General features: G+C 56.1%; 53 protein-coding genes, 1 tRNA gene and 3 pseudogenes (1 of these 57 running past the window's edge). 31 read left to right on the top strand and 26 right to left on the bottom strand.

The features are described from left to right. The 3 genes in view from nifK to nifH are tightly spaced (at most 55 nt apart) and all read right to left on the bottom strand, a layout consistent with a single transcriptional unit that may run on beyond the window. Window positions 1–335: the 5' end (the start) of a nitrogenase molybdenum-iron protein subunit beta gene (nifK, locus tag F8562_RS01305; RefSeq protein ID WP_014838915.1), read on the bottom strand. The gene continues 1,228 nt to the left of window position 1, outside the view; 335 of the gene's 1,563 nt are visible here — the first part of the coding sequence; it begins with the start codon at window positions 333–335; its stop codon lies off the left edge, out of view. Window positions 336–390: 55 nt separating this feature from the next. Further along, complete coding sequence (gene nifD / locus F8562_RS01300; protein ID WP_014230022.1) at window positions 391–1,839, bottom strand: nitrogenase molybdenum-iron protein alpha chain; 1,449 nt, start codon at window positions 1,837–1,839, stop codon at window positions 391–393. 16 nt (window positions 1,840–1,855) lie between these two features. Next, complete coding sequence (gene nifH / locus F8562_RS01295; RefSeq protein WP_004852391.1) at window positions 1,856–2,737, bottom strand: nitrogenase iron protein; 882 nt, start codon at window positions 2,735–2,737, stop codon at window positions 1,856–1,858. A 404-nt stretch (window positions 2,738–3,141) separates the two neighbouring features. Between nifH and nifJ the strand changes: the two genes are divergently transcribed. After that, entirely contained in the window at window positions 3,142–6,657 is a 3,516-nt protein-coding gene (gene nifJ, locus F8562_RS01290; protein ID WP_014838914.1) for a pyruvate:ferredoxin (flavodoxin) oxidoreductase, read from the top strand. 18 nt (window positions 6,658–6,675) lie between these two features. Here nifJ and F8562_RS01285 read toward each other — a convergent pair whose 3' ends face one another. Continuing rightward, a complete protein-coding gene (locus tag F8562_RS01285; protein ID WP_014838913.1) occupies window positions 6,676–6,987 on the bottom strand; it encodes an ArsR/SmtB family transcription factor in 312 nt (103 codons plus the stop codon). Window positions 6,988–7,225: 238 nt separating this feature from the next. Here F8562_RS01285 and fusA point away from each other — a divergent pair, with 238 nt between their 5' ends. After that, window positions 7,226–9,328: an elongation factor G gene (gene fusA, locus F8562_RS01280; RefSeq protein WP_014838912.1), complete on the top strand. Its 2,103-nt coding sequence runs from the start codon at window positions 7,226–7,228 to the stop codon at window positions 9,326–9,328. Window positions 9,329–9,433: 105 nt separating this feature from the next. On the opposite strand, the gene sbcB is transcribed toward fusA, so the two are convergent. Beyond that, window positions 9,434–10,858 carry an exodeoxyribonuclease I gene (sbcB, locus tag F8562_RS01275; protein WP_014230018.1) on the bottom strand — a complete coding sequence of 475 codons (1,425 nt, stop codon included), beginning with the start codon at window positions 10,856–10,858 and terminating at the stop codon, window positions 9,434–9,436. Window positions 10,859–11,038: 180 nt separating this feature from the next. Here sbcB and dacD point away from each other — a divergent pair, with 180 nt between their 5' ends. The 7 genes from dacD to cobS all read left to right on the top strand — a co-directional run bounded on the left by dacD (window position 11,039) and on the right by cobS (window position 17,273). Further along, on the top strand, window positions 11,039–12,205 hold the full coding sequence (gene dacD / locus F8562_RS01270) for a serine-type D-Ala-D-Ala carboxypeptidase DacD (protein WP_014230017.1): 1,167 nt from the start codon (window positions 11,039–11,041) through the stop codon (window positions 12,203–12,205). Window positions 12,206–12,358: 153 nt separating this feature from the next. Continuing rightward, complete coding sequence (locus F8562_RS01265) at window positions 12,359–13,795, top strand: capsule assembly Wzi family protein (protein ID WP_014838909.1); 1,437 nt, start codon at window positions 12,359–12,361, stop codon at window positions 13,793–13,795. A gap of 126 nt (window positions 13,796–13,921) precedes the next feature. Next, window positions 13,922–14,395 carry a DNA gyrase inhibitor SbmC gene (sbmC, locus tag F8562_RS01260; RefSeq protein ID WP_014230015.1) on the top strand — a complete coding sequence of 158 codons (474 nt, stop codon included), beginning with the start codon at window positions 13,922–13,924 and terminating at the stop codon, window positions 14,393–14,395. Window positions 14,396–14,493: 98 nt separating this feature from the next. After that, window positions 14,494–15,552 (top strand): FUSC family protein, encoded by a 1,059-nt coding sequence (locus tag F8562_RS01255; RefSeq protein WP_094909413.1) that lies wholly within the window; start codon window positions 14,494–14,496, stop codon window positions 15,550–15,552. A 168-nt stretch (window positions 15,553–15,720) separates the two neighbouring features. Beyond that, window positions 15,721–16,056, top strand: a complete 336-nt coding sequence (locus F8562_RS01250) for a DUF496 family protein (RefSeq protein WP_004103624.1) — start codon at window positions 15,721–15,723, stop codon at window positions 16,054–16,056. A 193-nt stretch (window positions 16,057–16,249) separates the two neighbouring features. Continuing rightward, the gene (locus F8562_RS01245) at window positions 16,250–16,462 is read left to right on the top strand and encodes a bifunctional adenosylcobinamide kinase/adenosylcobinamide-phosphate guanylyltransferase (protein WP_004852374.1); all 213 of its coding nucleotides are present in this window, start codon (window positions 16,250–16,252) and stop codon (window positions 16,460–16,462) included. Between the two features lie 70 nt (window positions 16,463–16,532). Further along, complete coding sequence (cobS, locus tag F8562_RS01240) at window positions 16,533–17,273, top strand: adenosylcobinamide-GDP ribazoletransferase (RefSeq protein WP_014838908.1); 741 nt, start codon at window positions 16,533–16,535, stop codon at window positions 17,271–17,273. Window positions 17,274–17,637: 364 nt separating this feature from the next. Here the strand turns inward: cobS and F8562_RS01235 are convergent, their stop codons facing one another. Continuing rightward, a complete protein-coding gene (locus tag F8562_RS01235; protein ID WP_014838907.1) occupies window positions 17,638–18,747 on the bottom strand; it encodes an adenosylhomocysteinase in 1,110 nt (369 codons plus the stop codon). Window positions 18,748–18,932: 185 nt separating this feature from the next. Here F8562_RS01235 and F8562_RS01230 point away from each other — a divergent pair, with 185 nt between their 5' ends. The 6 genes from F8562_RS01230 to F8562_RS01205 all read left to right on the top strand — a co-directional run bounded on the left by F8562_RS01230 (window position 18,933) and on the right by F8562_RS01205 (window position 25,040). Next, entirely contained in the window at window positions 18,933–19,664 is a 732-nt protein-coding gene (locus F8562_RS01230) for an HPP family protein (RefSeq protein WP_014838906.1), read from the top strand. Between the two features lie 380 nt (window positions 19,665–20,044). Beyond that, a complete protein-coding gene (locus tag F8562_RS01225) occupies window positions 20,045–21,469 on the top strand; it encodes a sugar porter family MFS transporter (protein ID WP_094909414.1) in 1,425 nt (474 codons plus the stop codon). 21 nt (window positions 21,470–21,490) lie between these two features. After that, window positions 21,491–22,501, top strand: a complete 1,011-nt coding sequence (locus F8562_RS01220; protein WP_014230009.1) for a Gfo/Idh/MocA family protein — start codon at window positions 21,491–21,493, stop codon at window positions 22,499–22,501. A gap of 23 nt (window positions 22,502–22,524) precedes the next feature. Continuing rightward, the gene (locus F8562_RS01215; protein ID WP_014230008.1) at window positions 22,525–22,974 is read left to right on the top strand and encodes a PTS sugar transporter subunit IIA; all 450 of its coding nucleotides are present in this window, start codon (window positions 22,525–22,527) and stop codon (window positions 22,972–22,974) included. Next, window positions 22,971–23,912 carry a sugar phosphate isomerase/epimerase family protein gene (locus F8562_RS01210; RefSeq protein WP_014230007.1) on the top strand — a complete coding sequence of 314 codons (942 nt, stop codon included), beginning with the start codon at window positions 22,971–22,973 and terminating at the stop codon, window positions 23,910–23,912. Before F8562_RS01215 ends, F8562_RS01210 begins: the two co-directional genes overlap by 4 nt. A gap of 123 nt (window positions 23,913–24,035) precedes the next feature. Continuing rightward, window positions 24,036–25,040, top strand: a complete 1,005-nt coding sequence (locus tag F8562_RS01205) for a LacI family DNA-binding transcriptional regulator (RefSeq protein WP_014230006.1) — start codon at window positions 24,036–24,038, stop codon at window positions 25,038–25,040. On the opposite strand, the gene F8562_RS01200 is transcribed toward F8562_RS01205, so the two are convergent. After that, the gene (locus tag F8562_RS01200; RefSeq protein ID WP_014230005.1) at window positions 25,037–25,426 is read right to left on the bottom strand and encodes a tautomerase family protein; all 390 of its coding nucleotides are present in this window, start codon (window positions 25,424–25,426) and stop codon (window positions 25,037–25,039) included. The two genes, F8562_RS01205 and F8562_RS01200, sit on opposite strands and share 4 nt — an antisense overlap. Window positions 25,427–25,538: 112 nt before the next feature. Here F8562_RS01200 and F8562_RS01195 point away from each other — a divergent pair, with 112 nt between their 5' ends. Beyond that, a complete protein-coding gene (locus F8562_RS01195; RefSeq protein WP_004852363.1) occupies window positions 25,539–26,456 on the top strand; it encodes a LysR family transcriptional regulator in 918 nt (305 codons plus the stop codon). Here F8562_RS01195 and F8562_RS01190 read toward each other — a convergent pair. Beyond that, entirely contained in the window at window positions 26,449–27,180 is a 732-nt protein-coding gene (locus tag F8562_RS01190) for a lipoyl protein ligase domain-containing protein (RefSeq protein WP_014230004.1), read from the bottom strand. The two genes, F8562_RS01195 and F8562_RS01190, sit on opposite strands and share 8 nt — an antisense overlap. 18 nt (window positions 27,181–27,198) lie before the next feature. Then, window positions 27,199–28,524 carry a shikimate transporter gene (gene shiA / locus F8562_RS01185; protein WP_014230003.1) on the bottom strand — a complete coding sequence of 442 codons (1,326 nt, stop codon included), beginning with the start codon at window positions 28,522–28,524 and terminating at the stop codon, window positions 27,199–27,201. A gap of 303 nt (window positions 28,525–28,827) precedes the next feature. Here shiA and F8562_RS01180 point away from each other — a divergent pair, with 303 nt between their 5' ends. From F8562_RS01180 to F8562_RS01165, 4 genes are all read left to right on the top strand, one after another. After that, window positions 28,828–29,325, top strand: a complete 498-nt coding sequence (locus F8562_RS01180) for a molybdopterin-dependent oxidoreductase (protein ID WP_014230002.1) — start codon at window positions 28,828–28,830, stop codon at window positions 29,323–29,325. A gap of 10 nt (window positions 29,326–29,335) precedes the next feature. Continuing rightward, window positions 29,336–31,261 (top strand): putative bifunctional diguanylate cyclase/phosphodiesterase, encoded by a 1,926-nt coding sequence (locus F8562_RS01175; RefSeq protein ID WP_014838905.1) that lies wholly within the window; start codon window positions 29,336–29,338, stop codon window positions 31,259–31,261. A 205-nt stretch (window positions 31,262–31,466) separates the two neighbouring features. Continuing rightward, the gene (locus tag F8562_RS01170) at window positions 31,467–31,799 is read left to right on the top strand and encodes a DUF1971 domain-containing protein (RefSeq protein WP_014230000.1); all 333 of its coding nucleotides are present in this window, start codon (window positions 31,467–31,469) and stop codon (window positions 31,797–31,799) included. Window positions 31,800–31,807: 8 nt separating this feature from the next. Then, window positions 31,808–32,146, top strand: coding sequence for a DUF1869 domain-containing protein (locus tag F8562_RS01165; protein ID WP_014229999.1), 339 nt, complete (start codon window positions 31,808–31,810; stop codon window positions 32,144–32,146). A gap of 92 nt (window positions 32,147–32,238) precedes the next feature. Here F8562_RS01165 and F8562_RS01160 read toward each other — a convergent pair whose 3' ends face one another. Beyond that, a complete protein-coding gene (locus tag F8562_RS01160; RefSeq protein ID WP_014229998.1) occupies window positions 32,239–32,937 on the bottom strand; it encodes a GntR family transcriptional regulator in 699 nt (232 codons plus the stop codon). Between the two features lie 259 nt (window positions 32,938–33,196). Between F8562_RS01160 and F8562_RS01155 the strand changes: the two genes are divergently transcribed. After that, entirely contained in the window at window positions 33,197–34,729 is a 1,533-nt protein-coding gene (locus F8562_RS01155) for a PTS transporter subunit EIIC (RefSeq protein ID WP_014838903.1), read from the top strand. Window positions 34,730–34,740: 11 nt separating this feature from the next. After that, window positions 34,741–36,069, top strand: a complete 1,329-nt coding sequence (locus F8562_RS01150) for a 6-phospho-alpha-glucosidase (RefSeq protein ID WP_014838902.1) — start codon at window positions 34,741–34,743, stop codon at window positions 36,067–36,069. Here the strand turns inward: F8562_RS01150 and F8562_RS01145 are convergent. The 9 genes from F8562_RS01145 to F8562_RS01105 form a co-directional block, all read right to left on the bottom strand. Then, window positions 36,048–37,583, bottom strand: coding sequence for an EAL domain-containing protein (locus F8562_RS01145; protein WP_179294850.1), 1,536 nt, complete (start codon window positions 37,581–37,583; stop codon window positions 36,048–36,050). The genes F8562_RS01150 and F8562_RS01145 overlap by 22 nt on opposite strands. Continuing rightward, window positions 37,570–38,475 (bottom strand): fimbrial protein, encoded by a 906-nt coding sequence (locus F8562_RS01140; RefSeq protein WP_094909415.1) that lies wholly within the window; start codon window positions 38,473–38,475, stop codon window positions 37,570–37,572. Before F8562_RS01140 ends, F8562_RS01145 begins: the two co-directional genes overlap by 14 nt. 17 nt (window positions 38,476–38,492) lie before the next feature. Continuing rightward, a complete protein-coding gene (locus F8562_RS01135) occupies window positions 38,493–38,996 on the bottom strand; it encodes a fimbrial protein (RefSeq protein WP_014838900.1) in 504 nt (167 codons plus the stop codon). Window positions 38,997–39,008: 12 nt separating this feature from the next. After that, complete coding sequence (locus tag F8562_RS01130; protein ID WP_163467593.1) at window positions 39,009–39,536, bottom strand: fimbrial protein; 528 nt, start codon at window positions 39,534–39,536, stop codon at window positions 39,009–39,011. A 10-nt stretch (window positions 39,537–39,546) separates the two neighbouring features. Continuing rightward, complete coding sequence (locus tag F8562_RS01125) at window positions 39,547–42,174, bottom strand: fimbrial biogenesis usher protein (protein ID WP_042934124.1); 2,628 nt, start codon at window positions 42,172–42,174, stop codon at window positions 39,547–39,549. A 75-nt stretch (window positions 42,175–42,249) separates the two neighbouring features. Next, on the bottom strand, window positions 42,250–42,960 hold the full coding sequence (locus tag F8562_RS01120) for a fimbria/pilus periplasmic chaperone (RefSeq protein WP_014229991.1): 711 nt from the start codon (window positions 42,958–42,960) through the stop codon (window positions 42,250–42,252). 46 nt (window positions 42,961–43,006) lie between these two features. Continuing rightward, window positions 43,007–43,546, bottom strand: coding sequence for a fimbrial protein (locus F8562_RS01115; protein ID WP_014838896.1), 540 nt, complete (start codon window positions 43,544–43,546; stop codon window positions 43,007–43,009). Between the two features lie 72 nt (window positions 43,547–43,618). Continuing rightward, window positions 43,619–44,161 (bottom strand): type 1 fimbrial major subunit FimA, encoded by a 543-nt coding sequence (gene fimA, locus F8562_RS01110; protein ID WP_014229989.1) that lies wholly within the window; start codon window positions 44,159–44,161, stop codon window positions 43,619–43,621. Window positions 44,162–44,200: 39 nt separating this feature from the next. Then, window positions 44,201–44,701: a helix-turn-helix transcriptional regulator gene (locus tag F8562_RS01105; protein WP_014229988.1), complete on the bottom strand. Its 501-nt coding sequence runs from the start codon at window positions 44,699–44,701 to the stop codon at window positions 44,201–44,203. A gap of 804 nt (window positions 44,702–45,505) precedes the next feature. Between F8562_RS01105 and F8562_RS01100 the strand changes: the two genes are divergently transcribed. Together F8562_RS01100 and F8562_RS01095 are read left to right on the top strand one after the other, a co-directional pair. Then, a complete protein-coding gene (locus tag F8562_RS01100; RefSeq protein WP_014229987.1) occupies window positions 45,506–46,327 on the top strand; it encodes a winged helix-turn-helix domain-containing protein in 822 nt (273 codons plus the stop codon). Further along, window positions 46,311–46,796, top strand: coding sequence for a hypothetical protein (locus F8562_RS01095; protein ID WP_014229986.1), 486 nt, complete (start codon window positions 46,311–46,313; stop codon window positions 46,794–46,796). Before F8562_RS01100 ends, F8562_RS01095 begins: the two co-directional genes overlap by 17 nt. 149 nt (window positions 46,797–46,945) lie before the next feature. Here the strand turns inward: F8562_RS01095 and F8562_RS01090 are convergent. Next, window positions 46,946–47,021, bottom strand: a tRNA-Asn gene (locus tag F8562_RS01090). A 330-nt stretch (window positions 47,022–47,351) separates the two neighbouring features. Between F8562_RS01090 and nac the strand changes: the two genes are divergently transcribed. From nac to ldtA, 3 genes are all read left to right on the top strand, one after another. Continuing rightward, window positions 47,352–48,269: a nitrogen assimilation transcriptional regulator NAC gene (gene nac, locus F8562_RS01085; RefSeq protein WP_004852321.1), complete on the top strand. Its 918-nt coding sequence runs from the start codon at window positions 47,352–47,354 to the stop codon at window positions 48,267–48,269. 106 nt (window positions 48,270–48,375) lie between these two features. Further along, entirely contained in the window at window positions 48,376–49,326 is a 951-nt protein-coding gene (gene cbl / locus F8562_RS01080) for an HTH-type transcriptional regulator Cbl (RefSeq protein WP_014229985.1), read from the top strand. A 78-nt stretch (window positions 49,327–49,404) separates the two neighbouring features. Then, window positions 49,405–50,346, top strand: coding sequence for a L,D-transpeptidase (gene ldtA, locus F8562_RS01075; RefSeq protein ID WP_009653331.1), 942 nt, complete (start codon window positions 49,405–49,407; stop codon window positions 50,344–50,346). Window positions 50,347–50,467: 121 nt separating this feature from the next. Here ldtA and F8562_RS01070 read toward each other — a convergent pair whose 3' ends face one another. Further along, complete coding sequence (locus F8562_RS01070) at window positions 50,468–51,073, bottom strand: glutathione S-transferase family protein (protein ID WP_014838893.1); 606 nt, start codon at window positions 51,071–51,073, stop codon at window positions 50,468–50,470. A gap of 179 nt (window positions 51,074–51,252) precedes the next feature. Here F8562_RS01070 and F8562_RS01065 point away from each other — a divergent pair, with 179 nt between their 5' ends. Then, entirely contained in the window at window positions 51,253–52,179 is a 927-nt protein-coding gene (locus tag F8562_RS01065) for a LysR substrate-binding domain-containing protein (protein ID WP_014838892.1), read from the top strand. Window positions 52,180–52,216: 37 nt separating this feature from the next. On the opposite strand, the gene F8562_RS01060 is transcribed toward F8562_RS01065, so the two are convergent. Further along, a complete protein-coding gene (locus F8562_RS01060) occupies window positions 52,217–53,215 on the bottom strand; it encodes an aldo/keto reductase (RefSeq protein ID WP_014229982.1) in 999 nt (332 codons plus the stop codon). 100 nt (window positions 53,216–53,315) lie between these two features. On the opposite strand from F8562_RS01060, the gene F8562_RS01055 reads away from it, so the two are divergent. Further along, window positions 53,316–54,230, top strand: coding sequence for a LysR family transcriptional regulator (locus F8562_RS01055; RefSeq protein WP_014838891.1), 915 nt, complete (start codon window positions 53,316–53,318; stop codon window positions 54,228–54,230). A gap of 159 nt (window positions 54,231–54,389) precedes the next feature. Here F8562_RS01055 and F8562_RS29415 read toward each other — a convergent pair. After that, window positions 54,390–54,692: pseudogene (locus tag F8562_RS29415) on the bottom strand (molybdopterin-dependent oxidoreductase); the annotation flags it as partial. A 3-nt stretch (window positions 54,693–54,695) separates the two neighbouring features. Between F8562_RS29415 and F8562_RS01045 the strand changes: the two are divergent. Beyond that, window positions 54,696–54,875 (top strand): annotated as a pseudogene (locus tag F8562_RS01045) (type II toxin-antitoxin system PemK/MazF family toxin); the annotation flags it as partial. Here the strand turns inward: F8562_RS01045 and F8562_RS01040 are convergent. The 3 genes and pseudogenes from F8562_RS01040 to F8562_RS01030 form a co-directional block, all read right to left on the bottom strand. Then, window positions 54,872–55,066: a hypothetical protein gene (locus tag F8562_RS01040; RefSeq protein WP_071886337.1), complete on the bottom strand. Its 195-nt coding sequence runs from the start codon at window positions 55,064–55,066 to the stop codon at window positions 54,872–54,874. The pseudogene F8562_RS01045 and the gene F8562_RS01040 sit on opposite strands and share 4 nt — an antisense overlap. After that, complete coding sequence (locus F8562_RS01035) at window positions 55,035–55,442, bottom strand: phage terminase (RefSeq protein WP_014838889.1); 408 nt, start codon at window positions 55,440–55,442, stop codon at window positions 55,035–55,037. Before F8562_RS01035 ends, F8562_RS01040 begins: the two co-directional genes overlap by 32 nt. Window positions 55,443–55,506: 64 nt before the next feature. Further along, window positions 55,507–55,647 (bottom strand): annotated as a pseudogene (locus tag F8562_RS01030) (putative holin); the annotation flags it as partial. Window positions 55,648–55,926: 279 nt separating this feature from the next. Between F8562_RS01030 and F8562_RS01025 the strand changes: the two are divergent. After that, a protein-coding gene (locus F8562_RS01025) for an IS3 family transposase (protein WP_094909581.1) occupies window positions 55,927–57,074 on the top strand; the annotation gives its coding sequence in 2 pieces (ribosomal slippage) (window positions 55,927–56,164 and window positions 56,164–57,074; 1,149 coding nt in all). Window positions 57,075–57,092 lie beyond the last annotated feature (18 nt).

Below are 57,092 nucleotides of genomic sequence, written 5' to 3'. Positions count from 1 at the left end.
CAGGCGATCGGCTCTTTGAAATGGCGGTTAAAATAGGTGCGAAAGTAGGCCACGCACCCCTGTGAGCCGTGGACGTACGGCAGGGTATTGGCAAATCCCAGCGAGCAAAGCACCGCGCCAAGCGGCTGGCAGGCTTTCGCCGGGTCAACGGTCAGCGCCTCGCGCTGGAAGTTCAGCGCTTCATACTCGGCGGTGGTGGTCCAGGTAAAGACCTCCTGCACGCGCTGGGCATCGTGCGCTTCCTCCAGCTGCCGCTTATTGCGGAACAGCTCCTGGTATTCATCCTGTTCGAATAGCGGATAGCAGCTATTAATTTTATCAATCGTTTGGCTCATGGTGTTCTCCTCCCGCGCCACAAATCGGTGAACAGACGGGACAGTGAGTGGGCAATCACGCAGACTTCAGCCACGGCGCGGTGAGTTCGTTCCACGCCGGGTTGTTCAGGGTCATATCCATATCGCGGGCGAAAATGGCGAAACCATCGTAGCCGTGGTACGGGCCGGAATAGTCCCACGAGTGCATCTGGCGGAACGGCACGCCCATTTTCTGGAAGATATATTTTTCCTTGATGCCGGAGCCGATAAGGTCGGGCTTCAGCGCCTTAACGAACGCTTCCAGCTCATAGCTGCTGGCGTCATCGAACAGCAGCGTGCCCTCTTTCAGATCCGGCAGGGTGCGGTCGTAGTCATCGTTATGGGCAAACTCGTACCCGGCGGCGATGATCTCCATGCCGAGATCCTCGTAGGCGCCGATGACGTGGCGTGGCCGCAGGCCGCCCATATAGAGCAGCACCTTACGCCCCTCCAGGCGCGGGCGATATTTGGCGATAATCGCCGCCATCTGCCCCTCATACCGGGCGATCACCGCTTCGGCGTTCGCGCGAATGGTATCGTCAAACTGGTCGGCGATTTTGCGCAGCGATTCGGCGATTTTGGTCGGCCCGAAGAAGTTGTACTCCATCCACGGAATCTGATGTTTCTCCTCCATATGGCGGGCGATATAGTTCATCGAACGGTAGCAGTGAACCAGGTTCAGCTTGACGAATGGGGTGTTCTCCATCTCCACCAGTGTGCCGTCGCCGGACCACTGCGCGACCACCCGTAGCCCCATCTCTTCAAGCAGGATGCGCGAGGCCCAGGCGTCGCCGCCGATGTTGTAGTCGCCGATGATCGCCACATCGTAAGGGGTGGTTTCAAACGGCTGTCCTTCGCGATTGTTGAGGATCCAGTCGCGCACCACGTCGTTGGCGATATGGTGCCCCAGCGACTGCGACACGCCGCGAAAGCCTTCGCAGCGTACCGGGATCACCGGTTTATCCAGCGCTTTGCTGCTGGCGTTGGCCACCGCGCTGATATCATCGCCGATCAGCCCCACCGGGCATTCCGACTGTATGGTGATCCCTTTGGTGAGCGGGAACAGCAGCTCCATCTCTTCAATCAGCTTGCTGAGCTTTTTATCGCCGCCGAAGACGATGTCGCGCTCCTGAAAATCAGAGGTGAAGTTCAGCGTGCCGAAGCTATCGACGCCGCTGACCCCGGTGTAGTAGTTGCGTCGTCCGGCGCGGGAATACTGGCCGCAGCCGACCGGCCCGTGCGAGATGTGGGCCATATCCTTGATTGGCCCGAATACCACCCCTTTCGAGCCGGCGTAGGCGCAGCCGCGCACGGTCATCACGCCGGGTTGTGATTTGCGGTTAGAGATAATGCACTTGCCGACGCTCTCCATTTGCGGATCGCTGACCATCATGTGCTTTCTGCGCTCTTTTCGCGCGGTTTCCGGGAACACCTCCAGGACTTCCTGGATCAGCGCCAGATTACGTTCGCCCGTTGCGTTGGTCATCATTATTGTCCTGTGCTCAGGCCGCGCTTTCTTCGGCGGCGGTTTTACCAATGATGCTGGTGTCTTCTTCTTCCATGATGCCGAACTCCATCAGCAGCGACTCCAGCTCATCCATGGTGCAGGGTGTCGGCACCACTTTCATGGTGTTGTTGACGATCTTCTGCGCCAGGGTGCGGTATTCGTTGGCCTGCTGGCAGGCGGGGTCGTACTCGATAACCGTCATTCGGCGGATCTCCGCGCGCTGCACGATATTGTCGCGGGGGACAAAGTGGATCATCTGGGTCCCGAGCTTTTCCGCCAGGGCCATGATCAGTTCGTCTTCACGGTCGGTCTGGCGTGAGTTACAGATCAGGCCGCCGAGGCGCACCTTGCCGGATTTAGCGTATTTAACGATCCCTTTGGAGATATTGTTGGCGGCGTACATCGCCATCATTTCGCCGGAGCAGACGATGTAGATCTCCTGGGCTTTGTTTTCGCGGATAGGCATGGCGAAGCCGCCGCAGACCACGTCGCCGAGCACGTCATAGAAGACAAAATCGAGATCGTCCTCGTAGGCGCCTTCTTCTTCAAGAAAGTTGATCGCCGTGATCACGCCGCGCCCCGCGCAGCCGACGCCTGGCTCCGGGCCGCCGGATTCCGCGCAGCGCACGTCGCCGTAGCCAATTTGCAGCACGTCTTCGAGCTCGAGATCCTCGACCGAGCCGACTTCCGCGGCCATCTCCATAATGGTGTTCTGTGCTTTAGCGTGCAGGATCAGGCGGGTGGAGTCCGCCTTCGGATCGCAGCCGACGATCATCACTTTCTTACCCATCTCCGCCAGCGCGGCGACGAGGTTCTGCGTGGTGGTGGATTTGCCGATACCGCCTTTACCGTAAATAGCGCATTGACGCATGGTCATGGTGACTTCTCCTGTGGTTGAGTGTTTGCCAGCAGAGAAGTGCAGGGAACATACCAGCCGTGCCTTTTTATTTATTTATCTGATTTTTATGAATTTATTAATTCATTGCCGCGCAGGGCGTAAAACAAAACGGCACAATAAGGCGACCAAATGTGGGAAACAGAACAATTCCGCCTGCCGGGGCTATTGTGGCGGTTTGTCGTCTGTTCAACAGCTTGTCGTCCCCTGTGTCTTGTTCCACGCAATCTCTCGGCGCGCTGCGTTGCCTTTATCTTCATAACGCGTTGAATTCGCGCTAACTCTTATGTCATTCGCGAGCTGGCACAGGCTGTGCTTGAGGCAACAACTGGGTTTGCCGCTTATTTGAGGCGGCGAAGATGCCTCTCACCTTCGAGGATTGAACAATGTCCGGAAAAATGAAAACAATGGATGGCAACGCCGCGGCGGCCTGGATCTCTTATGCCTTTACCGAGGTCGCGGCGATTTACCCCATTACCCCTTCCACGCCGATGGCGGAAAACGTCGACGAGTGGGCGGCGCAGGGGAAAAAGAACCTTTTTGGCCAGCCGGTGCGCTTAATGGAGATGCAGTCGGAAGCCGGCGCGGCAGGCGCGGTACACGGCGCGCTGCAGGCCGGGGCGCTCACCACCACCTATACGGCCTCCCAGGGGCTGCTGCTGATGATCCCCAACATGTACAAAATCGCCGGTGAACTGCTGCCGGGCGTCTTTCACGTCAGCGCCCGGGCGCTGGCGACCAATTCGCTGAATATTTTTGGCGATCACCAGGACGTGATGGCGGTTCGCCAGACCGGCTGCGCGATGCTGGCGGAGAACAACGTGCAGCAGGTGATGGATTTGTCGGCGGTGGCGCATCTGGCGGCGATTAAGGGACGCATCCCGTTTGTTAACTTCTTCGATGGTTTCCGCACCTCGCACGAAATTCAAAAAATCGAGGTGCTGGAATATGACCAGCTGGCGACGCTGCTGGACCGGGCCGCGCTCGACAGCTTCCGCCGTAACGCGCTGCATCCGGATCATCCGGTCATCCGCGGAACGGCGCAAAACCCGGATATCTACTTCCAGGAAAGAGAGGCGGGTAACCGTTTTTATCAGGCGCTGCCCGACATTGTCGAAAGCTATATGGCGCAAATCAGCGCGCTCACCGGCCGGGAGTACCATCTGTTTAACTACACCGGCGCGGCGGATGCCGAACGGGTGATTATCGCCATGGGGTCGGTCTGCGACACCGTTCAGGAAGTGGTGGATACGCTGAACGCGGCGGGAGAGAAGGTCGGGCTGCTCAGCGTGCATCTGTTTCGCCCTTTTTCGCTGGCCCACTTTTTCGCTCAGTTGCCGAAAACCGTACAGCGCATTGCCGTGCTGGACCGCACCAAAGAGCCCGGCGCTCAGGCCGAACCGCTGTGCCTGGATGTGAAAAACGCCTTCTACCACCACGACGATGCGCCGCTGATTGTCGGCGGCCGCTACGCGCTTGGCGGTAAGGACGTTCTGCCTAACGATATCGCGGCGGTCTTTGACAACCTCAATAAACCGCTGCCGATGGACGGGTTTACCCTCGGGATTGTTGATGATGTCACCTTTACCTCTTTGCCCCCGCGCCAGCAGACGCTGGCGGTCTCGCATGATGGCATCACCGCCTGTAAATTTTGGGGCATGGGTTCGGACGGCACCGTCGGGGCCAATAAAAGCGCGATCAAAATCATCGGCGACAAAACGCCGCTCTACGCGCAGGCCTACTTTTCCTATGACTCGAAAAAATCCGGCGGCATTACCGTTTCGCATTTGCGCTTCGGCGACCGGCCGATCAATTCGCCCTACCTGATCCATCGGGCCGATTTTATCTCCTGTTCGCAGCAGTCCTACGTTGAGCGCTATGACCTGCTGGATGGGTTAAAGCCGGGCGGGACCTTTTTACTCAACTGCAGCTGGTCCGATGCGGAGCTGGAGCAGCATCTGCCGGTCGGCTTTAAACGCTATCTGGCGCGGGAAAATATCCATTTTTATACCCTGAACGCCGTGGATATCGCCCGCGAGCTCGGGCTGGGCGGGCGCTTTAATATGCTGATGCAGGCGGCGTTCTTTAAGCTGGCGGCGATTATCGACCCGCAGACCGCGGCGGATTACCTCAAGCAGGCGGTTGAAAAAAGCTACGGCAGCAAAGGGGCGGCGGTGATCGAGATGAACCAGCGGGCGATCGAGCTGGGCATGGCCTCGCTGCATCAGGTAACCATTCCGGCACACTGGGCGACGCTGGATGAGCCCGTGGCGCAGGCTTCAGCCATGATGCCGGATTTCATCCGCGATATTCTGCAGCCGATGAACCGCCAGTGCGGCGACCAGCTGCCGGTAAGCGCGTTTGTCGGCATGGAAGACGGCACTTTTCCCTCGGGCACCGCCGCCTGGGAGAAACGCGGGATCGCGCTGGAAGTGCCGGTCTGGCAGCCGGAGGGCTGCACGCAGTGTAACCAGTGCGCCTTTATCTGCCCCCACGCGGCGATCCGCCCGGCGCTGCTCAACGGCGAAGAGCAGGACGCTGCGCCGGCCGGGCTGTTGAGCAAACCCGCTCAGGGAGCGAAGGCGTACCACTACCATCTGGCTATTTCGCCGCTGGATTGCTCCGGCTGCGGCAACTGTGTGGATATCTGTCCTTCGCGCGGCAAGGCGTTAAAAATGCAGTCTCTTGATAGCCAGCGCCAGATGGCGCCGGTCTGGGACTATGCGCTGGCGCTGACGCCGAAGAGCAATCCGTTCCGGAAGACGACGGTCAAAGGCAGCCAGTTTGAAACCCCGCTGCTGGAGTTTTCCGGCGCCTGCGCGGGATGCGGCGAAACGCCTTATGCCCGCCTGATAACCCAGCTGTTTGGCGACCGGATGCTGATCGCTAACGCCACCGGCTGCTCTTCAATCTGGGGAGCCAGCGCGCCGTCGATTCCCTATACCACCAACCACCGCGGCCACGGCCCGGCATGGGCGAACTCGCTGTTTGAGGATAATGCGGAGTTTGGCCTCGGCATGATGCTCGGCGGCCAGGCGGTGCGTCAACAAATCGCCGATGATATGACCGCCGCGCTGGCGCTGCCGGTCAGCGACGAACTCCTCGACGCGATGCGCCAGTGGCTGGCGAAGCAGGATGAAGGCGAGGGTACCCGCGAGCGCGCGGACCGGCTCAGCGAACGGCTGGCGGCGGAAAAAGAGGGCGTGCCGCTGCTGGAGCAGCTGTGGCAGAACCGCGACTATTTTGTGCGCCGGTCGCAGTGGATTTTCGGCGGCGACGGCTGGGCCTACGATATCGGCTTCGGCGGTCTCGATCACGTGCTGGCGAGCGGGGAAGACGTGAATATTCTGGTGTTTGATACCGAGGTTTACTCCAATACCGGCGGGCAGTCGTCTAAATCGACCCCGGTGGCGGCCATCGCGAAGTTTGCCGCGCAGGGCAAACGCACGCGGAAAAAAGATCTCGGCATGATGGCGATGAGCTACGGCAATGTGTACGTGGCCCAGGTCGCCATGGGCGCCGATAAAGATCAGACCTTACGGGCGATCGCCGAGGCCGAAGCCTGGCCGGGACCGTCGCTGGTGATTGCCTACGCCGCCTGCATTAACCACGGGCTGAAAGCCGGTATGCGCTGCAGCCAGCGCGAGGCGAAACGGGCGGTTGAAGCGGGATACTGGCACCTGTGGCGCTATCATCCGCAGCGGGAAGCGGAGGGCAAGACGCCGTTTATGCTCGATTCCGAAGAGCCGGAGGAGAGCTTCCGCGACTTTTTGCTTGGCGAAGTGCGCTACGCCTCGCTGCACAAAACGACGCCGCATCTCGCGGATGCGCTTTTTAGCAGAACCGAGGAGGATGCGCGCGCCCGCTTTGCCCAGTATCGGCGGCTGGCCGGTGAGGAGTAGGGGCCGGCGAGCAGGCCTTTAGCTATCGTGCGGCATGACCTTAAGCAGCGTATCCAGCAGGCCGGGAAAGCGCGCGTCTAAATCTTCCCGGCGCAGCGAAATCAAATTCTCCCGCCCCTGAGGCCGCTGCCAGATCACACCGCTGTCGCGCAGGACGCGCCAGTGGTGGGTCATGGTCGACTTCGCCACATCTTCATGACGCAGGGCGTTACAGCTCTGCTCGCTGCCGTCGGCAAGGATACGGATAATCTCAAGCCGCAGCGGGTTGCCGAGAGCGAAAAGGACATTTTCGAGGCGAATTTGTTCACGTTCGGGGTGATTGGCGATCATAATATTCCTGTGTCGGCGGCGGCGCAGCTCCGTGAGCAGCAGCCCGTATCGGCGGCTGGCCGGTAATATACCGAAACTGCTTTTCTAAAGCCATGCGGGTCGTCGCAGCTTCACCAATAGTAACGATAGCAAAAATAGTTCGAATATACTCGTACAGTTGTACTATGATAGATGCCGTTATATGAACGGCGGCCAATTCCGGCCGCCTGTTAACAGTCACAATGACTAAGGACGCATCATGCCCCGACCCATCCCCCTCGAACGTTATCGCAACATCGGTATCTCCGCGCATATCGATGCCGGTAAAACCACCACCACCGAGCGCATCCTGTTTTATACCGGGATGAGCCACAAGCTGGGGGAAGTACACGATGGCGCGGCAACCACCGACTGGATGGCGCAGGAGCAGGAGCGCGGGATCACCATTACCTCCGCGGCGGTGAGTTGCTTCTGGCCCGGCATGGACCGCAGCTTCGAGCCGCACCGGATTAACATCATCGATACCCCCGGGCACGTGGATTTCACCATCGAAGTGGAACGCTCCATGCGCGTCCTGGACGGCGCGGTGATGGTTTACGACTCCGTCGGCGGCGTGCAGCCGCAGTCGGAAACCGTCTGGCGGCAGGCGAATAAATACCACGTTCCGCGGCTGGCCTTCGTCAACAAGATGGACCGCCCCGGCGCGGACTTTTTCCGCGTGGTGCAGATGATGATCGATCGCCTGAAGGCCAATCCGGTGCCGATTGCGATCCCGGTTGGCGCCGAAGAGCACTTCACCGGGGTGGTGGATCTCATCAAAATGCGCGCCATTTTATGGGACGACGCCACCCAGGGGATGACCTTCAGCTATGCGCCGGTGCCTGACGACCTCGTGGAAACAGCCCGGCTGTGGCGGGAGAAAATGGTCTCGGCGGCGGCGGAAGCCAGCGACGAACTGATGGACAAATATCTCGAAACCGGTGAGCTGGACGAGGCGGAGATCGTCGCCGGTCTGCGCCAGCGCACGGTGAAGGGGGAAATCCAGGCGGTGCTGTGCGGCAGCGCGTTTAAAAACAAAGGCGTGCAGCGGATGCTCGATGCGGTGGTTGAGCTGATGCCGTCGCCGCTGGATATCCCGGCGATTCAGGGCGTGGATGAGAAAGGGCAGCCCGCTGAACGTCATCCGGGCGACGACGAACCGTTCTCGGCGCTGGCCTTCAAGCTGATGACCGACCCCTACGTCGGACAGCTGACCTTTATCCGCGTCTATTCCGGGACGTTGAAAAAAGGCGATGCGGTGTGGAATCCGGTGAAAGGTAAGAAAGAGCGCATCGGACGCATCGTGCTGATGCAGGCCAACGATCGCCATGAGGTGGATGAACTGCACGCCGGGGACATTGCCGCCTGCGTCGGCCTGAAGGATGTCACCACCGGCGACACGCTGTGCGACCCGGATGCGGTGATTACCCTCGAGCGGATGGAGTTTCCGGAGCCGGTGATTTCGCTGGCGATTGAACCGAAAACCAAAGCCGATCAGGAGAAAATGGGTATCGCCCTGCAGCGGCTGGCGGCGGAAGATCCGTCGTTTCGTCTGCATACTGACGAGGAATCCGGCCAGACGATCGTTTCCGGGATGGGCGAACTGCATCTGGAGATTATCGTCGACCGCATGAAGCGTGAGTTTGGCGTCGAGGCGAATATCGGGCGTCCGCAGGTGACCTATCGCGAGACGATCCGCAAAACGGTCAAAGAGGTGGAAGGCAAATTTGTCCGCCAGTCCGGCGGTAAAGGGCAGTACGGTCACGTGGTGCTGACCCTGGAACCGCTGGCGCCGGGAAGCGGTTTCGTGTTTGAGGACGCGACCAAAGGCGGCGTGGTGCCGCGCGAGTACATCCCTTCAGTGGAAAAAGGGCTGCGCGAAGCGATGGGCACCGGCGTGCTGGCGGGCTATCCGGTGGTGGATATCAAGGCGACCCTGACGTTTGGTTCGTATCACGACGTCGACTCGTCGGAGATGGCTTTCCGGATGGCGGCGATATTTGGCTTCAAGGAAGGGGCGCGCAGGGCCGACCCGGTTATTCTTGAACCGGTGATGCAGGTGGAAGTGGAGACCCCGGAAGAGTACGCCGGGAATATCATGGGCGATCTCTCTTCCCGTCGCGGAATGGTGCAGGGGATGGAGGAGCGGTTCGGCAGCCAGATTATCCGCGCCGACGTGCCGCTGGCCGAGATGTTTGGCTATTCCACCTCGCTGCGTTCCATGTCCCAGGGCCGGGCGACCTACAGCATGGAGTTCCACCACTACGCGGAAGCCCCGCGCAACGTGGCTGAGGCGATTATCGCCAGCCGCGCCAAAGGCTAAGCAACGTTCCCGGGTGCGACGCGAGGCGTCTTGCCCGGGCTACGAGTCCTGCCATCGTTTGTAGCCCGGGTAAGGCGTTAGCCGCAACCCGGGAATTTCTGCCAATCAAACAATATCCTGCGCGTACTGCCACAGCGCCTTCAGCTGCGCCAGCTTCTCTTTATCGTCCGCATACTGCTGGTACAGCATCTGCAGCTCATCGGCGTAGGCCTGCAAAAACTCCGGCGTAAAGACCTGGCGACGGTGCTCTAACCAGCGCTGCTGCTCGGCTTCATCCAGCGTGCCGGGATAGTTGCGCGCGCGATAGTTGAACAGCAGGCGCTCAATACGCTTATCGGCGAAGGTAATATCCAGCGCCGGCAGGTTGCGCGGCTCGGTTTCGAGCACGATTTTCATCGCCGCGCGGTCGGCATCGCTGAAAAAGCCGTTATACAGCTGCGTATCGACGTTATCGGACGGCACAAACGGCTCCGCTTCGGCAAAAATCGCCACCGCTTTCTCGCGCACCTGCGGATTGGCCCGCAGCAGCTGGGCGTTCTCCAGACAGCGCTGGATATTGATGCCTAGCCGGTCGGCATCCTGCGGACGCAGGGTGTTTTGCTGCGCCAGCACCGGGCATTTATTCAGGTGGACCAGCTTAATCGGCACCGCGGGCAGGTCGCCCAGTTCGCTTTTCGGCGTATACAGCCGCTCGCGCAGGGTGTCGGCATCGAGCTCCAGCAGGGGGGCGATGTCTCCGGCCAGGTCGACCATAATCACCGCGTTACGGTTGTCCGGGTGCCACGCCAGCGGGGCGACCAGGCTGGTGTTGCCGCGCGCCGCGCCGAACATGCCGGAAACATGCACCAGCGGTTTGATTTGCGGCACGTCAATCAGCGTCGCCAGCTTGCGCTTGTTGCGGTGGGCGTAAAGATAGTCGAACAGGCGCGGCTGCTGGGTTTTCACCAGCTTCGCCATGGCGATAGTGGCGTAAACGTCGGCCATCGCGTCGTGGGCGTTGCTGTGTTCGATGCCGTTAGCGACGGTCAGATGCTCCAGCCGGAAGCTCGGTAAGCCCTCTTCGTTTTCCGGCCAGTTGATCCCTTCGGGGCGCAGCGCATAGCAGGCGCGCATCACGTCCAGCAGATCCCAGCGGGAGTTGTCGTGCTGCCAGCTCCAGGCGTAGGGATCGTAAAAATTACGATAGAGAATGTTGCGCGTCACTTCGTCATCGAAGCGCACGTTGTTGTAGCCGACGATGCAGGTTTTCGGCACCGTGAACAGATCGTGAACGCGGCGGGCGAAAGCGGCTTCGTTGTCGCCTTTGGCATTGGCCTCCTGCGGCGTTATCCCGGTGACCATGACCGCCTGCGGCTGCGGCAGATAGTCATCGGCGAGCCTGCAGTAGAAGACTTCGGGTTCGCCGACGATATTCAGGTCTTCATCGGTGCGAATGGCGGCAAACTGCGACGGTCGGTCGAGCGAGGGACTGGTGCCGAAGGTCTCGTAATCGTGAAATAAAAACCCGGGCTGGCTGGCGCTATCTTGCATAATCTGTTCATTATTCCTGGTGGCGAGCAGCCTTCATGGTAAACGATTTGCCGGGCCATCAGAAGGGTATCCCCTTTGTCCCGCGTCGGCGATGTCATATTTTCTTGCAATTAAACCCTGATTTGAAACGAGAAGTTCCGTAAAAAGGACGGCGAATCTGTCAATTTAGAGGATATGCCGTTGAAAGGCCGTTTTTTTATTGCTGTATCTTTGCTCGCTGCGAGCGTTTCCTGCGCATTTGCCGCCAATGATTTTCCCGTCAACGTGACGCCTCCTTCTATTCAGGCCGGTTCCTGGGTGCTGATGGATTACACCACCGGCCAGATCCTGACCGCCGGTAACGAGCATCAGCAGCGCAATCCCGCCAGCCTGACCAAACTGATGACCGGCTACGTGGTCGATCGCGCTATCGACAGCCACCGCATCACCTTTGACGACATCGTCACCGTCGGGAAAGACGCCTGGGCGCAGGGTAACCCGGTCTTTAATGGTTCTTCGCTGATGTTCCTTAAGCCCGGCGATCGGGTCAGCGTACGCGATTTAAGCCGCGGGCTGATCGTTGACTCCGGCAACGATGCCTGCGTGGCGCTGGCGGACTACGTCGCCGGCGGCCAGCCGCAGTTCGTCGCGCTGATGAACAGCTACGTGGAAAAACTGCATTTGCAGGATACCCATTTTGAAACCGTCCACGGTCTGGACGCGCCGGGTCAGCACAGTTCGGCCTACGATCTGGCGGTGCTCTCGCGGGCGATTATTCACGGCGAGCCGGACGTCTACCATATGTACAGCCAGAAGAGCCTGACCTGGAACGGCATTACCCAGCAGAACCGCAACGGGCTGCTGTGGGATAAGACCATGAACGTCGATGGTCTGAAGACCGGCCACACCTCAGGCGCCGGCTTCAACCTGATTGCCTCCGCGGTGGACGGCCAGCGCCGGCTGATTGCGGTGGTGATGGGGGCCGACAGCCCGAAAGGGCGTGAACAGCAGGCGGCGAAGCTGCTGCACTGGGGCCAGCAAAACTTCGATACCGTCCAGGTCCTGCAGGACGGCAAGCAGGTCGGCGTTGAGCGTATCTGGTATGGCGATAAAGAGCAGATTAAGCTGGGGACCGATCAGGACTTCTGGTTAGCGCTGCCGAAGTCGGAAGTCTCGCGCATTAAGGCCAAATACGTGCTGGATAACAAAGTGCTGGAAGCGCCGATCGCCGCCCATCAGCGGGTTGGCGAAATCTCCCTTTACGATGGTGATAAAGTGGTGGCCCACTGGCCGCTGGTGACGCTGGAAAGCGTTGGCAAGGGCGGCGTGCTGTCGCGCTTTAGCGATTATCTGCATCAAAAACTGTAACTTCTCCGCCGCTCCGCCCGGAGCGGCATCTCGTAGCTGTTTGATTATTATGCCGCTTCGGTTGGCGCTTCGTTTACTTTCACTCCATTACCTTACCCGGTCACCCTTCAGGAAAAAGCCTGGCGCTTGTGCGCCATAAATGGAGCTGGGAAAATGAAATACTTTGCGCGTAGTGCGCTTTCTCTGGGACTTTTCGCCGTTTTTAGCACTTCTGGTTTTGCCTCCGGCCTCGTTCTGGCCGATAACGAATTCCGCAATGATTTAGCCTGGTTATCCGACCGCGGAACCCTCTCTTTAAGTTTGTCCACCTGGCCTTTGAGCGAAGAGGAGATTAAGCGCGCGCTGGCCAATGCCCATCCGACAACGTCCGCAGAGCGGGTGGTTCTGAGCCGGGTAAATCAGCGTTTAAGGGCGCTCAAAGCCGACGTGCGCGTTACCGGTTACAGTTCCACTGATAAGCCGGGAACTCCGCAGGGGTTTGCCCAGTCTTACCCCGCTGACCAGTCGCTTTCTCTCGCCCTGAACAACAGCGGCGAATGGTGGGATCTGCACCTGCAGGGCAATGTTGAAGGCGACAAGCGCATCAGTAACGGTTCGAGCGTGAACGCCAACGGCGCGTACGGCGCGGTTAAGCTGTGGAACCAGTGGCTGGCGTTCGGGCAAATCCCCCAGTGGTGGGGGCCGGGCTATGAAGGTAGCCTGATCCGCTCCGATGCCGCGCGTCCCATGACCGGTTTTCTGCTGCAGCGCGCCGAACAGCGGGCGCCGGAAACCTCATGGCTAAGCTGGATTGGCCCCTGGCAGTACCAGCTTTCCGCCAGCCAGATGAACCAGTACGCCGCCGTACCGCATACCAAAATCTTCGGCGGCCGCCTGACTTTTTCACCGCTCACCTCGCTGGAGCTGGGAGCCTCGCGCGTTATGCAGTGGGGCGGCGAAGGGCGGCCTTCCTCATTCAGCAGCTTCTGGGACGGCCTCACCGGCAATGATAACACCGGCGACTCGGCCGACGATCCCGGCAACCAGCTGGCCGGTTTTGATTTCAAGCTGAAGCTGGCGCCCACCCTCGGCTGGCCGGTGAGCATTTACGGCCAGATGATCGGCGAGGACGAAGCCGGATATTTACCCTCGGCGCACCTCTATCTTGGCGGCGTGGAAGGGCATCACCAGTGGAACAGCAATGCGGTTAACTGGTATCTGGAAGCCCACGATACCCGCTCGAACATGGGCCGTACTAACTACATCTATAACCACTTTATCTATAAAGACGGCTACTACCAGCAGGGCTATCCGCTGGGCGATGCGATGGGCGGCGACGGGCGTTTATATGCCGGTAAGGTGGAGCTGGTAACCGAAGATAATCAGCGCTGGAGCGCGCGGCTGGTCTACGCTGAGGTCAATCCAAAAAACCAGCGAATCAATAAAGCCTTCCCGCGCGCCGATACGCTGAAGGGCGTACAGCTGGGCTGGAGCGGCGATGTTATGCCAACGATACGCCTGAATACCTCCCTGTGGTACACCGACGCTAACCACAGCGCCAGCGACGATGTTGGGGCCAGCATCGGCGTTGAGCTACCGTTCAGTTTATAATCGTATGGCGGCGATTTTTTCATCTTCTTGCCGCGCGGATTTGTGAATTGCCGCACATACTGTGGGTGATAGTACTGCTAATTTATGTGTATATACATACAGTATTTTATCAACAGTGGAGGCAGCATGGACTATAACGTTAAATCCGTAGGCAAGAAGAAAATTGCTGGTTTTCATCTGGTCGGTCCCTGGGAGCAGACGGTAAAACAGGGGTTTGAACAGCTGATGATGTGGGTCGATAACAGCCAGGTGCCGGCGCAGGAGTGGGTGGCCGTTTACTACGACAACCCGGACGAAGTCCCGGCGGAAAAGCTGCGCTGCGATACCGCCGTCACGGTGGCGGACGACTACCAGATTCCTGAGGGTAGCGAAGGCGTGATGATGACCGAAATCGCCGGCGGGGATTATGCGGTTGCCCGTGCCAGAGTCGAGAATTTTGACTTTGCGACGCCGTGGTACCAGTTCTTCGAGAGCCTGATGGAAAGCAAAACCCATCAGATGGCGATGAAGCCCTGTTTTGAAGTCTATCTTAACGATGGTAACCAGGACGGCTACTGGGATATTGATATGTATGTCGCGGTCGAGCCGGCCGTGAAGTAGAACATTGTCCCTTCGTTTGACAAGGTTTATTACATTCGCGTGATGCTTGCGGCGAAAAAGCAGTTACAATTGGCCTTTTCGTTGTGTCGGAGTAGGTTGTGCGCGCGGATAAAGCACTTAAGCCATTTGAAATTCGGCTGTATCGCCATTACCGCATCGTCCATGGCGTGCGAATAGCATTGGCCTTTGTGCTCACCTTTGTGCTGGTGCGCCTGCTTAACGTTCCTGAAGGCACCTGGCCCCTCATCACCCTGGTGGTGGTGATGGGGCCTATCTCCTTCTGGGGAAACGTCGTACCGCGCGCGTTTGAACGTATCGGCGGCACGATCCTCGGCTCGGCGCTCGGGCTGGTGGCGCTCAAGCTGGAGCTTATCTCTCTGCCCATTATGCTGCTGTGGTGCGCGGTGGCGATGTTCCTCTGCGGCTGGCTGGCGCTGGGCAAAAAGCCCTACCAGGCGCTGCTGATCGGCATCACCCTGGCGGTAGTGGTCGGCGCGCCGCCGGGTGATATGACCACCGCGCTGTGGCGAAGCGGCGACGTTATCTTCGGCTCCCTGCTGGCGATGCTGTTTACCGGTATCTGGCCGCAGCGGGCCTTTCTGCACTGGCGTATCCAGATGGCCAGCTACGTCACCGCCTTCAACCGTCTGTATCAGGCGGGCTTCTCGCCGAACCTCGTTGAGCGTCCGCGTCTGGAAAAGCATATGCAGAAGGTGCTTAACGATGTGGTGAAAATGCGCGGATTAATTACCCCCGCCAGCAAAGAGACGCATATCCAGAAGGCCATCTTTGAGGCGATCCAGACCGTCAGCCGTAACCTGGTGTGCATGCTGGAGCTGCAAATCAACGCCTACTGGGCGTCGCGTCCCGGCCACTTCGTGATGCTTAACGCCCATACGCTGCGCGAAACTCAGCAAATGACCCAGCAAACATTGCTGACTATCGCCCACGCATTGTATGAGGGCAATCCGCAGCCGATTCTTGCCAACAATGAAAAGCTCAACGAAATCGTTGCCGAACTGCGCCAGCTCATCAAAGAGCAGCAGGACGACAATTTCTCCGAAACGCCCATTCACGGTTATGTCTGGTTAACTATCGAGCTGGCGCGCCAGCTCGAACTGCTGTCGCATTTAATCTGCCGTGCGTTGCGTAAATAAAGACCAGACTCACGTGGTTTTTCCATCGCTTGCTTCGATTCAGCAGCGTTTAGGGTTATGATAACGGCAAAGGAAAAAACATTGTCATCAGCGGCTGCTAACAGTTATGTTAGCCCTATGTAGCAGTCGCTTTAGCGAATCCGAATCTCAAATATTAGGGGTATAAAAATGGAAACAACTAAGCCTTCTTTCCAGGACGTACTGGAGTTTGTTCGCCTGTACCGTCGTAAGAACAAACTGCAGCGTGAAATTCAGGACGTTGAGAAAAAGATCCGTGATAACCAGAAGCGCGTACTGCTGCTGGACAACCTGAGCGACTACATCAAGCCGGGCATGAGCGTTGAAGCTATTCAGGGCATCATCGCCAGCATGAAAAGCGATTACGAAGATCGCGTTGACGATTACATCATCAAAAACGCCGAGATCTCCAAAGAACGTCGCGATATCTCTAAAAAGCTGAAAGCGATGGGCGAAGCGAAAGTCGAAGATAAATCTGCCGAGTAAGCCCCGTTAATGCGCTCCGGCGGCGCTCGCTGCCGGAGTTCCTCTTCTTCCTCTTGCGTGACCTCACAGTTCCTTAGCAAAAACGCCCGCGCGACGCTGAACCTTTACCCAGGAATTTGGTATACTTCCGCCGTAAACATATTGATATCGGAAGGGTTTATCTCATGCTGTCCCTGCAACAGGTGCCGCCGCGATGATACTGATGACCGGCGACGCGCTTAGCGGCCAACGCCGTGACGCCGAATCTTTACTCAACTCTTTCGTTTCGGCGATCTTCATCGCTACCTCCCGGCTCTCCGACAACCAAATGGCCGCGCGCATTCAACACCACCGTGATACCCGGCTTGCCCACTGGCGGCTGGAAGAACGTGGGCAGGCTTTCTCCGCGCGGCAGCCGCGCGGATAAGTCAGGTCACGGTCGGTGGCGGGCGTGAATAACCGCTGCCGCGGGGTTTATCGACAGGAGTCATCACTCAATGATTAAGTCTTTTTTTGCCGCATTATCATTTATCAGCCGTCTGCCGGTCCCGGCGCGTTTATCCCAGGGGCTGGAAATTGAACAATATCAACGCAGTATCATCACATTCCCCCTGGTGGGGCTGCTGCTGGGGGCGATTGCTGGCGCCGTTGTGATGCTGCTGCAGCCGTGGTGCGGCGGCCCGCTCGCCGCGCTGCTCGGCGTGCTGGCGCTGGCGCTGTTGACCGGCGGGTTCCATCTTGATGGGCTGGCGGATACCTGCGATGGCATCTTTTCCGCCCGCCGCCGCGAGAGGATGCTGGAAATCATGCGCGACAGTCGGCTGGGCACTCACGGCGGGCTGGCGCTGATTTTTGTGCTGGTTGCCAAAGTGCTGGTGGTCAGCGAAGTGGCGCTGCGCGGCACGTCGGCGCTTGCCGCGCTGGCTGCCGCCTGCGCCGTCGGCCGCGGTATGGCGGTGCTGCTGATGTATCGTCAGCGCTACGCCCGGGAAGAGGGGCTGGGCAACTTATTTATCGGCAAAATCACGCTGCGGCAGATGCTGATTACCATGGGGATCGCGCTGGCGCTGGCGACGCTGCTGCTCGGGGTCAACGGTCTGCGGGCGGCGCTTATCACTCTGGTGCTGGTTTGGGCGCTGGGTCAGGCGCTGAAGCGTACCCTGGGCGGGCAAACCGGTGACACATTAGGCGCGGCGATTGAGCTGGGCGAAGTCATATTTCTGCTGGCCCTGCTGTAGGCATTGATTTATTCCCGGTGGCGCTGCGCTGACCGGGCTACAAGTCCACCGCTGTCTGCGGGCCGGTGCCCGGACAGGCGCAGCGCGCCGCCTGCGGGGAATGTGCCGGAGTGATGAATAGGCGTGGTTTCTCCCCGGCTCGCGCTGCGCTTAGCCGGGCTACAAGTCCACCGCTGTCTGCGGGCCGGTGCCCGGACAAGGCGCAGCGCGCCGCCTGCGGGGAATGTGCCGGAGTGATGGATTGGCGTGGTTTCTTCCCGATGGCGCTGCGCTTAGCCGGGCTACAAGTCCACCGCTGTCTGCGGGCCGGTAGCCCGGACAGGCGCAGCGCGCCGCCTCCGGGAAAATTATTCAGCGCACGTGCTTACAGCGCTTTTTGCCATACGCTCTGTGGCAGGAGGTAAACGTCCGCCGGTGCCGTCATGCCGTCGGTCACGATATGCTGAATGCCGCTGGCCATTACCGCCAGGGTCACATCAAAGGCGTTCAGGCTATCGCCAAAGCCCGCGGTCAGGTTGAGCATTGAACCGTTCGCCATCAGATAAACGGTTTTATCGCCCATCCGGTAAGCGTTGATATAGGGCATGACCTCTTCATGACGGAACTGGCGCAGGTACTCACAGTCAATCTCTTCCGCCACGTGACCCACGTTGAGAATAAACACCCCGTCTTTGGACTTATCCAGCGCCTGGCGGTTAACGACTTTTTTACCGCCGGTCGCCGTGGCCACCACGTCCGCGGAGGCAATCGCCTCCTGTAATTCAACGACGTGCCAGCCATCGTAGGCCGCCTGTAGTCTCCGCGCCGGGTCGATTTCCGCTACCATCACCTGGCCGCCGAAGGCCTTCGCCGCCGCCGCTACGCCCTGGCCAACCAGACCATAGCCGATGACCAGCACTTTTTTCTCATGCAGGGTCAGGTGGGTCGTCTGGAAAAAGGTGTGCCAGGCGGTCAGGCCGACCATATGACGGTTGTGCAGTCCCTCTTTTACCGGCAAATCATCCCAGTTAAAAATCGGGTAGCCGGGGCGAATATCGCCCAGGCGGCTAACGCCAGAGCCGGTCGCCTCAAGGCCCGCGACGATGTTGCCAAACTCCCCGCGCTGATGCAGTAGGGTGGTAATATCCGCGCCCATTTCGCACAGATGCGTCGGCTGCCAGGCAATCGCTTTTTCCCAGGATTGCTGCCAGTCGGCGTCGCTCATATCCCGCCAGGCGCAGGCTGCCGCGCCGCGCTCCACCAGCCAGGCGACCACGTCATCCTGCACCGTCGTTGGGTTACAGGTGGTAAGAAAAACCTTCGCCCCTTTCTCCAGAATTCCCTGTACCAGGGGGATCATTTTCATATCGAGGTGCATACAGCAGGCGAGACGCACCTGGCTGAGATCCGGCAGGGCGGCGACCTGACGCAGGGTGCGCGGCATATTCTGACTGGCCCATGCGATCTCTTTCTCTAATTTTATCTTGTTATTCAACGTGTTTGACCTTCAATCCATAGAATGCTGATACCCAGAGGTGAGGGGATTTTAACGTAGCGCGCGCCGTTTTTACATTCGCAAAATGAATGACGAAAAGCCACGACAAAGACATGGTTGTTAAAATAAGGTTAAAAAAAGAAAATGAAACATAAGTTCTTATTATGACGTAAGCGAGCTACACGATGTTAAGCGTTTTACCCGGATCGCTCTTTTCGCGGATCCGCATTTTCCTCGGTCGCCTCAAGCCGCACGCCCTGCCGGTTGCCAGAAAACATATTGTTCTGGCCTCTCTCGGCGCCGGGACGGGACTGGCGGTGACCAGCATGTTCAGCCACTGGCTGTTAGGCGAGGTCAATATCTGGTTTATCGCGCCAATGGGCGCATCGGCAGTGCTGCTGTTTGGCGTCCCGAGCAGTCCGCTGGCCCAGCCGTGGTCGATTGTCGGCGGCAACGTGCTCTCGGCGCTGATTGGCGTGACCGTGGGAATGGCGATCCCGAACCTGGCGCTGGCCTGCGGCGTGGCGGCGGGGCTGGCGATCGCCGGTATGTATTTCCTGCGCTGCCTGCATCCGCCGGGTGGGGCGGTGGCGTTAACGGCGATCCTCGGCGGGGCGGGGGTGCAGAGTGAAGGCTACCACTTTGTTCTGACGCCGGTATTGCTCAATTCCCTGATGCTGGCGCTGCTGGCCATCGTCTTCAACAACCTGGTGGGACGACGCTACCCGCACCCGCTGGCCGCGGAAGAGGTAAAGGCCAAAGCCGTACCGCTGGGCCTGTCGGTGACCCGCGATGATATTCATGCGGCCCTGCTGGACGGCCAGTTTCTCGATATCGATGAAGACGACGTGCAGGAGCTGCTGGAAAATATTGAACAAAAAGCCAGACAGCGTATCGCCAGCGCCCGGCAATCCTGATGAGCTTTTCGGCTCTCTGGGGAACGCGGATTAACCCACGGGTTCCCCTTTTTATTGCCTTCCTCCCCGGCCATTAGCCTGAACCAGGCATTTTTCTCCCCCCGAAAGCAACAAGCTCTGCGGATCGTGACTGCGATCGACAAAATTGGCCATTCAATGAGCAAAAAGTTGACGCCCTTAACGAAATGAATATTTCAAAATAACTTGTTATGGATTTTTTAATCCGGTGGAGTATAACAAGTTGTTAAATAATGCACCCGGGTGCAAAAAGGTGCAAATGTATTCCTGATGCCAGAATCTGCCGTATCTGGATCGGCAATGTGATCTTTTTATTCATAAAAACAAAACGATAGAACGCTCATCCCTGACAGGACAACAAAATGACCGATCATGTGATAACTGAAAGTCGTAAAACAGATAATGATAAGAAAATCAGATTAATAACCCTCGTCTCAACCATCGGTGGACTGTGCTTTGGCTACGACACCGGGGTTATTTCCGGCGCGCTGATTTTCATGAAAAACGATCTTGGCCTCACTCCTCTGCAGGAAGGGCTGGTGACATCGTTTTTATTATTCGGCGCGGCAATCGGCTCTGTCGGCGGCGGCTGGCTGTCCGACCGACAGGGACGGCGGAAAAATATTCTGTGGGTGGCGGTGATTTTTATCTTTGGCGCCCTCGGTACCGCCGTCGCCTGGGATATGTCGTCGATGATAATCGCCCGCTTTATTCTTGGCCTGGCGGTTGGCTGTGCGTCAGTGACGGTGCCGATTTATATTTCCGAACTGGCGCGACCCGCGCAGCGTGAACGGCTGGTGACGGTCAACGAACTGATGATCGTCACCGGGCAGTTTCTCGCTTACTCCGTCAACGCTTCCATTGTCAATTTCTATCCCGACATGTCGCACAACTGGCGGCTGATGTTGGCCATTCCGGCGCTGCCCGGCGCGCTGCTGTGGATTGGTATGCTGGTAATGCCGGAGTCTCCGCGCTTCTTCGTGCGTAAGGGGCAAATAGACAAAGCGGTTGCGGTGCTGAAAACGATTCGTCGGCCCGAAGAGGTGGAGCAGGAGATCCGCGATATCCAGCAGGTGAGCCAGATTGGCATCAACCATGGCCGATTTGTTGACGAGCTGAAGAGAAAATGGGTACTGCAGCTGATTTTGATCGGCCTGATGATTGTGCTGGCAACGCGCGTAACCGGCGTGAATACCATTATGTACTACGCGCCGACGGTGCTGAAAGCCACCGGACTTAGCGATGCGGCGGCGGTGACCGGCGCCGTGGCTAATGGCGTCGTCTCTATTCTGGCCACGCTACTGGGGATGCTGTTAATTGGCAGGCATTCCCGACGGAAAATGTTCTTTACCGGACAGATCGGCGTCACCCTTAGCCTGGTGTTGATTGGCCTCTCGTTCAAGCTCTTCTTCCATATGGAAACCGTCGATGGCGTCAGCGGCTTGCACGCCAACTTTACCGGTGCCAGCTACATCATTCTCGCCCTGATGCTGGTGTTCCTGACCTTTATGCAGGGTTGGATCGCACCGGTGTTCTGGCTGATGCTCGCGGAAATCTACCCGCTGCGGATGCGCGGTCTGGGAATGGGTTTTGCGGTATTCGGTTTATGGATATTTGACTTCATCATTCAGTCTATTTTCCCGATTTTACTCAACAGCTACGGCGGCGGAATGACCTTCGGCTTCTTCGCGGCTACCAACGTCATAATGCTGATTCTGCTGGTGAAGTTCCTGCCGGAAACCCGCGGGTTAACCCTCGAACAAATTGAACAAAAATTCAGATTCTGATTTAGCAACGTGGAGGAATATATGACAGTTAATATCGGTTTAATTGGTTTGGGTATGATTGGGCGCGACCATCTCCAGCGTTTCCAGACGGTTATCCAGAACGCCAGGGTCAGCGCCGTCTGCGATATCAATCGTAATGTGACCGACGCTATTGCCCGCGAATATGGCGCTCAGCCCTATTACGATGCAGTCGAGATGATTCAATCAGACGACGTGGATGCGATCTTTATTTGCTCTATTGGCCCGGTACATAAAGAACAAATTCTGGCGGCCATTAAAGCAGGTAAACCGGTGTTTTGCGAAAAGCCGCTAACCCCGACCGCGAATGAAGCCAAAGCGATTATTGATGCTGAAGTAGCCTACGGCAAACGTATGCTGCAGTTGGGCTTTATGCGCCGTTTCGACCCGGGGTACAACCAGCTAAAAGCCACTCTGGATAGCGGTGAACTGGGGGAAATATTGCTCATCCACTGCGCCCATCGCAACGCCTCCGTGCCGGAGAGCTACACCCTGGAGATGGCGATTAACGATTCGGCGACCCATGAAATCGATATTATCCGCTATCTGCTTAACGAAAATATCGTTTCGGTGCGCGTCGATAAACCGCAGAAGAAAACGCGCAGAGCCTGCGCGCATCTGCAGGATCCGTTGATTGTGATTTTTGAAACTGAATCCGGCGTACGTATTGATGATGAGCTGTTTGTTAACTGCGATTACGGCTACGACATTCGCTGTGAAGTGATTGGCGAAAATGCCATCAGCGCGTTGACCGAACAGGCACTTACCACCGTCCGTTCGGCGCAGGGTTATAGCCGCGCTATCCCCAAAACCTGCATGGAACGTTTCGCCACCGCCTACGATCGCGAGGTGCAGAATTTCGTTGACCGGGTAAACCTGGGGGCGGAGATGAGCGGGCCATCATCGTGGGACGGATTTGTCGTGGCGATGGTATGTGATGCCGGCCTGGCGTCGCTGAAGGATGGCGAAAAGCACGCCGTCTCTCTGCCGGAGTGTCCGGCGCTCTACCGCTGACCCATTAACGAAGGGAGAGGCGCATGTTAACTCTGAAACCAGAAGATATTTTTATTGGCTGTCGGGCGAATTCAAAGAAAAAGGCGCTGCGTATTGCCGCGGATTCCCTGCAGGCCAGCGGCTACGTCAGCGAGGGTTTTTTTGAATCAATGGTGGAGCGCGAAAAGGCGCTCTCTACCTGGCTCGGGGCGGGGGTCGCCATGCCCCACTGCAGCAAGGAGGGTATTGATCTGGTGCGGCAAACCGGTTTCCAGCTGCTTCAGTTTCCGGATGGCGTGGGCTGGGGGGAGGGTAAAGTGGCCTTCCTTGTGGTCGCCGTGGCGGCAAAAAACAATGAACACATTGATGTTATAGCGGATCTGGCAGACCTGCTTGATGACGAAGTGAAAACCACGCTGCTGGCCAGCGCCGACAGCAAAGACGCGTTTATGCAGATCCTCGAAGGACACTCATTTAAGAAGGATAGAATATGAAACTGGCACTCTGTACCGATGTTCTCGCCGGCCTGGCGTTCCCGGAAATGCTCGATCGCGTCAAGCAGTACGGCATTGAGGGCGTGGAGATGACCGCAGGCGGCTGGTCGCCTTGTCCGCATGTTAAAACTGAAGAACTGCTGGCTTCTCCGGCAGCGCTGGCGGCGTTTCGCGGCGAGCTGGAAAAGCGCGGCATGGAGATCGTCGCGCTGAACTGTTCGGGTAACCCGCTGGCCCCCGGCGCCCTTGGCGAGAAGCACACCGCCAGCAGCTACCGTACCGTCGAGCTGGCGGCGAAGCTGGGAGTGAAAAAGATAGTCATGATGAGCGGCCTGCCGGGCGGCGGGCCGGACGATAAAATCCCTAACTGGATCACCTCGACGGTTTCCTGGCCGGACTATATGCCAGGCGTGATCGATTACCAGTGGAACGAGGTTGCTATTCCCTGGTGGCAGGCTTTTACCCGCCATGCGGCTGAATACGGCATCGAACAGATTGCCCTCGAGGAATTCCCCAGCCAGCTGGTTTACAACCCGAGCACGCTGCTGCGCCTGCGTGAGGCGGTTGGCGACATCATCGGCATGAATCTCGATCCGTCGCATCTGATCGCCATGGGGGCAGACCCGATTGCCGCAGCCCGTAAGCTTGAAGGGGTGATTTATCACGTCCACGGCAAAGACGCGCGTATTGAACGCGGGCTGGCGGATGTCGACGGCTTACTGGAATACCAGCCGGTTACGCAGACCAAAACCCGCACCTGGAACTACGTGGCGGTAGGCTGTGGACAGGATTTGAAGTGGTGGAAAGAGTTCTTCTCGGTGCTGCGCATGACCGGATATAACGGTTATGTGTCGCTGGAGATGGAGGACCTGACGATGAGCGTTGAAGCAGGGCTACGGACGTCGATTGATGCCCTCAACGCCACATTAAGTCAGTGATAACGGGCCGCGTTTTCCCTCCGGGGGGCGGGAGAACGCGGCGCGTTTTTTGTTGAGCGGATTTTATCTTGCTGTATTTTACGTTCTATTGGATGTTTTTTATCAGGAACGTTAAAACCGAGTATGAGCGCCCCTAAACGACAAAAAGCGACCGCCAGCGACGTTGCGTTACTGGCTGGCGTCTCCAAATGGACGGTTTCCCGGGCATTTACCCCCGGGGCTTCTATCCAGCCCAAAACCCGGGAAGAGGTGATGAAAGCCGCTAATATTCTGGGATATCGACCAAATTTACTGGCGCGTAGCCTGACGCAAAAGAAAACGCATATTATCGGCGTGGCGGTAGACGAGCTGCGCAATCCCAATATGGTGCTACTGCTTAACGAAGTGACCCGCCAGCTGCAGAATCGCGGCTACATGGCGCTGGTGATTAACGTTACCGACGAAGAAAACACCCGCACGGCGATGGCGCTGGCTTACCAGCTCCAGGTTGATGGTATCTTGTTTATGGCCACGGTCCTGACGCCGGAACTCATCGCGATTGCCACTGAAATTCATCGCGTTCCGCTGGTGCAGATTGGCCGTAATACCGATCATCCGGAAATCCAGGTGGTCAATATTGACGGCTGGATTGCCGGAAAACAGCTTGCCGAACTGCTGCTGGCGCAGGGGCATCGCACTTTTGGCTATATGAAAGGGCCGGATACCGCCTCGCACCATTTAATGAGGATGGAAGGGTACGAAGCGGCGCTGGAGCAGGCAGGTTGCCGGCTTGATACTCTGCTGGTTGCCGGACAGTATTTACGTACCCGGGGATATGCGGCGATGAGCGAGTATCTGGACGCGACGTCCGCAGGCGAAAGAGTGGATGCCCTGTTCTGTGAAAACGATATTCTGGCGATAGGCGCGCTTCAGGCGCTGCGCGAGCGCGATTTAACGATGGGTATTGTCGGTTTCGATAATATCGATGAAGCGGCGGCGCCAGAATGGCAGCTTACTACTTACGATCAGCGGCGCGAGCGGCTGGTGGAAGAGGCGTTGAATCGGCTCATCGATGCAGCTGAAGGGCCGACGGCGACCTGGCGCACCGGGGAACCCATCGTGCGCCAGTCCCATCGCCGCCAGGGCTAAAGTTCGCCGGTGATGTACTGCGCCACGCCGCAGCCAAAACTCCAGTCCCCTTTGTGGTTGCTGATTACCGAGATCATCAGGTCATCGCCGCTCAGCCCGCAGTGCTCCCGGAGCTCAGCCTGCAGGGTGGCATAAAAAAGCTGCTTCTGCGCTTCGCTGCGCGGGCTGGTATATACCCTCACCACCACCACGTCCCGGCTTCGCGTCAGCCCCAGCCCGGTATCTTCAATAATCATATGATGAGCTTTGTTTTCGTGAACAATCTGGTAGCGATCGCGCTCTGGCACCTTGAACGCCTGCACCACGGCGCGATGTGCCGCATCCAGCAGGGTTTTGATCTCGTTTTCGCTGCGTCCTTCAATGATATCAAACGTCAGTAATGGCATAGCAGATGGTCCTTATTGTCGGGTTACCTTAGTGAGAGAGATGCTAACCCGTGCTGAAGCCGGCAAAAACCGCTATATTTGAACTCATTGTTTTTACCTGTGAACAATTACTATGCGCGAGATCCGCCCGGAAATTTACTGGACCCACCTGTACTGGCTTACGGTGCTGGAGGAGCAAAAAAGCTATACCCGCGCCGCGGAAAAGCTGGCGGTCAGCAAATCCGCCATCAGCCAGAAAATTAGCGAGCTGGAGCGGGTTACCGGTAAAACTCTGGTGCACCGAACCACCCGCAGCGTGACCTTAAGCGAAGATGGTCTGCGGCTGGTGGCGGAGCTGAACGAGCCGTTTGGGCAGATTCGCGAGATCTTTACCGGCACCTGCGACGAGGAAGGCGGCCCCCTGCGCGGTACGCTGCGCCTGACCGCGCCGGTCGCATTTTCACGTCAGCAGCTGGTCCCGGCCATCACCCCTTTTCTGCACCAGCATCCGCAGCTTCATCTCCAGCTGGAGGTGACCGACCGACTGGTGTCGCTCGCCAGCGAGGGGTTCGACCTTGCTATTCGCCACTGTCGCCGCGAGCTGCTGCCGGAGACCCACGTGGCCTGGCCGCTGTGCCGTACGGCTACCCTGGTGGTCGCCTCGGCGGACTATATTCGCCGCTTTGGCCGCCCCGATTCGCCTGACGCGTTGCGTCAGCATCAATGCCTGACCTACCCGCGCGGGCCGCAAAGCCCGCACTGGACCTTTGAGCGCGACGACGAGCGGGTGAGCGTGAAGGTGCAGGGGCCGTTTGCCACCAATAACAGCGAATCCCTGCGCGACGCGGTGCTGGCGGGGCTGGGCGTTGCCTTACTGCCGGATTTTAGCGCCAGGGAGGCGATTGGCCGCGGGCTGGTTCAGGAGCTGCTGCCGGGATGGCGGCCGGTGGATGCGTTTGCGGAAAGTCTGTACGTCATTCGCCCCTACACGCCGCGCGTATCGCGGGCGGTAGAGACGTTTAGCCGCTATCTGAAGGCGACCTTCAGCTGATATTTTCCAGCTGCTGCGTCAGCGCCTCGCGAAAGCGGGGCATCAAATCGGCGCCTTCTGAAACCAGCTCCGCCAGGGTCACGGTTTTATCGGCGCGGTATTCCCGCCCGCTGCCAAGCCGGGCTTCGAAATCATTGGCCGCCCGGTGAGCCGCCGCCAGGTCGGCATCCAGCAATACCACCGCGTGCGCGAGAACCACATGGCCCTGGCCTTCCGCCATTGGTCGCCAGTACTGGGCCGTGCCGGCTATTTTTCGCACATGCTCGCCCTCGCCGCAGGCCAGATTATAGCGACCATCGCAAAATGAACCGCTGACCGCCCGGCAGTGGCTGGCCACGCCAAAGGTCGCCAGCGTGCGCTGCAACAGGCCGCAGAGGAAAAGATAAATCGGCTCTGCGGCTTCGCCCAGCGAGTGATAGACCGGCCAGGCCAGGCTGAGATTAACAATTCCCGGCCCCTGCGGCACCAGCCCGCCGCCGGAGCGGCGCTGCCAGACCGGCCATCCCTGGCCGGCGAACTGCTCGCTCACCGCCGGGAGTTCGGCAAATTTCCGGTAGCTTCCGGGCACCACAAACCCCTGCGGGGCCTGCCAGAGCTGAGCCACCGCCTCACCGTCGCCCGCCCGGGCAAACAGCGGCTGCTCGGCAAGGGTGGGATCGGCAAAGTAACCAACCGGTAGCTGCTGGTGGCTAAAGCGCAGCGGCCAGCAGGGTTCCTGAATCATGATTTCTCCTTATCGACGCTATTCGCCATGGCGGCTGGGTTTCATCAGCATCGCCGTAAGGGCGGAGAGCAGGCAGCCTGCGGTCAAGTAGATAGCGACGCTATGCCAGGCGCCGCCGGATAAGGTGACCAGGGCGGCGGCGATAAACGGCGTGAAACCGCCGCCGACAACGCTGGCAACCTGATACCCCACGCCGGCCCCGCTGTAGCGATAGCTGGCGCCAAACATTTCGGTAAACATCGGCTGCTGAACGCAAACCACCATATCGTGCGCAATATTTGCCAGCATAAGCGCGAAAAACAGGATCCAGAAGTATGACTGGCTTTCGAGCGCCATAAAGAACGGGAAGCCGCTGAGGGTGCCGATCAGCGCCCCGGTGATATAGACGCGGCGACGGCCAAAGCGGTCCGCCATCCAGGCGAAGCAGGGGATCGTCAGGCAGCTGATGGCGCCGACAAGCAGGCCAATGTTAAGAAACAGCTCGCGCGGCAGGCCGAGATTCTGCGTGGAATAGTTAAGCGCGAAGGCGGTGACGATATACATCGTCAGCAGCTCGCACAGGCGCAGGCCGATAATCATTAAGAACGCGCCCGGATGGCGGAACAGCGCTTCCACGACCGGCAGCCGCTTTTTCTTCGGCTGCAGCTGCTGTTCGCGCTGCTGCTGTTCAAATTCGGCAGATTCCGCCATGCCGTTGCGGATCCAGAGCGCCGCCAGCACCAGCACGACGCTAAACAGGAACGGCAGACGCCAGCCCCAGCTGAGGAACTGTTCATCGGTGGTGCAGGAGCTTATCAGCGACACCAGCCCTGTAGAGAGCAGCAATCCGACGCCGTAGCCCACCTGCACGCCGCTGCTGTAGAACGCCTTCTTATTTTTCGGCGCACTCTCTACCGCCAGCAGCGCCGCGCCGCCCCATTCGCCGCCCACCGCAAAGCCCTGGACGGCGCGCAGCAGGACCAGCAGAACCGGCGCCCACCAGCCAATCTGGTTGAAGGAGGGCAGCAGACCGATACAGGCGGTGGCGATCCCCATCATCCATACCGTCAGCATCAGCATGCGTTTGCGCCCGAGGCGATCGCCGAAATGGCCGAAGATAATGCCGCCCAGCGGGCGGAAGAGGAAGCCGACGCCGAAGGTGGCAAAGGCGGCGAGGGTACCCATCGCCGGGCTGATTTGCGGGAAAAATTCCCGGTTAAATACCAGCGCGGCGGTGATGCCATAGAGAAGAAAGTCGTACCAGTCGACCACGGCCCCGGCGAAGCTGCCCCAGGCCGCTCTGCGGGCGCGGTTGAGTGAACATGCCTCCTTGCCGGGGCGCTGAGAAATTAACGTTGAGTCCATACCTGTCCTGTCTGTTGCTGAGTTTTTAATTATTGGAATGAGACGCTTTCCGAATTCGCGCCTGTCCTGAGACTACCGCGCAGAAGGGCATGTGAAAAGATTTTTACCTGCTCTGGGCGTTTAAAGGCATAAAGCGTTTGCTTCGCCAGGGGATGAACGCCCTTGTAGCCCGTTCAGAATGCGAGCTTAGGACTTCGCTTATTGTTTTTAATTTTAATTTTTGAACCCAACGGGGACACCTTTTAAGAAATGACTTAAATGGTTTACAATTAACAAGTCTCCAATTTCGGAAGGGTGAGTTAAATGCGTTTAATTTTTGCAGCTTTATTTTGTGTCATGGTTTCGCCTTCCGCTTTTGCAGAAAAACTGCCAGCGCCTGTCGGCAAACCCGTTTTAACTATTTCCGGCCTGATTACTAATACGAATGAGGGCGATACCGCCGTTTTTGATGTCGCCGCATTAGAAAAGCTGGGGATGGAAACGCTGGTGACGACCACGCCATGGTATTCGGGAAAGGTCCGCTTTGACGGCATTTCCCTCAGTAAACTCATGGATTTAGTCGGCGCCAAAGGCAAGTCGGCCCGGGTGCTGGCGCTCAACGATTACACCACCATTGTCCCCCTGGACGACTTTCATAAATTTCCGGTAATTTTGGCTTTAAAAATGAACGGCGAATATATGCGCATTCGTGATAAAGGGCCCTTATTTATTGTTTATCCTTACGACAGTAGCCCGGAATTGCAGAATCAGATTTATTATTCCCGTTCGGCATGGCAGGTTTCGAAGATTATAATTGAGTAAGGGTTTGATCTTGAATCGAATACTCACTGCCATTATTTTGTCGCTCTTCATTGTGACCGGTTACATAACTTATCTGGTGCATGAGCGGCAAAGTGAGCTGCAAAAATTAACCCGTTATACTGATTCGTGGTCCGTTTCCCAGATAGTCTCCGAGTACATGCGCCTCGAGGCGCGACTCAGCGCGATGGGGCTGGGGGTGAAGGGAAGCGACCACGATGAGGTGCGCCTGCGTCTGGAAATTATGATGAGCCAGATTGCGCTGCTGCAGCAGGGTGATTTGGGAAAGTTTATCGGCAAAGATCCTCACCGTAAGGCGATAGTTAACAGCCTGATTGATCTTCTGGGCCGGCTGGATAAGCAGCTGGACACCATGACGACAGCGCAGCTGAAGCTGATGCTGCAGGAGATGAGTACCCTGGACGGGCCGTTGACCTCGCTCGCGTCCACCTCGCTCGCCCAGGATTTTAATCTGGTTAATCTGACCCACGATAAAATACAAAATCTCTATTACATCTATTCGGCGATTTCCATTCTGCTGATTGTTCTCTGTATCACGCTCGGGCTGTTGATGCTGAAGCAGAATAACACCCTGCGTCGCGCCCACGTGCGGATGAAATTACTGGCGACCGACCTGCAGGCCTCAAAAGAAAAGCTTCAGGTGCAGAACCGCCGTCTGCAGTACGATGCCTATCATGATTCGCTGACCGGGATGCCCAACCGTCTCTCTTTCTGGCAACGTCTGCAGGAGGTCGTCAATCAGGTGCGGCCCTATAACGGCTCGGCGGTCGTGATGCTGTTTGACCTGGATAATTTCAAGGACGTCAACGATACCCAGGGTCACGATGCCGGGGATAAGCTGCTGCAGGATTTGGCCAGCCGTCTCTCCTTTTTTCGCAAAACGTCAGAAACGCTCTACCGGCTGGGAGGGGACGAGTTTGCCCTGGTTTCCCATGATTTAACCGAAGAGATGGCGCTGGAGCGGGCGAAGGTGATCCGGGAAAAGATCAGCCAGCCGTATCAGATTTACGACTCGCTGATCCAGATTGGCGCCTGTATCGGGATTGTCATCTCTGACGGGGAAAGCCGTACCGACTATTTATACAAATGTGCCGACCTGGCGCTGTATGAAGCGAAAAAAGAGGGTTCCGGCAACGTTCAGGTATTCCGTCCCGGACTGCTTCAGCGCCAGCAGGAGAATAAATCCTTTGAAGATGACCTGATGCAGGCGCTGAACAAAGGTGAGTTCAGGGTTTACTACCAGCCGATAGCCGACACCATGAACGGTGAAATCTACGGCTACGAAGCGCTGGTGCGCTGGTTTCATCCGCTGCGCGGCAGCGTCCCGCCGACCGAATTTATTCCGGTAGCGGAAAAGATTGGCCTGATTAATCAATTGGGCGAATGGGTGCTGAGAACCGCCTGCGAAGCGGCCGCCAGCTGGTCGTCGCCGCTCAAAGTGTCGGTTAACGTGTCGCCGGTTCAGTTAATGAACAATTCACTGACCGATACCGTGGTAACCATCTTAAGAACAACCGGGCTGGATCCGTATCGGCTGGATTTGGAAATTACCGAGTCTGACGTCTTTAACGAAAATACCCGTTCTCTCGAGATCCTGAGCCAGCTGCGCGAGCTCGGGGTGCAGATCTCCATTGATGATTTTGGCACCGGCTATTCTTCGCTATCGCGGCTAAGCTACTTCCCGTTCGATAAGATAAAAATCGATCGCTCTTTTGTGATTAACATTCCCGATCAGAAAGATGACCTCGATATCGTGCGGCTGATTATCAGCATGGGTAAAAGCCTGCATATGCGCATCGTGGCCGAGGGTGTCGAAACAGAAGAGCAGCTGCAGTCCTTACGCAAATTAGGCTGTGACCTGGTCCAGGGGTATTTAATCGGTAAACCAGGACCGCTCAGTTCACCTGAAAATAAGTAATTTGCCTTTTAATATGGGCGGTTTTAGTTTATCTAAAATCGCCCATATTTATTTTTGAATAGATCTAATCCCTAATGAGTACAATAAGGGGTAGGAAAGCGCATCGGTAAAAAATAATACCCGTAATGATTAAAAGGGGTATATCATATGCAACATATTTTCCCATTTTCGACCGTATATGTGGTGCGTTAAGAGAGGCAAAATCATGCAGCGAATCATTATTCCTACCCACTATGTGCATACCCGGAGCACGCCGCTGTGGACGAAGCGGACGGCGCCGGCCTCAATCTGGAAGCGGCATCTGGATGCCGGTACCCGGCAGGGCGTCTATCCGCGCCTGTCGGTGATGCGAGGGGCGATACGCTATTTCGGATATGCCGATGAAACCAGCGCGGAACCGGTGGAAACCCTGACCATTGCCGAAGGTGAATTTGGCGTTTTTCCGCCCGAAAAGTGGCACCGCATCGAGGCGTTAACCGAGGATACCGTTTTTAACGTCGATTTTTACGTTGACCCTGACATTCTGATTGAGGGATAGGTAATATGATGAACAGTGAAAATAAAGGCTATTCGTTAGCGGCGATCAACGGGAATAATAAAGATAAAAAAGAAAAAGTGTATCTTAAACCGATGGCCCTTTATGTCCCTGATATCGCCACCCAGGCCGTGGCTGAGCTTATTTCCACGCTGTCGGTGGAAAACGCCGGAGGAAAGGGATTTATATTGACGGTGACCAACAATAATAACGGCGTCTCGGTCGATAGCGAGTTTGCTTCTCTGGCTGAGCTGCAGGATCCGCAGACGGCGGCCGATGCGGTAAAAGATCTGATTAATATTGTCCGCGGCTACGAGTCCGACGAAGAGACTAACGTCTGCGGCTGGTAGTCGTTTGCCGACGCAGAATCGTCAGCTGTCGTCTATCGTCAGCTGACGCTGGACGGCTCTCGGTGGCCTGCGTCAGCCGTATCCCGCGGTATTTAGCGGCGCGTAATATGTTTAACATTGTATTTGTTGGTATTCTGGTAAATATCGGATAAATCAACAATGGTATTGTTATGGGCATAGCTGATCGACTGCACCCGTAGCAGCAGGCTGTTTTGTGGAACCTGTAAGAGCTCTGCTTGCTCCCGGGTGGCCAGAACCGGGGTATAGCTGCGGTGGCTCTCCAGGATGGTGATATTGCACTCTTTCTTGAAATAGTTAAATTTCGATCTTTCCAGATTTCCAACGCTTAGCCAGGGAAAAATCGCCACCGGTATATAGCTGTTCTCAATCAGAATAGGTACGTCGTCAATCATCCGAATGCGTCTGACGTAATAGACCTTCTCTCCCGGCTCAATTTTCAACTGTTGTGCGATAGCCAAAGGCGCATCAAGCATCGTGAACTCAATGACCTTATTGCGATAGTTGGTGACGCCGCCGATGTGCATCTGGTAGTTGAAGCCGTCAAGTTCCCCGCCGCGATAATTGCTCTTACGCGCCACGTATGAACCGCTGCCGTGGCGTTTGACGATCAGCTTCTCACTTTCCAGCAGCGTGAGCGCCTTGCGCAGGGTCATGACGGAGACCTGCAGCTCCCCGGCCAGCGCTTTTTCACTCGGTAGCGCATCTCCCACCTCGAATTCATCGCTATTGATGCGATTTTTTAGCCTGTCTGCGATTGTTTTATATATCACTTATAGATTTCTCGTGGTGTGTTCTGTCAGCGGATTATCATTTTATCTTGTTAATAATTAACATACTTTTATCATTGTGGGGCGTTGTTTTGTCTCTGTCATCTATTTATCTGCTTTTACTTATATATCTGTTGCCGCAAGAGAGATATGACTTTCATCACAGATGACGATTTCACCGCTCTGAATTATGTCTGCCGGCGCATAGGCTGAAACGCATGTATCGGGCGCTGACGGCCGATGTGCGGGACAGGGGGTGAGGATGATCGGGGTAAAAAAATTACAGGATTTTTCGAAGGCCATGATTGGGCCGGTTTTGTATCTGCCGGTTATTGGTCTGCTGATTGCGTTGTTTAGTATGACAACCAATAAAATCTGGGTCGCGGAAGATAGCTCGCTTTATCTGCTGGGGAAATACGTTTCCAGCATGCTCTGGGCCATCATGAACAATCTTGGCTTCTTCTTTTGCCTCGGGCTGGCCGGCGGGCTGGCAAAAACCCGAAAAGCGGAAGCGGCTTTTGTTGCCGCAATGACCTGGTTTATGTACCTGGCGGCGAATAATAGTTGGCTAACCCTGACGCAGCGCCTGGCCGCCGGCAGCAGCAACGCGCAGCTCTACGGCAGCGGACAAACCTTTATTTTTGGCTTCCAGGTCATTGATATGGGCGTGTTTCTTGGCATTATCCTTGGCTGCGCGGTCGCCTTTATTCACAACCGGTTTGTCGACATTGAGTTTCGCGGCGCCTTCTCTATCTACGGCAACAGCAAGCTGGTTCTGATCGTAATGATCCCGCTGGTCGGCGTGTTTGCCATCGCCACGGTGTACGTCTGGCCGATTGTTGAACACGGCATATCGGCGCTGACCGGGGTGATGAAAACCTTCGGCGCCGCCGGCGTTTTTCTGTACGGTTTTCTCAATCGTTTTCTTATCCCGACCGGGCTACACCACCTGATTTGGTCGCCCTTTGTCTTTACCTCCATTGGCGGACAGCTGTTGATTGATGGCCAGACGGTGGTGGGGGCAAAACCGATTTTCCTCGCTGAAATTGCCCATAGCGCCGGGCCGTTAAGCGACTCGGCGCGATTTCTCACCTACGGCATGGTGAAAATTTTCGGTACCGCCGGAATGGCCCTGGCCTTTTATACAACCGCCAGGCCGGAAAATAAGCAAAAGTTGAAAATCACGCTGATTCCTTTGATTGTGACTTCATTCCTGGTGGGGATCACCGAACCTTTTGAGTTCTTATTTATCTTTACCGCACCGTTGCTATGGCTGGTTTATTCATTACTGGACGGTTTTTTCCAGATGCTGGCGTGGCTGCTGGATGTGCGGGTCTGCGCCACCAACGGCATTATCGATTTTATTGTTTACAACATTCCGGCGGGAGCGCACCTCACGCGCTGGCCTGTGTTTGTCGCGCTGGGTTTAATGGAAACCGCGACGATGTTTTATATCGGTAAGTTTCTGATTCTGCGTTTCAAAATGCGTACACCGGGCCAGGAGCAGCAGGGGGAGGGGGCTAACCAACCGGCAAGCGTAAGCGCGCCTGACAGGGCTTCCGGCGAGCAGGTCATTCTGGGCCTTGGCGGCAAAGAAAATGTCTGTTCGGTCGAGAACTGTTTTACGCGGCTTCGGGTTGACGTGCGGGACCCCGCATTAATTCAGGAACACATTCTGAAGACCAGCGGCGGTACCAGCGTCATTATCAAAGGCAATCACGTTCAGGTTATTTATGGTTTAGGGGTTAATAAAATCCGTAATGCCGTGAATCGCTATTTAGATGTACATGAATAATGAGGTGGAAGATGAAAAATAAATTCGTTGTGACCATAGCCGGCGGCGGCAGTACGTATACCCCAGGGATTGTTATGATGCTGCTGGAAAATATGGACAGGTTTCCGTTAAGCGAAATTCGTCTCTATGATAATCATCACGATCGCCAGCGCGTGATTGGCGAAGCCTGTGCGATTCTGGTGGCTGAACATTATCCGCACGTTGCTTTTAGCTTCACCACCGACCCGCAGGAAGCCTTTACGGGCGTCGATTTCGTGATGGCGCATATTCGCGTCGGCCTCTATGAGATGCGCGAGAAAGACGAGAAAATTCCGCTTAAATATGGCGTGATTGGCCAGGAAACCTGCGGCCCGGGCGGTATCGCTTATGGTATGCGCTCTATCGCCGGCGTCCTTGAGCTGGTTGACTACATGGAAACGTATTCGCCGGGCGCGTGGATGCTCAACTATTCCAATCCGGCGGCGATCGTTGCCGAGGCCACGCGTCGGCTACGCCCGACGGCCAAAATTATTAATATCTGCGATATGCCGGTGGCTATTGAAGGGTTATTCGCCGATATTCTCGGGCTGAAATCGCGTAAAGAGATGAACGTCCGTTATTTTGGCCTCAACCATTTCGGCTGGTGGACCAGCATTACCGATAAGGCCGGCAACGATTTAATGCCGGCGTTAAAAAACCACGTTGCCGAGCTGGGCTATTGCAGTCCGAAAGAGGATTTTCAGCATAAAGCGCCGAGCTGGATTGAGACCTTCAAAAAGGTGAAGGACGTTTTTGCGCTGGATACCGATACGTTACCCAATACTTATCTGAAGTACTATTTTTATGCCGACTATGAGGTTGCCCATTCAGACCCTGACTTTACTCGCGCCAATGAAGTGATGGCGGGGAGAGAGAAGGAGGTGTTTGATATGGCCAGAGAGATCGTCGCCCGGCAAAGTGCCAAAGAGGCGCATTTCCATGCCGGGGCGCATGCGACCTTTATCGTCGACCTCGCCTGCGCCATCGCCTTTAACACCCAGGAGAGAATGCTGCTGATTGTGGAAAACAACGGCGCTATCGCGAATTTTGACGATACCGCGATGGTTGAAGTGCCTTGCCTGGTGGGCGTTAATGGCCCCGAGCCGCTGGCGATGGGTAAGATCCCGCTGTTTCAAAAGGGGATGATGGAGCAGCAGGTGGCGGTTGAAAAACTGGTGGTCGATGCCTGGGTTGAAGGAAGCTATCAGAAGCTCTGGCAGGCGATGACCCTGTCCAAAACGGTACCCAGCGCTTCGGTCGCAAAAGCTATCCTTGATGAACTGATCGTCGCCAACCGTGGCTACTGGCCGGAGCTGCGCTGAAGTGTCGCCAATGCCCGATGTTTTCCATCGGGCGTTACCGGTACCGCGATGGCGGAGCGATGCTCCGCCTCGCCCGAAAGCGGCTGAAGAAGCTCCGCCACGTTCTCCCTGCCAACCGGCGCCGAGAGGTAGTTGCCCTGAAAGCGGTCGACTCCCAGCGCCTGCAGTTTGTTGAATTTCTCCAGGCTATCTACGCCTTCGGCAATACAGCGGCTGCCGGTCAGCTGGCAGTAGAAGATAAGGCTTCTGATCAGCGCCAGCGCGTGCGGATCGCGCTGCATATCGTTGACGATGCTCATATCCAGCTTGTAAGCGCTGAATCTCATCGTGCGCACCGGAAACATTACGCTGCTTTGCGAGAAGCAGTCATCAAGCATGATAGGGAAGCCGCGCTTTTGCAGGCGGGCGATATTTTCGGCGATTTTGCCGTGACCGTTGAGGTCGGTATTTTCAGCAAACTCCAGCACCAGCCTCTGCGACCTGTGCGGCTGACGCAGCTGCTGGCGCGCGGTTTCCATCATGCGAAGCAGGTTCTCGTTGCCGGCGACGGCGGCGGGAATATTCACGGCGAAATAACACTCGCCGGAATGCTGATTAATATTCTGCACCGCTTCCTGAAGGACAAACGCGGTGAGCACCAGCCAGGCATATTCCGAGCGTATTTGCGGTAAAAAATCGCCGGCAGCCAGCACGCTGCCGTTTCGGTTCCAGCGGGAGAGGATCTCCATTCCCTTTACCTGATGGTGTTCATCGGTAATGGGCTGAAATACCGGAAAAATCTGGCGGCTGTGGATCGCATGGACAAGTTCACGCTCGAAAGCGGAAAGGGCGGCGATGCTCTCGCTTTTCTGGTCTCTTATCTGACTGCCGGGAAAGCGGGCGGCCATTTCAGGGTGGTGTTCCACCATTTTTTTTAATCCTGCGGTTCTTTGATTGTAGAGCGTCTTGTGGCTGATGCCGCGGCGTTGAGCCTGAGCGCTGGCGCGGTAGCCGCAGAGTAAACCGAGGATAGCGTCCAGCTCTGGCCGGGTGATCCCGGCGGGGCGCTTGCCGAGCGCTCGCGTCTCATCCTCTGCCAGCTGCTCAAGAGAGGGGTATTCTTCGAGCACGGCGTCGCGCAGCAGCGCCGCCAGGCAGGGGACCGGCAAATCGGAAGCGGCGGCCCGTACGGCGGTAAGCAAACGCCGGTCTGCGACCTGATGCACCAGGGTGGGCCACAGCCAGCTTGCCGGGCTGCGGCTCAGGAACAGCATGGGCAGCGGCGTGGTGGACCGCGCCAGCAGCGCGGCGGCCCGCTTCAGGGTTGCCAGTAGCCCGGCGGGGCCTTCCGGGAGAAAAACCACCACGCGGCGAACGCCGGCAGGCAGGGGCGGCGTCTCCGTGGGCAGCACAACGGGCCGGGCTCCTCCCTTCGCTATTATCCCCCTCAGCCCCTCGGCAGCCAGCGAACAGGGCGACAGGATAGCGACGAGCGGCCGCCCGCCGCCGGGGGGCGGGAGATTATTCGTAAACAAAAGTCACTCCGATAATCGACTGCACGTTACCCGCGGTCACCTGCCCGCTGGTGCGCGCGTAGTTGGCGGTTAATCCGAGGCTGACCGCCGAGGTGCCCACGTTGCCTAACGACACCGTACTGTTGGCGGGTACGACGCTGCCGTTACGCGTCAGCTGAACGCCCACCCCCTGGGCAGGGGACGCTGAGGCGGTATTGGTAAATATCGAGTTGCCCGCGTTCTCCGTGGTGCCGGAGAGGTAATAGCCGAGATTCTGGTTTTGCGCGCAGTAAACCGTCAGCGGAATGGCGGCGGATGCGGGATATTCCGGCAGCGTCACCGTCACATCGCGAGCAGAAACGTCGCAGCCGCCGGTTGGCACCACGACGTTGTTGTTGGCGTAAATGTTCCACACGAACTGGAAGTCGTCGTTATCCTTGTTGTTGGTCTGACGCAGGATCAGGACCGCGATCAACGACCCGGCGGAAATGGCGACGCCGCCTGCGCTACTGACGGGCGTCAGATAGAGGACGGTAGGCCAGGGGCTATCAACAATGGAGCTATAGGTCATACGCGCCGTTTCGCTGGTGGTTGGAAACGGGTAGCTGATGCCGTTATACCTGACGGTGCCGGAAAAGCTCGACAGCACCCCGCCGTAGGCCGAGCCGCGCTGCAGCGTTACGTAGTCGATCATGGAATCCGGAAAGTCGTTATGACAGAAAATCTGCGTCGAGAGATCCACCACCAGGTTCTGCCCGACGCTGACCGCCGGCGCGAGGTTCACGTAAACGTTCGCCGATCCGCCGCCGATGGGGATTGTCACCCCGGCGGCGGTTTTACAGGTGAACGACCAGGCGTTAAGCGACCAGCCCGCCAGCAGCAGCGTTAACAGCAGGGTGATTATCTTTTTCATTACTCTGTTCTCCTGGCTCAGGCGTAGGTATAGGTGACGTTAATCACCGCCTGAATAGTTCCTTGCGTCGCACCGCCGTTGACCGTCAGCGCTCTGACCTGTAGCGGGAAGCTGGCGGACTGGGTGGCGTCGTCGACCTGTACCTCTTTTCTCGCGCCGGTGTTCAGCGTGGTGCCGCCCTCATCCTGCAGCTCAAGCTGGATGTTGCCGGCGGTACCCTGGTTCTTGTAATAGCCGGTGGCGTCCGCCGTACCGCTGAAGCTGGCGGTGACCCGCGACGTGCCGACCGGGCAGTTGCTCAGGGTGAGCGCCACGCTGTGCCAGGGCGAAGCGGCGCCGGCGGAAACCAGGCTAAAGGTATAGAGATCGCCGAGATTGACGGTAGCGTTAACGGTGGAAACGGTACAGGGTTTGGCCACCACTTTGCCGTTAACGGTAATGGTGACGTCGGCGGCCTGTAGCGTCGGGGAGGACGCCGCCAGCATCGCGGCCAGCAGCCATCCGGAATAGGTCGGGTTCATCAGCGCCTCCGGTTACTGAAATTCAAGCGTGAATGTTGCGGTTGCATTAACGTGTCCGGCGGTCACCGGCACCCGGGTGGCCATCAGCCGGGCGTAAAAGTTCAGCGTTTTGGTCTGGCCGGGGGTCAGCGTGGTCCAGGGGATCGCTGACGATGCGGCATTGAGCGGCAGCGCCGTCTGCTGCGCGTCAAGGATCTGCACGCCCATCCCTGCCGCCGCTGAGGCGCCGCCGTCGAGCTGTAGCAGGTCGGTATTGATGCTGTCGGCAACGCCAACAAAGCCGACCTTCACCGCGGTAACCGAGCTGCCGCAGGGCGACAGCACGATACGAAACGGCACCAGCGGCGTGGTCGCCCCAACCGCATGGAACTGCTTCGCGGCGTTATCCATCAGGTCGACGGTAAAATCTTTCGACTCACCCGCCACGGCGCAGGCGTTATCCCGAACGTAGCCGCTGATGGTGATGGTGCTGTCCGCCGCGCTGGCATTGTTGACCGCCAGCGATACGAGGGCGCTCAGCAGATACAGGGTTTTTCTCATCATGGTCTCCTTAGCGGCACTCGGCGGACAGCGGGATCAGCATCTGGTTCTGTTTTTCCGGCGGCAGGCTGTAGTCAGCCTCGCAGCTGGCGTTCGGACCTTCGCCCCATTTCGCCCGCACTTTGCCCGCCAGGGGCATCCCGCTCAGGTAGACCTGGCCGTTATCGGCGACGATGCTGCTGGCCTGGCTGCCGTCAGAAGTCACCAGCGCGCCGAAGGGAACCGGCTTACCGTTGTAGATGAGCGACATCAGCAGCTTGAGCCCGACGTGGGCCTTAAATTCCGCGCGGACAATGGCGCCGTGGGTCGGCACCACGCTGGCCACCGCATCGTCCAGGTCGACGTTATCGGCCAGGCTGTTGGTGTCCAGCGCCACCCGGTTTTCCCGGTATTCGGTGGCGTAGGGCAGCACGGCGTAGCCGCGCCAGTCGGTCTGAACCCCGGTCTGGTTTTCCACTTTGACGTTGTCTGCGCCGGGGGCTTTGATCAGCACCACCGTGTCGTTCATCGGCTGGCTCAGGGTGACGCCGTCGGCGTGGGCCAGCACGCCGCCGCTCAGGCCGTAGTACAGCTGTTTGATGCCGTCGCTGCGGCTGTAGCCGACGTTGGCGTTGCCGTAGCCGCCGCGGTAGTTCAGCGCCGCGTAGCCGGTGCCTCCGCTGTTGCCCTCACCGCCACCGGCGTAGCCGGTCTGCATGCTGTAGCTCAGGTTGTTGTCCTCCAGCAGCGTGCCGTACAGCCCGGCGAGGCTGGTGGTTCTGCCGTTCAGATCGTTGGACATGCTGTAGCTGGCGCTGGCGTGCCGCCAGGCCGACTTGCTGTCGGAACGCAGCCAGTGGCTGAACGGAATATTGACGTTGACCGCCAGCATCTGGTCGCGCCCCTGCTGCCAGGCGTTTTTGGTCAGGCTGTAGCTGAGCGTCCAGTTGATATCGTCGATGGCGGCGTTGAGTCCTGCCTGGAGCTGCTGATCGGCCTTGCCGGTGCCCCAGTAGGTCTGGTGGCTGCCGCTCAGGTAGAGCGTGGCGGTGCGCCCCAGCTGCTGGGTGACGCTAAGCTGCACTTTGCCGCGCTTGTTGTAAGCGAGGTTGTAGTAGTCGGTGAATTTTGGCTTCACTTCAATCACCCCGTCCTGGGTCTCGACGTTGTAGCCGCTCATCCGGCTGTAGGTGGTATCGGCGAAGCTGAAGTAGCCGCGCGTCGAGTAGCGGTAGCCCACCAGCTGAATGTTGGTGCCGGTATCCGTCAGCGACTTGTTATAGAGGAAGCGCACCGACTGCCCCTGATGCTCGCTGTCATCGGGCAGGGTGGCGTTAGCCTGGGTGATATCCAGCGACAGTGCCCCCAGATCCCCCATGTTTTTTCCCACACCGAGGTTAAAGGCGCGGTAGCGGTCCGCCAGCTGGGTGCCGCCGTACAGCGTCCAGCCCGCCGGGAGGCCGTGCAGCAGGGTGCCCTGGAAGAACTTCGGTTTCTCCTGCTGATTGCTGCCGCTGCGGTACTCACCGGCGGTAGCGGCATAGCGGGTATGGCCCTCGCGCTGGAGCACCGGAACGGACGAGTAGGGGACGGTGAACACCTGGCTGCTGCCGTCGGCCTCTTTGATGGTCACCTGCAGGTCGCCGCCGTTGCCCGCGGCGTAGAGATCGTTGATGGTAAACGGGCCGGGCGGCACCGTGCTCTGGTAGATCTCATAGCCGTTCTGTTTGACCGATACCTGAGCCGTGCCGCGGGCAATCCCGTGAATGACCGGGGCGAAACCCTTCTGGCTGTCCGGCAGCATATTGTCGTCGGAAGCTAGCTGCGCGCCGCGGAAGTTAATGCCGTCAAAGACGTCGCCGTTGGTGTAGCTGTCGCCCAGCGTGAGGCGCGAACGCAGTAGCGTAATATCACGCTCAAGCCACGAGTTGATATGCTGCCATTTGTTTTCATTGGTCGTCGAACTGCCGCTGCTGCTGTAGCTCCAGGTGGTGTTGTCGCGCAGGCGCCAGGCGCCGAGGTTCAGCCCGCTCTGCAGGTTCAGGTACGCGTAGTTGCTGCTGCCGCCGACGTCGTTGTGCACGTTGTTGCCGGTGAAGTTGTAGTTCAGTAGCCCGGCGTTAATTCCGTGGTCCCAGAGCTCAGGCGGAATATAGCCGCGGGCGCGGTTGCCCATAAACGCCTGGGGCACGGTCAGATACAGCCGCTGCTGCCCGGCATCAAAGCGGGTGGTGGCGTCTTTGATCATCTCGGTTAGCGGTACGCAGGCATCCGCCGCCAGCACGTCGATTCCGGCAATGGCCGCGGTATTCACGCCCATGCTGGCCAGCTGTCCGCGGGTCAGGCAGGGGGCCAGTCCGTGGCCCTTTTCAGCGGCATTAAAGGTGATATCGCGGGTGGTCATATACCCGTCATTCAGGTAGATATCCGCGCGATAGGTACCCGGCGGCAGCTCCTGGCCCTTTTCAAAACCGGACAGATCCGCCACGGCGGCGGGATCGTCCGCCAGAAAGCGTGGGTTGAAATAGAGCTCCGCCTGCGCGTAAAAAGCCGGTGAGGAAAGTAAAAGGGCAAGGGGGATCTGCGCGAATACGCGAGCAGATCCTGGAGTCATTCGCCGGGAGCCCAAGTGGTCGAGTCCATATTTCAGATGTGACATAGTCCCTCCGGTCCAAAGTCGCCCGGCCATCGTTATTTTTTTTCGTTCAGGGGGAGAGCGCTGCTCCCCGGTCAGTTACTGCATGACGCCTTTCATACGCGGGGTGAGTGCGCCGTAGTCGTTAATCGTCCGGTATGTAATCTCGCGACCTGCATCGGACGGTAAACTGACGCTGGCTTCGCCCATCGGCGGGACCAGCGCATTTTTCAGCACCCGGGTTCCGGCGTTGAGCTCGGTGACCGTCTGGTAATAAGGGGTTGGGTTAATCAGCGTGAGTGAGCTTCCGCTGCGGCGGAACTTCAGCTTTTCCGCGGCCTGATCCGGCGGTAGCGCCAGTTTGGCCGGGCGGTAATAAAGCTTGATACGGCTGATAATCGCCAGCTGTAGCGTGTTTTCGCTGAGCTTTGATTTATCCATCGATGGAATTGCTTTGACGTTCATCCAGAACAGCGTTTCCCGGTCCTGCGGCAGCCGGCCATTGGTGGCATCGAGGATGCGCAGAGTATTCTCTTTCTTCCCCTGCATGGCGAACAGCGGCGGGGTAATGACAAAGCTCCCGTCTTTCGCGCCATCGGCGTTCTCTACCCATGACTGGATCAGATAGGTGCTGTCGTCGTTATTCGTCACCGCCAGCTGAGCCTGTTTCTGTCCGGCCGGATAAATCACGCGGGTCGCGCCCAGCGCCACGCCGGCCTGCGCCTGAGCGGTAAAACCGGCGGTGGAGAGCAGCAGGAGTCCTGCCAGTAAACCGCGCATCCCGCGCGTGGTAGCCCGTCTATTTTTCATGCTTATCTCTTTCTTTCTCACGGTGAATTCCTGTTACCGGCGCTGATTACTGGTAGGTCAGGGAGAACCAGGCCTGAGCATTTGCCGCTCCTCCGGTGACCTGATTCCCGGTGGAACGATATTTGGCGACAAAATGCAGCGTCGTTGGCCCCGTGTGCAGCTGCGTCCATGCCCCTGCGGGCGCATTGAGCGGGATCTGACTGCCGGTTTTATCAAACAGGGCAACGCCAATGCCGGTCGCGATCCCGGGACCCTCGCCAACCGAGAGGACGTCCGGATTTTTACCATCGGCGACGCCGTGAAACGCCACGCCAACGCGCTGGCTCACGGCGGTACTGCACTCCTGCAGGTGAATATCGAAGGGGACGGGGTTGGTGTCCTCCCCGGCCGAATGAAACCGATTGCTGCTGATTTGCCCCATCTTGACCGTCATCTGCCGGTCGCCCGCTTCAACGCGGCAGGACTCGGCAATGACTATCCCCTGAAAGCGCATGTTCCCGCCGGGCAGCATGGTGTCCCACTGGTTTCCTGCCAGCGCCAGCGGTGGGAGCAATAAAATCAACAGACCAGACTTCATTCTTTGCATCGTTATCACCCTTACTCTTATTCGGATAACGGGCCGTCCTGGCCCGACGCGCTTCCCTGCCTGATGAAAAAATTACTCGTACTGCACTTTAAAGGTGGCGTCAGCGTTAGCGGTACCGGCAGTGGCTGCGGCAGTCGCGTAGTAGCGAGCCTGGAACGGGATAACGTTGGTGCCATCGTTCAGCGTGGTTTGCGCGCCGAAGGCGGCGCCATCCAGCGCCAGCGGGGTACCGGTACGGTCAAGGATCTGTACGCCGACGTTAGTCGCGCCGCCCGCGGCGGAGTTCTGCAGGGCCAGTACCGTTGGGTTGGCGCTGTCAATCGCCGTGCCGGTAAACGCGACGGAGGCTTTGGTGGCGACGGTGGTATCACAATCATTCAGCTGGATATTGAAGCCGACAGCCGTGCTGGTGTTGCCTGCGGTCGCCAGCTTTGCAGAACGAACCTGGCCTAACTGAACGGTCTGGTCGATAGAACCAGCATCGACTGCGCAGGCCGCGTTAACCACTTCCCCTTTAAAATGCACTGTACCGCCGTTCACCGTAACGGTATCGGCCAGAGCCGCAGCAGAACTCAGGGACAGTGCTGAAATAACGATAAGTGCTAATTTGTTCATGATAAAACTCCTGTTTATGAATAATCCTGAAGCTATGCTTCACTTAAAAAAACATTTATTGTTGAAAAATAACTTTTGAAACGTAATCCTGTTTTTACAACCTAATTTATTCATCAGGTTGCGGCGGTGCGTATAAATAGTCTTAAGTTTCACGCCAAACTCTTCTGCGATCTCCTGGTTGCTTTCCCCTCTGCTTAACATGCTTAACATCTGCTTTTCACGCAGGCTTAGCCGGTACTTTGTATGATAATTTCCTGAGGTTTCTTTCTTTAAAAAGAAATTCAGGATGCTTCTGGTATTACTTTTTTTGTCCAGTACGGTTATTTTTTCAAATAGCTCGGACTTATAAAAAGCTAAGTCGCTGGAGGCGAAGGCAACAATGTTTTTATTTGAAAAATAAATCCACTCCGAACCCGAAAGGTCGTTAGAGTCCAAATCTATAATCAAAAAGAAATTGTCAATAAATTCTTCTCCAAGCAGTTCAATCAGGCCCAGAGTAAAATATTTATCCTTAGATAAAATATTAGTTGATAGATTCATATCTGAACGCGATCTCATCCTTGGGTTGACCTTTAACTCATCGTTAATAAAACCATTCAGCGAATTGAGAGTAATCTAACATCACCCGTCTCAATGAAGCATGCGGCTGAGGCTCTAAAAGATGTAACCACTGCAAAGTTATCATTTTGTGGGTGTTTTGTTTGTGATTTTCATTGTAAATGGCGTTAAAGGTTTATAATTTGTTTTTTTATAGGTTTTTGTAAATTAAAAATGATAGGGTTGAGTTATCATTAACCCCTGAACAATAGGCACACTCTTTGTATTGGAATTTTCTTAGGGAACATTCCTTGATAAATGTCTGACATCTTTATCTTTAGCCAATCAGATTTCTTTTTATCTGCCTGTGCATATCCATTATAGAGATGTCCGGATTCTCGCTTTTACGCTGTCTTCAGGACGCTAATTCAGGCGGTGAAAATATCATCCTTGGCCATTTCATGTATCAGGTAGTTGATTGCGTGATGGTATTATTTAATCATCATTTATCTCCTCGGTTCTCACAGCTTCAGGACGCGTTCAGCTCATACATCCCGAATGATGTTCTGGTGGTCTATATTGTTTCAGGCGCAAGGTTAGCTCAGATGGGCCTGGTTACGCCGTGTGTTTCGATGAAGGCAATAATAGCATTGTGTTTTTTTTTAGTTATATGTATTCTCTTTTATTGGTTTTTAGGTGTTAAAATTCAATTTACAATAAAGTTAAGGTTATTATCAGTATGAAATACTGCGCATGTGCCTGATGTGCGGATTGTATGCGACTGAGGATTATTTGTAAGGCAGGTTTATGATCTACAAAATTCAAGGAACGATCCATTTCAGGAGCGATGACGGGCTGATATGGCTCGATGAAGACTCATGCGTCACGCTGACAGCCACCACAAGCCGCCTGCTTAAGTTCCTTTTAGACCATAGGGAGCATGTGGTTTACAGGAACGAGATACTTGAAAAAGTCTGGGATGCGCATGGGCTGCGGACCTCTAGCCATAGCCTCAATAAATATATTTCTGACCTGAGAGCCATCTTCAGGAATATGGGCTGTGTCGAGGAGATTATCGTTACCGTGCCCCGGGTTGGGTTTATGGTGTCCGCGAGCATACTGATTGAGAGAGTGGATAATTCAGCCCCCGCCATACGTAATGAAAACGATGCGGAAGCTATTGCGTTAAGCAGCAGCGGCTGTGCACATAAGGGAACACGTAAATTTTCTGCGGGATGGGCAAAAAAGTCTGGCTATGCGCTGCTTGCGCTATTTGTGTTGGTTATCCTTTTCTGGAGCGTGAGTGCCGACCGATATCGCCTGATTTTTGCGGCCAGCCAGGATGAAGGCTATTATCTGGGAAGCATTGATTCTTGCCCGGTCAGAACTTTTAACGCCATACCGAATGAGCAACAGCAAAAGATGATGGTTCTGGTCCGCCAGCTGATCGCAAAGCAGAAAATGGTGTGCTTAGGCAACAGCGTTTTTTACTTTAATATTTCGGAATCTGTATTAAAAGCCAATGAGGGAAGGGTTTTTTTGGCCCACTGTATCTACTCAAAAATAAAACCAGGTGCGCTGTATTCATGTGAGAACTACTATAGGCCTGATTATGAAATTCCTGAATAACGTTAAGGTAAAGAGCGTTTATGTTCTGTTGTCAATTTTATTTGCTGTTTTTGTTTGCGGCTGGCTGATAAATCATTTTCATCAGCAAAACGATTTTGATTGTTCCGCAAATTTGCGAATTGAATCGGGCTCATTTGGCTTTGATGCAAACTTTAAAACTTTCTTGCTGATGCGGGGAAATAACAGCGGCTATTTTGACGTTTCCGGAAAAGTGATCGTCGATAACGTCAAGTACAATGTCGAAAGATCGTATCATTTCATCTACGCAAAGAAAGCTAATAACATTTACCACTTAACCCAAACGACCATCTCGAAGCGGAAAGCCGACAATATGATCGAGGGAATGATGCAAAAAGTCTTTTTTAGCCCCGATCCGGACTCGGGACGCTATATTAAGATACAAAAGATGAAAAATGGCTGGATCGTCCGCAGCCTGTACTCACCCTCGTTTATTTGCGTAAACAATTGATATTAATAAGTTATGAGGTTTTTCCTCTGTTACAGCCAGAGGAGTGAGGCGGTTGCAGAACGCGTGCGGGGGTTACTAAAGAAGACGATCTGGCTGAAATGAGAGAGTAAGAAAGCAAAAAGCCCGCTCGAAAGCAGGCTTCTTAAATTTGGCTCCTCTGACTGGACTCGAACCAGTGACATACGGATTAACAGTCCGCCGTTCTACCGACTGAACTACAGAGGAATCGTGTGAACGGGGCGCATATTAACGATGACCATCCCCCTTGTCAAAGCCTGAATCACCTTAACTTGTTCGTTTGCTGACAATTTCAGCAGAGTGCCTGTTTTTACGGCATTGCGCCGCCGGATGCACCGTTGCGGTGCATTTATACCCCTAATGGGGCATACCGCAATCCGCTTACCGGGCAACAAAATCGCGGTTTGCTATCAGTATCCCTTATTACGCGGCCTGCAGCGGCATTTGCGTCCCTGCAAAAAAGCTGGCAAGCAAATTGCAAAACCTTCTGCATCTAAACGGCCAGTGTTGGTACTGGTGTTCCTTACAGGAGGCAAAATGAACTTAAGACGACTGAAGTATTTTGTGAAAATCGTCGATATCGGCAGTCTGACCCAGGCCGCTGAAGTCTTGCACATCGCACAACCGGCGCTGAGCCAGCAGGTTGCGACCCTGGAAGGCGAGCTGGACCAGCAGCTGTTGATCCGCACCAAGCGCGGCGTGACGCCGACCGAAGCGGGCAAGATCCTTTACACCCACGCCCGGACTATCCTGCGTCAGTGCGAGCAGGCGCAGCTGGCGGTTAACAACGTCGGTCAGACGCTAAGCGGCCAGGTGTCAATTGGGCTGGCCCCGGGCACGGCGGCTTCGGCCATTACCATGCCGCTGCTGCAAACGGTGCGTAACGAGCTGCCGGAAGTTATGGTCTATCTGCAGGAAAGCAGCGGAACGATCCTCAACGATAAGCTTATCGACGGTCAGCTGGATATGGCCGTGCTCTATGAACGTTCCCCGGTCGCCGGGATCGTCAGTCAGCCGCTGCTGAAGGAAGATCTCTACCTGGTCGGAACCCGGGATTGCCCGGGGCAGAGCGTGGATTTGACGGCGGTTGCGGAAATGAATCTGTTCCTGCCGCGTGATTACAGCGCCGTTCGCGCAAGGGTCACCGAAGCCTTCACTCTGCGTCGACTGTCGGCAAAAATTATCGGCGAAATTGAATCCATTACCACCCTGACGGCGGCTATTGCCAGCGGCATGGGCGTCACCGTTCTGCCTGAGTCCGCCGCACGTTCGCTGTGCAGCGCGGCGAATGGCTGGATGGCGCGCATCAGCACGCCGTCAATGAGCCTGTCGCTGTCGGTCAATATGTCGGCACGCGGCAGTCTGTCGCCGCAGGCGCAGGCGGTTAAGGAAATTTTAATGTCGCTGGTGAGCCGTCCGTCGCTGGAAAACCGTGAATTATTGTTAGTCAGTTAGGCTATATTCCTGAATGGAATAAGTTGCTGGTTTTTATTATTTGTTAGCAGGGACAACAGACTTTAACAATAGTGCATATGTTATGTCTGATAGCCCGGAGGAAAGGGTGAACTTCCAGCAACTCAAAATTATTCGTGAAGCGGCCCGTCAGGATTACAACCTGACGGAAGTCGCCAATATGCTCTATACATCGCAATCGGGCGTCAGCCGTCATATTCGTGAACTGGAAGAAGAGCTGGGGATCGAGATTTTTATCCGCCGCGGCAAACGCCTGCTGGGGATGACGGAGCCGGGCAAAGCGTTGCTGTCGATTGCCGAGCGTATTCTGAATGAAGCCAGCAACGTTCGTCGCCTGGCGGACCTGTTTACCAACGATGCGTCCGGCGTCTTAACCATCGCCACCACCCACACCCAGGCGCGCTATAGCCTGCCGCCGGTGATCAAAGCCTTCCGCGAACTCTTTTCCGACGTACGTCTTGAATTAGTTCAGGGGACGCCGCAGGAAATTGAAGCGCTGTTGCACAACGGCGGCGCGGATATCGGCATCGCCAGCGAGCGCTTGAGCAACGACCCGACGCTGGTGGCTTTCCCCTGGTTCCGCTGGCACCACAGCCTGCTGGTCCCCAAAGATCATCCGCTGACCCAGGTGACGCCGTTAACCCTCGATGCCATCGCCCGCTGGCCGCTCATTACCTATCGCCAGGGGATTACCGGGCGTTCACGTATTGACGAAGCCTTTAACCGTAAAGGGCTGATGCCGGATATCGTATTAAGCGCTCAGGACTCCGACGTTATCAAAACCTACGTCGAGCTGGGGCTGGGCGTGGGGCTGGTGGCGGAACAGTCAGGCGACGCGCGGGAATCTGATACCTTTACGCGTCTCGATACCCGCCATCTGTTCGATGCCAATACCGTCTGGCTGGGCCTGAAGCGCGGTCAGCTGCAGCGAAATTACGTCTGGCGCTTTATTGAACTGTGTAACGCAGGGCTGTCGCTGGAGGAAATTAAACGTCAGGCGATGGAGCCGGAAGAGGCCGCAATCGATTATCAGATTTAGCAGGATGATAAATCAGATATGAAAGAGTAAACGAAGCTATAATTCATTCACGATTATCGCCACAAAGGAAGGGAAATTGTGCGGCGTGTGAAACTGCTTTGTTCTCTTATTATGATCCTCACCAGCCAGAGCGCTCTGGCGGTGAGCTACCCGTTGCCGCCGGAAGGAAGCCGCCTGGTGGGCAGCCCGCTGACCATCACCATTCCGCAACACAATACCCAGCCGCTGGAGGCCTTCGCCGCTCAGTACGGTCAGGGCCTGAGCAATATGCTTGAGGCCAACCCCGGCGTCGACGTGTATCTGCCGAAGTCGGGCTCCACGCTGGTGGTCCCGCAGCAGCTTATCCTGCCCGCCACGGTTCGCAACGGGATCGTGATCAACGTGGCTGAAATGCGTCTCTACTACTATCCGCCCGATGGCACAACGGTTGACGTTCTGCCGATTGGCATTGGCCAGGCAGGACGCGAAACTCCCCGTAACTGGGTCACCGCCGTGGAGCGTAAGCAGGAGGCGCCGACCTGGACGCCCACTGCCAATACCCGTCGTGAATACGCCAGCCGTGGCGAAAGCCTGCCCGCGTTTGTGCCCGCAGGGCCGGATAATCCCATGGGCCTGTACGCGATTTACATCGGCAGGCTCTACGCGATCCACGGCACCAACGCCAATTTCGGCATTGGCCTGCGCGTGAGCCAGGGCTGCATTCGCCTGCGTAACGACGACATCAAATACCTGTTTGATACCGTTCCGGTCGGGACGCGCGTGCAAATCATCGACCAGCCGGTGAAGTATACCGCCGAGCCGGACGGCAGCCGCTGGGTTGAGGTTCACGAACCGTTGTCGCGTAACCGCGCGGAGTATGAATCGGACCGGAAGGTGCCGCTCCCCATCACGCCGGCGATTCAGGCCTTTGTGAAGGGCGAGGGGGTGGATGTGAATCACGCGGAGCAGGCGCTTGAACGCCGTTCAGGGATGCCGGTGGAGATTGGTCGTGCAGCACTGCACGCCGGTAGCGGTTTTTAACCCTTTCCCTCACGCCAGGCGATTTCTTCCATCAGGATAACGCGCCCGCGGTTGCCGGGCGCTCTCGGTTGCCGTGGCGATTCGCGTTCAGGGTTTAGCTTCATCGCATTGAGCTGATGCTTTAGCTAAAGGGATGTTTTTTAAAGGCGCTATGGGTTTCAAATAATTCGGCAACGGACCGGATATGATTAAAGTCTCCCGCATGAACCACGTGAGGGATCGTTGACTGAATAAAGGTCCAGATAACCGTACTCGTTACGGCCACCTGATCGGGAACCGCGGCCGCCGGACGCTCCTCCAGCAGCCTGTTCCACTCCCTGCAGGCTGCCAGCAGCTGAGTCGTGATGCGCGCTATCCACGGATTATGCTGCTTTTCCGCCGGGCGCAGATTGTGTTCATAGACATTTTGTACCGCCTTTTCACCCGCGGCGAGAATAAAGCCCAGCGTTTGTAGATCGCTTGCCAGCGCCTCCGGCGAGACCGGCAGCAGCTTGCGCCCCGGGGCGGCCTGGGCTTCAAAATAAGAGAGTATCAGCGACGAATCCATCAGGCGAATTCCGTTATCCAGCACCAGCGTCGGCGCTTTGACCGCAGGGTTTATCCTGGAAAAGGCTTCAAAGCTGCTGAATACGGACAGCGGGTGACTTGCAAACTCGACGCCGTAGAGTTCAAGGGAAATCGCCACGCGCCTTACATAAGGCGAATCCATCATGCCAATAAGCTTCATCATGATTCCTGTTTTCCTGTGCTGGTGAAATAGGCTGAGGTTAATGCTTCATTGCCGGCGGTGAAGAAACAGTACAGTAAATTCGTCATGGCGAATATCTTCAGTATCTTACCGGTTGGGTTAGTATTACTGACAGATTGTGGGTCACGTTTTACGCGTCAGGTTGTGGGAGCGGTAACATGGCGGATTTTCCCCCTATTGCGAGTTTACGTAGTTTTGAAGCCGTGGCGCGTCTTGGCAGCGTGACGCTGGCGGCGAAAGAGCTACACGTTACGCATTCAGCCATCAGCCAGCAGATTAAAGTGCTGGAGGAGATGGTCGGCCTCAAGCTGTTTATCCGTCACGGCCGCGGCGTGCAAATTAATGAAGAAGGGCGGCTCTATGCCTTACAGGTCCGCGAGGCTTTGCACCATATTGCTGATGCCACCCGGCTGGTGCAGGTCAACCCCCGCCGGCAGGAGCTGACCCTGGCGATGGTGCCCTCGTTCGGCTGCCACTGGTTGTTGCCTCGCCTGGAACGGTTTCGGGAGAAATACCCCCATATCTCGCTGCGAATACAGGCGAGCCTGGCGATAACCAGCATGCAGCAGGAAGGGGCGGATTTGGCTATACGCATGGGAAAAGGCGACTGGGAAGGAACGGAGAGCCATTACCTTTTCTCCGATCAGCTTATCGTTGTGGCCGCGCCAACCTATAACGGCGGCGTGCTCCCCCGTACGCCGTCAGAGATAGCGAAGAGCAACATTATCTTTTCCATGGAGTCGTGGAAAGCATGGTGTATCAACGCGGGGCTTGAAAGAGAGATTGTGCCAGGCGGTTTGTGCATCAACGACTCAAACCTGGTGCTGGAGGCAGTCCGGCTCGGTAAAGGTATCGCGCTGGAACGCCGCTCTTTAGTCCAGGATGCGCTCTCCAGGGGTGAACTGGTACAGCTTACGTCTTTCACCGCCCCTTATCCGTGGCCTTACTGGCTGGTTTCATCGCAGGGCGCAGAGCAGAAAAACGAAGCCGTTCTATTTAAGGCCTGGCTTGATGAGGAGGTTACCGCATGGCGCCAGCAAACTGGCGCGGTGGAGGAGAAATGTGCGCGAGACGGTAAACCTTAGCTCCCGCCGGAAAGGCGGGAGAATTTATAGCAGGATGTTACTTATCGATTAAATGAAAATCACCCTGGGTATATCTTAATCCGTGAATATTGTCAGGGGTAAAGATGCGATCGATGAGTTTAATATCAACATCGGAAATAGCCAGGCTGGCCGCGCCGGCATTATCCTGCAAATGCGCGATTTGGCGCGCGCCGGGAATGGGGACAATATCATCGCCTTTACTCATCACCCACGCGAGAGCGAGCTGGGCCAGGGTACAGCGATATTTATCGGCCACATCCCGCAGCTGGCTGAGTAGCTGCTGGTTTTTCCGCATGGCATCGTGCTGGAAGCGAGGAAGATTGCGCCGAAAATCATCCTCGGCGAAGCCGGACCGATCGGTGATTTTGCCGGTTAAGAATCCACGACCCAGCGGGCTATAGGGCACAAATCCTACCCCTAATTCGCGGCAAGTTTTAAGAATGTTTTCTTCCGGCTCGCGGGTCCAGAGAGAATATTCGGTCTGAACGGCGGCGATCGGATGAACTTCACAGGCCCGGCGCAAAGTATTGGCAGAGACCTCGGAAAGTCCGATATGGAGAATTTTCCCTTCCTTGACCAGATCTGCCATTGTTCCCACTACGTCTTCAACGGGGACGGTGGGATCAACGCGGTGCTGATAAAGGAGATCAATAGTCTCGACGTTGAGACGTTTTAGGGAGCCTTCTACCGCTTCGCGGATATGTTCAGGACGGCTGTCAACGCCGGCCATACGCTCAAGCCCCTGACCGCCAGGAAGAATGCGGAAACCAAATTTGGTCGCAATCTGTACCTTGTCGCGAACGCCTTTGATTGCTTTTCCGATCAGCACTTCATTCTCAAATGGGCCATAAACTTCTGCGGTATCAAGGAAGGTGACGCCCAAATCAACCGCAGCGTGAATGGTGTTAATTGCCTGCGACTCTTCGGCTCCGCCATAGGCAAAACTCATTCCCATACAACCCAGACCTAATGCCGACACCTGAAATTTGTTCTTTCCCAGATAACGTGTTTCCATTTTATTTTCCTCACTCGTACAATGTGCTGAAATATATACTTCCCTTTTCCACTCACAACAATTAATCTCTTTCTAATGCAGTATTTTACGGATGTTAACAATGAAAAATATTCCCGAATTGCAACATGTAGAAATGCTTATTCTTATTGTGAAGCATGGAAGTTTTCGTCAGGCAGCAAAAGAGTTGAATATTTCTCCACCAACGTTAACTATTGCCATAAATAATCTGGAAGAGAAACTGGGCGCGAGGCTTTTAAATCGTTCTACGCGCAGTCTTTCCCTGACCGCTATCGGCGAGGAGTTTCTGAATGACGTTACTCCTGTGCTCAATGACTACAGGCGGGTGATTGATAACCTTAATGAGCACAGAGCAAAGCCGGAAGGGGTGGTGAAACTAAATTTGCCACGCATTGTGCTGGATCTCTTCTTTCAACGTTACTTCGCACCGTTCAAAAATGAGTATCCGGATATTAAACTTGAGTTATTCACCACGGACAGAAAAGTTAATATTATAGATTCAGGATTTGATGCGGGTATACGCTATACGCAAGATGTGCCTAAAGATATGATTGCCATACCCTTTGGAGAGCCGCTATCTCTTATTCCAGTGGCGAGTGCGGATTTTATAAAAAAATGCGGCGCACCCTCTTCACCAAAAGATCTCGTTAATTTCAGATGCATTAATCGTTGCTTTCCAGGTGGGGATCTGTACCGCTGGGAGTTTATTAGCGCTACGAGCGTTATAACGGAAGTGGCTGTGAAGGGCGATCTGGTGATGGATTCCGATGCGGCGATGATACAGGCTGCGGAATCCGGGTTGGGTATTGCCTTTGTGTATGAGAATCTGGTTCAGGATAAAATTAAAGAAGGCGGGCTTGTCCGCTTACTGTCTGATTATCGTTATCCTGCCGATCGTTTTAATATTTACTATCCGAGCCGCAAACATATCCCGGTCCCCCTGAGAACATTTATAACATGGGTGATGTCGATGAATAAAAATATCCTGGAGCAATAGCATGTGAAACGGCGGGTGAAAATAGACGGGATGAAAAACTGATTTTATCACCCTCTTTTGTATCGTCTGTACGCCTGACGCTTCTGCGGCTTTGTCGTCCGGTCGCCATCCCGCGCCGTTAACGCTGCCCGGTTCCGGGGTACCGGGGCAGTGCGAGCGCTAAATACCGCTAAACCCGTTGTAGCCCCGATCCTCCCGGTAGCCGCCGGGGTTGGTATCGCTGACGAAAATGGCGGCGATATGCCTGGCGTTTTTGAACCCAGTTTGGTCGGCACCCGCAATCGTAGCGGAAAAACCTATTCCGCAGCCAACGACTTACCTGCAAAATCCAGCGTCAGAAGGGGTCGCGGATGCAGCGCGGTGGCCATATCAATACAGGTGTAGTAGCGTCCGCGCACTGAAAGCCGACAAGCGCGCGCTGAGATCGGCGCCGACATGCAGCAGGAAGCGCTTTAGCGGTACTTTGCTCGCACGGCAGATTTCACCGTTTCACTGGAAGGGGCAGGGACAAAAACGTTGGGCGTTATTCGCTGCGACCAGCCCTGAACCATTGATATGGCTGCCCGGAACGGCAAGCGGCTGGAACGCATACCAGACGCTGTGGTAAATGAAGTGCTTGCCAGGCTGGATGCAATTTTAAGTTAACGCAGGACGCAGAAAAGCAAAAAGCCTGCTTCAAAAGCAGGCTTTTCAAATTTGGCTCCTCTGACTGGGATCGCCTTTGCCAGTAACTGGCTAACATTCAAGCTAAACCTGAATCCACTTTCTGTCAAGACCACCAAAATGACCACCAATAGAAGCGGGTTACGTAAGGCTGGGTTGAGTGAACCTCGGATATACCAGGTCTTTTTCCCCCTCGACGGTTGCCGCTTCGCCCTTCATCACGCAGACCCGCTCGTACAGGCCGTTCGTCACTGCATCATCGAAGGTGATACGTAACACTGCAGCATCGTCACCGTAGCGCCCCTCTTCGATATCCTTACAGAACTGGTGGAACGGGTTATTTTTGCCGTTCTCTGAGCTGATGACCACAATACGCCCGCCCCAGATAAGCAGCGCGGTGGCCGCATCCAGTACCCCCTGAACGTCAGCATGGAATGCGGCCTCGTCGATAATGACGACTCCCTGAAGACCACGGATGTTGGCAGGTCGGGAAGAGAGCGCTGCCACCTGGAACCCGCTGGCGAAGCGAACACGATAGGCCGCAATCATCCGGGTAACTCCCCGGACTGGCATAAGGAAACAGAGCCCGGTCGAGGTGATAGCCGAGGATAGCGGCGATGGAAATCAGCGACAGCTTGTACAGCGTGACGCCGAGCTGCTCAGGGGAAATGACGGCGATAGCGGCCAGAAGCGCAACGGCGAGGATGATCCAGTTGCGCAGTCGCTGGTGACGTACCTTGTGAAGTAACGACATGAGGTGACTCCTGAAGTTTAATGTGCCCGTAGGCTGAATAGATCAGGAGATAGTGTGTGTCGGAATGGGGTGCAGAGTAATTTGCCCCCGGACAGAAAAAAGCCCGACAGATATCGGGCTTCCTGAAGATTAATTCTGTTGTTGAGATTTTTTCTTGGATTTATCACTCATCTTGAATATCTCTTTTCAGATATTACATATTTCTCAAATGAAACCTGAATCGCCACGGGTTTAACAGACACCCCAGAGTCATTTAAGATGACTTAAAGAGAGGTGCCCATGAGCGGTAAGCGTTATCCTGAAGAGTTTAAAATTGAAGCAGTCAAACAGGTTGTTGATCGTGGTCATTCTGTTTCCAGCGTTGCAACTCGTCTCGATATCACCACCCACAGCCTTTACGCCTGGATAAAGAAGTACGGTCCGGATTCTTCCACTAATAATGAACAGTCAGATGCTCAGGCCGAGATCCGCCGACTCCAGAAGGAGTTAAAGCGGGTTACTGACGAACGGGATATATTAAAAAAAGCCGCGGCGTACTTCGCAAAGCTGTCCGACTGAGGTACGCCTTTATCCGTGACAACAATCGTTGCTGGCCTGTCCGTCTGCTCTGCCAGGTGCTGGATGTGCATCCGAGTGGGTTTTACGCCTGGCTTAAGCAGCCACATTCACGACGGTTTCATGCTGACCTGAAGCTGACGGGACATATTAAGCAGTTCTGGCTGGAGTCGGGCTGTGTTTATGGCTATCGCAAGATCTATCTCGATCTGCGGGATTCCGGGCAACAATGCGGTGTAAACAAAGTCTGGCGGTTGATGCAACGTGTGGGGATAAAGGCTCAGGTCGGATACCGAAGTCCACGGGCGCGTAAAGGTGAAGCCAGTATTGTGACGCCCAACAAGCTCCAGCGGCAGTTCAACCCGGAAGCACCGGATGAACGTTGGGTTACGGACATAACCTACATCCGAACCCACGAAGGCTGGTTGTATCTGGCCGTGGTGGTTGACCTGTTCTCCCGAAAAGTTATCGGCTGGTCAATGCAACCCCGAATGACAAAAGAGATTGTCCTGAACGCATTACTTATGGCGGTGTGGAGGCGTAATCCTCAAAAGCAGGTACTGGTTCACTCTGATCAGGGCAGTCAGTACACGAGCCATGAGTGGCAGTCGTTCCTGAAATCACACGCTCTGGAAGGCAGCATGAGCCGTCGCGGAAACTGCCACGACAATGCGGTTGCGGAAAGCTTTTTCCAGCTACTGAAGCGCGAACGGATTAAGAAAAAGATCTACGGAACTAGAGACGAAGCCAGAAGCGATATTTTTGATTACATCGAAATGTTTTATAACAGTAAGCGTCGGCATGGTTCGAGCGAGCAGATGCCACCAGTTGAATATGAAAACCTATATTATCAACGACTCAGAAGTGTCTAGGTTATCCGTGGCGATTCA

Source organism: Klebsiella sp. RCJ4, assembly GCF_009025755.1.
GTDB classification, from domain to species: Bacteria; Pseudomonadota; Gammaproteobacteria; order Enterobacterales; family Enterobacteriaceae; genus Klebsiella; species Klebsiella michiganensis.
This window is presented reverse-complemented; position numbering and strand designations above follow the sequence as displayed.

Excerpts from the sequence above, each read along its gene's own strand:
- F8562_RS01060 (WP_014229982.1), bottom strand. The coding sequence starts at position 53,215 with ATGGAAACACGTTATCTGGGAAAGAACAAATTTCAGGTGTCGGCATTA.
- F8562_RS01190 (WP_014230004.1), bottom strand. The coding sequence starts at position 27,180 with ATGATTCAGGAACCCTGCTGGCCGCTGCGCTTTAGCCACCAGCAGCTA.
- F8562_RS01200 (WP_014230005.1), bottom strand. The coding sequence starts at position 25,426 with ATGCCATTACTGACGTTTGATATCATTGAAGGACGCAGCGAAAACGAG.
- F8562_RS01120 (WP_014229991.1), bottom strand. The coding sequence starts at position 42,960 with ATGAAAAATAGACGGGCTACCACGCGCGGGATGCGCGGTTTACTGGCA.
- F8562_RS01065 (WP_014838892.1), top strand. The coding sequence starts at position 51,253 with ATGGCGGATTTTCCCCCTATTGCGAGTTTACGTAGTTTTGAAGCCGTG.
- fimA (WP_014229989.1), bottom strand. The coding sequence starts at position 44,161 with ATGAACAAATTAGCACTTATCGTTATTTCAGCACTGTCCCTGAGTTCT.
- F8562_RS01035 (WP_014838889.1), bottom strand. The coding sequence starts at position 55,442 with ATGATTGCGGCCTATCGTGTTCGCTTCGCCAGCGGGTTCCAGGTGGCA.
- F8562_RS01245 (WP_004852374.1), top strand. The coding sequence starts at position 16,250 with ATGATACTGATGACCGGCGACGCGCTTAGCGGCCAACGCCGTGACGCC.
- fusA (WP_014838912.1), top strand. The coding sequence starts at position 7,226 with ATGCCCCGACCCATCCCCCTCGAACGTTATCGCAACATCGGTATCTCC.
- F8562_RS01225 (WP_094909414.1), top strand. The coding sequence starts at position 20,045 with ATGACCGATCATGTGATAACTGAAAGTCGTAAAACAGATAATGATAAG.
- sbmC (WP_014230015.1), top strand. The coding sequence starts at position 13,922 with ATGGACTATAACGTTAAATCCGTAGGCAAGAAGAAAATTGCTGGTTTT.
- cobS (WP_014838908.1), top strand. The coding sequence starts at position 16,533 with ATGATTAAGTCTTTTTTTGCCGCATTATCATTTATCAGCCGTCTGCCG.
- F8562_RS01070 (WP_014838893.1), bottom strand. The coding sequence starts at position 51,073 with ATGAAGCTTATTGGCATGATGGATTCGCCTTATGTAAGGCGCGTGGCG.
- F8562_RS01195 (WP_004852363.1), top strand. The coding sequence starts at position 25,539 with ATGCGCGAGATCCGCCCGGAAATTTACTGGACCCACCTGTACTGGCTT.
- F8562_RS01210 (WP_014230007.1), top strand. The coding sequence starts at position 22,971 with ATGAAACTGGCACTCTGTACCGATGTTCTCGCCGGCCTGGCGTTCCCG.
- F8562_RS01155 (WP_014838903.1), top strand. The coding sequence starts at position 33,197 with ATGATCGGGGTAAAAAAATTACAGGATTTTTCGAAGGCCATGATTGGG.
- F8562_RS01095 (WP_014229986.1), top strand. The coding sequence starts at position 46,311 with ATGAAATTCCTGAATAACGTTAAGGTAAAGAGCGTTTATGTTCTGTTG.
- sbcB (WP_014230018.1), bottom strand. The coding sequence starts at position 10,858 with ATGCAAGATAGCGCCAGCCAGCCCGGGTTTTTATTTCACGATTACGAG.
- F8562_RS01125 (WP_042934124.1), bottom strand. The coding sequence starts at position 42,174 with ATGTCACATCTGAAATATGGACTCGACCACTTGGGCTCCCGGCGAATG.
- F8562_RS01285 (WP_014838913.1), bottom strand. The coding sequence starts at position 6,987 with ATGATCGCCAATCACCCCGAACGTGAACAAATTCGCCTCGAAAATGTC.
- F8562_RS01170 (WP_014230000.1), top strand. The coding sequence starts at position 31,467 with ATGCAGCGAATCATTATTCCTACCCACTATGTGCATACCCGGAGCACG.
- F8562_RS01115 (WP_014838896.1), bottom strand. The coding sequence starts at position 43,546 with ATGCAAAGAATGAAGTCTGGTCTGTTGATTTTATTGCTCCCACCGCTG.
- F8562_RS01220 (WP_014230009.1), top strand. The coding sequence starts at position 21,491 with ATGACAGTTAATATCGGTTTAATTGGTTTGGGTATGATTGGGCGCGAC.
- F8562_RS01150 (WP_014838902.1), top strand. The coding sequence starts at position 34,741 with ATGAAAAATAAATTCGTTGTGACCATAGCCGGCGGCGGCAGTACGTAT.
- shiA (WP_014230003.1), bottom strand. The coding sequence starts at position 28,524 with ATGGACTCAACGTTAATTTCTCAGCGCCCCGGCAAGGAGGCATGTTCA.
- F8562_RS01100 (WP_014229987.1), top strand. The coding sequence starts at position 45,506 with ATGATCTACAAAATTCAAGGAACGATCCATTTCAGGAGCGATGACGGG.
- nifH (WP_004852391.1), bottom strand. The coding sequence starts at position 2,737 with ATGACCATGCGTCAATGCGCTATTTACGGTAAAGGCGGTATCGGCAAA.
- nac (WP_004852321.1), top strand. The coding sequence starts at position 47,352 with ATGAACTTAAGACGACTGAAGTATTTTGTGAAAATCGTCGATATCGGC.
- F8562_RS01135 (WP_014838900.1), bottom strand. The coding sequence starts at position 38,996 with ATGAACCCGACCTATTCCGGATGGCTGCTGGCCGCGATGCTGGCGGCG.
- F8562_RS01055 (WP_014838891.1), top strand. The coding sequence starts at position 53,316 with ATGAAAAATATTCCCGAATTGCAACATGTAGAAATGCTTATTCTTATT.
- F8562_RS01265 (WP_014838909.1), top strand. The coding sequence starts at position 12,359 with ATGAAATACTTTGCGCGTAGTGCGCTTTCTCTGGGACTTTTCGCCGTT.
- F8562_RS01215 (WP_014230008.1), top strand. The coding sequence starts at position 22,525 with ATGTTAACTCTGAAACCAGAAGATATTTTTATTGGCTGTCGGGCGAAT.
- F8562_RS01205 (WP_014230006.1), top strand. The coding sequence starts at position 24,036 with ATGAGCGCCCCTAAACGACAAAAAGCGACCGCCAGCGACGTTGCGTTA.
- F8562_RS01250 (WP_004103624.1), top strand. The coding sequence starts at position 15,721 with ATGGAAACAACTAAGCCTTCTTTCCAGGACGTACTGGAGTTTGTTCGC.
- F8562_RS01180 (WP_014230002.1), top strand. The coding sequence starts at position 28,828 with ATGCGTTTAATTTTTGCAGCTTTATTTTGTGTCATGGTTTCGCCTTCC.
- F8562_RS01105 (WP_014229988.1), bottom strand. The coding sequence starts at position 44,701 with ATGAATCTATCAACTAATATTTTATCTAAGGATAAATATTTTACTCTG.
- nifJ (WP_014838914.1), top strand. The coding sequence starts at position 3,142 with ATGTCCGGAAAAATGAAAACAATGGATGGCAACGCCGCGGCGGCCTGG.
- nifD (WP_014230022.1), bottom strand. The coding sequence starts at position 1,839 with ATGACCAACGCAACGGGCGAACGTAATCTGGCGCTGATCCAGGAAGTC.
- F8562_RS01230 (WP_014838906.1), top strand. The coding sequence starts at position 18,933 with ATGTTAAGCGTTTTACCCGGATCGCTCTTTTCGCGGATCCGCATTTTC.
- F8562_RS01140 (WP_094909415.1), bottom strand. The coding sequence starts at position 38,475 with ATGAAAAAGATAATCACCCTGCTGTTAACGCTGCTGCTGGCGGGCTGG.
- F8562_RS01130 (WP_163467593.1), bottom strand. The coding sequence starts at position 39,536 with ATGAGAAAAACCCTGTATCTGCTGAGCGCCCTCGTATCGCTGGCGGTC.
- F8562_RS01165 (WP_014229999.1), top strand. The coding sequence starts at position 31,808 with ATGAACAGTGAAAATAAAGGCTATTCGTTAGCGGCGATCAACGGGAAT.